Consider the following 57,671-nt stretch of genomic DNA (forward strand, 5'->3'; position numbering starts at 1 on the left):
ATTATCCGCGGCAGACAATCATATCTAAACAAGTATCCGATCCGCGCCCAAAGCCCTTGAGCAATCAGATGTAGTCCATCTATCAAAAAAACAGCTTCAATCCACTCAAAATAGAATCCAATCCACGCAAATGGTCCATCAATCCACGCACATCGGAGTTTAATCCACGCAACACAGCAATCAATCCACGCAACAAGAAATTGAATCCACGTTCCGGACAATTCAAGTCCTCCGAAGCTAACTCAAAGCAGAGAAAATACTCCCATTATCCGCGGCAGACAATCATATCTAAACAAGTATCCGATCCGCGCCCAAAGCCCTTGAGCAATCAGATGTAGTCCTCCATCTATCAAAAAACAGCTTCAATCCACGCAAAATAGAATCCAATCCACGCAAATGGTCCATCAATCCACCCACATCGGAGTTCAATCCACGCAACTCAACCATCAATCCACGCAACAAGAAATTGAATCCACGTTCCGGACAATTTAAGTCCTGCCCCACAAGCCCCAATCCACAAGTCCTGTTCCACACTCAAAGTCCTTTGAATCCACGCTCCACCAATCGAAACAGATTTATTTATCTCCATTTTTCGGAAGCATATATTGTGCGTATCGATTCTTTCCGACACGCTGCAACGGCATCTTTTTTATCAGGCGATAGGATTGATTCGGATTTTGAATACCAAGAAATTCTCTGCATTCGGGATTCGTCATAGTGTTATTGATGAGCTTAAAATACTCCATAATTGTATGCTCATGCGCATTTTTACTTTTGTAATGGCAGATAGGGCAATACCAATAATATGGAAACTTTTTCATCCCTATATGTCCACACTTTTTGCACAAGACCCCATTTTTAATTTCGCTAAGCTGAATATTATATCTTTCAACTAAAGGATATGGATTAAATTCGATATGATTATTTAGAAAATAGTCTTTCCAATATTCAATCTCCCTACCAGTTAAAAAAGGTCCCCTTATAGGAATATTTCGTATGAAAGATTTTAATTCATTTTTTCGTAAAATAGTTGTTTTATTTGTGCTTTGTTCAATTAGACCTGATGTAAAAGGGAAAACAACGGCACCGTATACGGGAATGTTCTGTCCTTTATTCCCCAAAAAAGTTTTGAGTTGATAGATATACTCTTCCAGTTGTGGCCCTGGGCTATTAAAAACTTGAACTTCTCCATTAGGCAATGTCCGGACAAGCTGACTTGGATTGTCTCTTAAAATAACTGAGCCTTTAATGTTTTTCACTTCTAATATCAAGATATAATGCGGAGTCAACAACAATACATCAAACTGAACTTTCGTTTCCAGCGACAAAGATAGATTGTGAAATATAAAAAAGTCGTAGGGAAGTTGAAGCTTTACTAGTAAATCCATAACAACTTTTTCACCAATGTCACCGGCTTGGATACGATTATATTCATTGATTAATTCCTCTCGCTTAGGATTTGATGTAGAAAGTCTTCTTATTAAACTATCTAATCCATCTAAATAATCTGTTTTAGAATAAGCCTTACCGATCAAAAATATCCTCCTCCTTACTTTTAGCTGAATTATAGAGAGAGTTTCAATTCCATGCAAGGCACCAAAACAAACGAAAAAACTCATAAAACAACAAAATTATATGAAATAAAATTAAAAATATCAAAATAATACCGAAAATATATTATGAAATCCAATTTCGCTCATTTTTATAAAAATACCGAAAAAATTATGACAAATTAAAATAATTTATCATAATAAAAACAAGAATTATTGGCAAAAATAGTCACGTATAATTCACTGAACTAGTATGAAATACCCGTTCACCTGGAAGTAATATTCCTATACAATAATTCTATAAGACAAAAGAGAAAGAAGGGAATAGCCAAAAATGAGGAAAAATATTATACGCATCTGTATGATTCTTACGATGTTAGTAGCAACAATCTATATCACTAACGGACAAGCCTCCGCAAAGACATCAAGCACTTACAAAACAACTGAGGTCAATCAGATTGCACACATCAAGTCAAAAACTTCCAAAATCTATAAAAAACCCAATGACAAGAAAAAATTCATCCTGGCCAACACTACTTACACAGGTAGAGCCTTTTATGTAAGAAATAAAACAACGATTGATAAAACAACTTACTACCAACTTTATCAAGGATCCAAAGAAATAGGATGGGTTGCATCAGGAGATTTAAAGCGCTACTCACGTAAGCTTGTAAATAAAACATCATCGACAGTATACATAGCGGGAACAGGAACAGCTTACGATATGCCTTGGGGCGGTACGAAAAATAAAGTTTACACTTTAAGTAAATATCGCGCAAAATCATTCAAAATTACTCGAACAGAAAAACTTGGCACATCCACTTGGCACAAAGGAACGCTAAACGGAAAAACGGTCTGGATTTCAGCGACACATATCAAAACAAACCCATACATCGCGCTGAACCTTCGAAAAACATCGAATATCACAGCAAAAGAAATGCAAGCATTCTTATTAACTAAAGGAAAACTACCAGACAACGTCCTTTACAAACTAGCACCAACATTTATCGAATTACAAAACGAATCTGGCATTAACGCCCAATTTATGTTTGCTCATGCCATTCTAGAAACAGGTTGGGGCGGTTCTACTATTGCACAATACAAAAATAACTATTTCGGTTATCAAGCATATGACACTTGTGCCTTAACTTGTGCAAAATACTTCCCGACAGGAAAAGCAGGATTAAGTGCATATGTCTACAAAATCTATCGTGATTATCTAACAACTACTGGCGCTTACTATAATGGCCCATCGCTATTAGGCATGAACGTCAAGTATGCTACTGATAAAGGCTGGAGTGAAAAAATTGCTGATTTAATGGCACAAATGAAACCATACAACAGCTCTTATTACAGCAAAAAAAGCGTAAGTACAAAAGTATTCCCAGCACCAAAAGAATACGATAACGTCATCCCAGAAACAAAAGCACAACCAGCTTCATATCATACAATGCCGTCGGATATCACAGCAAAAGTCAACGTTGCATCAGGAGCAACAGTCTATAGCTTGCCATATATCTACTCATCAAAATATGGCACATACAAAAAAAACAAATCAATCACGCTAAAAGCCTATCACTCAGATGTCCGCGACTTCAAAAATGATAGCGGCAAAACAGTACGCTGGTATCGAATCAGCTACAGTGGCAAACAAGGGTGGGTACGTAGCGACCAAATCGCTGTTCAAAACCTAGCCTTTACAACAAGTGACGGCACAAACCTAAGAGCTGGCGCCGATACAAAATATACAAAAGTAGCTTCAGTCAATAAAAACACGCCGATCAAACTAGTCAAAAAAGACAACAAATATGTCACAAAGAAAGACAAAAACAAAACAACCTGGTACCAAATCTACAAACCAGGCACAACCAAAAAAGCATGGATCAGCAGCTCAGTTATCCAAATGTACAACTAACTATAAGGAGACCACCAATCATCACGGGTGGTCTTTTTCTATTACCCAAAAGCATTATCCGCGGACAGGATACAAGTAAAACACAAATACCTAGCCGCGCCCAAGCAGAGCATCATCCCGTTTGACTACCTTAAGACTTAAATTATCAAGAGAGCGGATAAAATTTCCAAAACCGCGTGACATACCTAAAAAATCGCGTAACTTCACCCCGAAACCGCGGGACTAGACCAAAAAACTACGGAACCCCCTAAATACTCAAAAGCATTATCCGCGGAAAGGATACAGGTAAAACACAAATACCTAGCCGCGCCCAAGTAGAGCAATAATCGTCTACCCCGAGTAAACTCATAAAGACTTAAATTGTCAGGAACGCGGATACAATTCCAAAAACCGCGGGACCAACCTACAAAATCGCGGAACTCTCTCCGAATATCGCGTAACTCCACCCAAAAATCGCGGAACCACCCCACACCCCTCCCACCCCAACACCTACCAAATCTCTCAAATCCATGCTATAGTTAGTAAAAATCCACCATTTTAATAGAAAGGAAGGATTATAGATGGCAACACATCAAAAGTCACACAAAAGACTCACAGCAGCAGTTATCTCAGCAGCTATGCTAGCATCAACAGTTACCATGTCCCTACCAGCATTAAAGGCGGAAGCAAAAACTACGGTTACGCAACCTACAAAATCAGTTAAACAAACAGACACTAGTAAATTAGGTCGCTTCAAAAACGAGAAAGCCGTTATATATCAATCACCAACAGCAACAACAGGAACAAAAGTAGGCAGCCAAAAACTAGAACTCACTTACTACATAAACAAAAAAGCTGTTTACAATAAAACAACTTATTATCAAATTAGCAACTATAAAAACGCCAGTCAGCCATTTATCGGTTGGGTCAAAGCAAAAGATCTCACAACCAAAACACATAAAATTACCAAAAATAGCACCACAAAAAGATATATCAAAGGAACAGGCAAAGGTTACACAAGACCATGGGGTGGAGCAAAGAATATCATGTTCATCTCCCTTACCACGAACAAAAACACCCTATTTAAAACGAAAACAACTGAAAAAGTTGGAGATGACACGTGGTATAGTGGAACACTTAACGGACAAACTGTCTGGCTAAAGTCGTCCCAATTAACAACAAAAAAGCCATCACCAACAACGACTAAACCAGTACTAAAAAAAGTAAACAGACTAGGCCGTATCAACACACAAATTGCCAAAGTTTACCCAGATATCGACAATCTAAAACAATCATCCGAGGCAACAACCAAAAAAACGAATAGAACGTATTACATCACGAAGCAAGCAACAATCGGAAAGAACATCTATTATCAACTAAGCACACACCCAACAAGTACAGCTGCAGTCATCGGTTGGGTTCAAAACACAGAGTTAACAACAGTTGCTCAAGGGACAGCTAAAATCCCTACAACTGAAAAAGTATTAAATGGAACAGGTAATGGCTACAGCATTCAATGGGGTGGAACAAAAGATATTGTTCAAAAATCGTTACCAAAAGATGAAACATTCACTATCATAAAAGCCGTCAAAGCAGGAGATGGAACCTGGTATCAAGGCACAACAACAGACAATATCACTCTCTGGGTCACATCAACACAAGTCAAAAATGCGCCAAAGCCAGACACCACAGACCCAGCTAAGCCAACCGAGCCAACGGAACCAACTAACCCAACAAAACCAGATCAAGAAACACCAGCACAACCACAAACAACAGCCATTACAAAAGTCGGCATCCTAAAAAGTACATCTACCAAAATCTATCAGGATTTAACGGACCTAACGAAATCACAACAAGCAGGCAAAACCTATACAAAAGAAAACTTCTATGTCTACAAACAAGCAACAGTAGACAACAAAACATATTACGAAATCAGTCGTACAGACGGTACAAAAACAAAGTCAATCGGATGGGTAGAGGAAGGACAAATCACCTTAACCAACATCACTTCATCCACCACATCCAACCTAAAATTGTATTTAACAGGATTCGGTAAAGCTTATAATATCTCAAACGGTACAACAAACAACGTCGTCTATAGCTCACTAAGCAATTACCGAGCAAAAGCATTCACAGCCAAGAAAACCGAAGTCATTAACGGTAAAACATTCTACCAAGGAAGCGTTGGTGGCAAAACGGTCTGGATCACACCAGAACAAACCGGCAACAATTATCTAGCAGAAAACCTACGAAAAGTATCCAATATTACGCAACAAGAAATGGAAGCCTATCTTGTAAAGAAAAAAGGAACAAGCTTCACTACAAACAACCTTTACAAGATGGTGCCAGCTTTTCTAAAAGTCCAAGCAGAATATGGCATCAACGCTCAATTTATGCTTGCTCATGCAATCTGGGAAACAGGATGGGGCGGTTCAGCCATCTCACAATATAAAAACAACTTCTTTGGCTACCAAGCATATGACTCAGCACCATTCACCTGTGCCCTATACTTCCCATCAGGAAAAGAAGGACTTGAATACTATGCGGATGCTATTTACAACAAATATTTAAAACCCGGCGCTCTCTATAACAACGGAGTCCATATCGCAGGGATGAACACAAAATACGCAACAGACCAAAATTGGGGACGTAGTATTGCTCGACTAATGGAAGAGATGAAACCATACGACAGCAAATACTATGCAGCTCAGCCAGAGAGCACATTAGATCCAGCGCCGATACAAAAAACATACGATCATATTATCCCGGCGAACAAGCCACAACCGAGCACATTCTATACATTCGACCAAGGCATCATAGCAACGGCATCTCTAATTGCGCCAGTCTATTCCATGCCATACGCTACGACTGCAAGACAAATTGGTACGCTATCACTTGGTCAACAAATTACAATCTTAGGACATAACGCAGATATCAAAGATGACAAAAATAGTGGTGGACGTTGGTTCCGCGTTAGCTATAATGGCAATGACCAAGCATGGGTTAGAAGTGACTACTTGAATATCCAAAACCTGGCTGTTACGAACTATAATGACACCAATGTACGTGACAAGGCAACGACGAAAAATTCAACTGTCCTTGCAACATTGAAAAAGGATACTTATTTAAAACTTGTAACAGATGACAAAGGGAAAGTAGTAACAACAAAAGACGAATCCAACACAACTTGGTATCAAATCTATATCCCATCCAGTACAACAAAAGCATGGATCAGTTCTACTATCATTACAAAATTCTAAAATTAAAAGACAGAAATGTTTACCTCATAACATTTCTGTCTTTTGCTTTTTTACATGCTAAAAAAGGCCAACCCTATTTTCGAACCCCTTAATCACTTTTCACTATACCCATTTTAAAAAGTAGTATCTAACATACATCATTTTACAAAATCCTTTTAAACGATGTACCTAGAATACAAATAAAGTCTCCATAACTTCAACCTCAAATCCCCTTATAACAAAGCCTAAGCCACCCTCAACTTATTTCGATTAGAAAAATATCCATTTTAGTCATACCCATTAGAAAAGAACCATATAATGTAGCGAATTATCATACTCTCAATTTTGAATAGGAGGAGAAGCACACTGCCTTACAATAGAAGACTGCCGTTATTAATGTTATTAGACTCTACCATTGTGATTACAGCAATATTTCTAAGCTATTTAATCGTTAGTCCTTCATTACAACACGGAGTAATGCCATTTCTACTTGTAAGTTCCGGTACATTATTAGTGAGTCATCATTTATTTGCGGCAATCTATCGTATGTATCGAAATGCTTGGGAGTATGCCAGTATAGGCGAGTTGCTAGCGATTATTAAGGCGATTACATTGTCAATCATGACGACAATAGTCGTTCAGCTAATCGCTTTTCAAACAATAGATGTTCGTGTTATAGGAATCACATGGATGATGCATGTCCTTTTAATCGGGGGCTCGAGATTTTCATGGCGCTTATTCCGTGAGCGATTTATCACACCAAATCCTGAAAAAGAACGGACGTTGGTCGTTGGAGCAGGTGCTGCTGGGACGATGATTGTTCGGCAATTATTGAAAAACAAAGAAACGAATCTCTATCCAGTTGCCTTTGCAGATGATGATCCAAAAAAGCTCAAACTCCAGATTTATGGGATAGACGTAAAGGGGAAGATTCACCACATTCCAAAGTTAGTCGAAAAACTAAAAATTGAAAATATCATCATAGCAATACCGTCGCTTCAAAAGTCAGAACTAAAACGAATCTACGAAGAATGTGCCAAAACGAAAGCAAATACTAAAATCATGCCATCTGTGGAAGACTTGATCGCAGGTAAAATATCGGTCAATAACTTTCGGGAGGTACAAGTGGAAGATTTACTTGGTAGAGAACCAGTGAAATTGGATATGACAAGCATTTCAAAAAAAATAACAGGTAAAACGATACTTGTAACAGGTGCAGGAGGATCTATAGGCTCTGAAATCTGCCGACAAGTTTGCAAATTCTATCCTAAGAAACTGTTACTCTTAGGTCATGGTGAAAATAGCATTTATACGATTGATATGGAACTGAGACAACTCTATCAAGAAGAAATAGAAATCATCCCGATTATTGCAGATATACAAGACAGAGTACGTCTATTTGAAATCATCTCAAAGTATAAACCAGATGTCATCTATCATGCAGCAGCTCATAAGCACGTACCACTCATGGAGTACAATCCTAGAGAAGCGGTGAAGAATAATATATTCGGTACCAAGAACATAGCGGAAGCTGCTGATTTCTTCGGTGTCGGATGTTTTGTCATGGTCTCCACCGATAAGGCAGTAAACCCACCGAATGTTATGGGAGCAACAAAACGCTTTGCGGAAATGATCGTACAAAATCTAGCAAAAGAAAGTAAAACAAAATTCGTAGCCGTCCGTTTTGGAAACGTACTAGGAAGTAGGGGAAGTGTAATCCCACTCTTTAAAAAGCAAATCGAAGCAGGCGGGCCTGTTACCGTAACGCATCCAGAAATGACGAGATACTTTATGACGATTCCAGAAGCCTCTCGCTTAGTTCTCCAGGCAGGTGCCTTAGCAAGGGGAGGAGAAGTATTCGTCTTGAATATGGGAGAGCCAGTTAAAATTGTCGACCTAGCACGAAATCTGATTACGCTATCGGGTTACACAGAAGAAGAAATCGGTATAGAATTCTCAGGAATCCGACCAGGCGAAAAACTATTTGAAGAACTGTTAAATGAAAATGAGCTCCAAAAGAAACAAGTATTGAAAATCTTCATCGGAAAAGCAGATCCTATCGATAAGCAAGAACTCTATCAAATAATAGACACACTACTAGAACAAGACATCAAAACACTAAAAGAAACGCTAATTAGCACTGCCAATAGAAAAACAATAGTTCCATCCAAACCATCACTAGTATTAGTAAATGGTGGACAACAAGTTACACAACATATAACCTCAGCGACTTGATAAAAGGTGCTGAGGTTTTTGTTATATGGAAATGGAGATCAATGTCGGATCTAGTCTAACCTAAAAGTAAAAAGTTTACTAAATAACTAACAATTAATATCAATTGACTAGATTATTTAAAACATAAAGTCATCTAAATAGATTTAAAAACCATCTGCTATTTTATTACAAAATGCATCATTTTCGTAACATTTGTAATAGTATTACCTCGCTACAACAAAATTTCACAATAGGATCATTGCATGGTTAAATCATCGATTGGAGGAATAGTAGACTATATATAATGGAAGAAACTCATATTCATAATATTTAATAATAACTAAAAAACTAGCAATCTAAAATAGTATGATAATATTTCAGGAATATGCCAATATTACACGAAAAATATATATGAAAAAATTAGAAATTTAGTCATGTCTAATAGTTTAAAATAATCCTTAATAACTATCTGTATAAACAATATAACAATAATCATGCTTATTTTGTAAAAATAATGTAAATTGAGAATAAATGTATAATATTTTTATTGCTAATTTATCAAAATAGTGATATTTACCTTTTTGTATTGAATATTTTTACATAAAAAAAGGTGGAAATTCTCCCTCTAATAGTCGATAATTAGGCTAAGCATGATTAGCTGATGAACACAAAAAAACAGCGAAATGCTAATCATATCCAATAAGGGAGGATTTTTATTCATGGCAAATCTTAAATTAGTTAAGTCTGCTACAGCACTTGTACTTGGTGCTTCTGTACTTACATCTGCAGTTGCGGTATCAGGTACTGATGCTTCAGCAAAAACTACTTACAAAGTGACTAAAAAAGGTACACTTGTAAACGCAAAAACTAACAAAGCGGTAAAAGGTTACAAATCTTATAAAGGTAAACTTTATAAAAATGGTAAAAAATTAACTGGTACTTACAAATCAGTATTCTACAAATCAGGTGTTAAATTCACTGGTACTTACAACAAAAAATACTATGTGAAAGGTAAACTATTCACTGGTAAAACTTCTAAAAACGTTTACTACAAAAAAGGTGTTAAATTCACTGGCGTAACTTCATACGGTTACACTTACAAAGACGGTAAACGCGTAGAAGGCGAATACAAAGGTAAAGTTTACAAAAACGGTAAACTATTCACTGGTCTTTACAAAGATGTTCTTTACACTAAAGGTGAAAAAGAAACTGGTCTTGATCTTTACCAAGATAAACTTTACAAAGATGGCGTACTAAACGTAGGTCTTGCTCTTCATGAAGGTAAACTTTATAAAGATGCTGATCTTAACAAAGGTTTAGTAAAACACGAAGATAAATGGTACAACGATGCTGAAATAGCTGACGGTACTTATGATGATAACGGCGTTGAAAGAGCAATTGAAAACGGTGTTGAAGTTGGCGCTAAAGTTAAATCTGTAGAAGCGATTAACGGTACAACTGTTAAAGTTACATTTAACAAATCAGTAGATAAAACTGCTGCTGAAAAATCAGGCGTAGTTACAGTTGAGGGTGTTACACTTTCTGCTGGTAAATTATCAGAAGATGGTAAAACATTAACATTAACTTCAACTACTGCAATTAAAGTTACAGATGCTACTGTAGTAGTTAACGCAATCCAAACTAAAGCAGACGATAAAGTATCTACTGAAAAATATGTAGGTAAAATTACTTTTGAAGATAAAGTAGCTCCTTCAATTGTAAGCGTTGAAGCTAAAACAAACGGAACTGTAGCAAAAACTGCTACTATTCAATTATCAGAACCAGTAAAAGCTGGCGTACTAGTTAAAGTTGATGGAGATTACGCTACAGTAACATCATTCACAGGTACTTCTGATTCATTAGAATTAACAGGTTTAAACCTTGAAGCAGGTAAAACACATACTGTTGAACTAATCAATGCAGAAGATGCAGCTGGTAATAAAGTTGTGTCAACTTCAGCTACTTTCACAGTATCAGTAGACGCAGCTATTCCAGTTGCTACAGTATCTGCTGCAAATGATAAAGAAATTTTAGTAACATTTAATAAACCAATGAAATCATCTACAGTAGCTGGTATTACAGTTAAAGATGAAGCTCTTGCATCAGTTGGAATTGGAGCTATTACTCCAGTAGCTAATACAAATGATACACAATTCACTATTGCTGTAACAGATTCTATCTTTGCAAATAAAGATAGCCGTACATTCAATGTAGTATTACCTAAAGACATGGAAGATAAATTAGGTAACAAAACAACTGAATCAGTACAAAAAGTAACTTTAACAAAAGATTCAGCTAAACCAGTAGCAACAGGTTTCAACGTAGTTAAAGATAAAGACGGAAAAGTTGAAGCAATCGAAATTAACTTTAGCGAAGGCTTAAAAGCAGCATCAGTAGTAACTGGTACAACATTACATGATGTAGCTTCTTCAATCGTAACTGCAAATGGCGTTCTTGATACTACAACATTTGCAAACTACAAAGCTCAAGAAGTAAAAGCTGGAGATAAAAAATTAGTATTCAAAGCAGCAACTGCAGAAGTTATTACAGGTCAATATGCAATCTCATTCAAGAATGAATTAGTAACTGACCTAGCTGAAGCTGGTAACAAATCAGCAGCATTCAATTACACTATTGACTTTGGTCAAGGTCAACAAGCTACTGAATTCGAATTATCAAAAGCTGAAGCAACTAAGAATGTTATCACTGTAACATTCCCAGAAGCAGTAAAAGGTGGAGCAGTAGCAGGTTCAGCAACTGATGTAGCTAACTACACATTAGGTGGTAAACCACTTCCAACTGGAACTACTATTACTCTTGATAAAGACCAAAAAGTAGCAACAATTACATTACCAGCAGAATCTATTGATAAAGACGATAAAGCCGCTGTATTCACAGTAGCTAACGTTAAGAATACTGCAGGTACAAAAACTTTAAAATCTTACGTAGGTACTGTTGGTGTTAATGATAACGTAGCACCTAAATTACAATCTGCTCAACTATTAGCAGATGGTAAAACATTTGTATTAACTTACAATGAAAATGTTGCTGGTATCAATGCAGCTGATGATGTTAAAACAGCATTTAAATTTACTGAAGATGGTAAAGATGTAACACTTAACTCAGCTACAGTTGTTAGTGTAACTGGTAAAACAGTTATTATTACAGCAGATAAATCTGTAGCTACTACAACTCCAGCAGTAAAAGCAACAGCTGATGGATTCTATGATGCAACTGGTAAAGCTTACACTGCAAAAGTTGGCGATACAGTTGGAGCTAACACTTACTATGCTAAGGATGATGTAATCATCCCAAGCCCAGATGCTGGAGTAACTCCAGATGTAAAAGCAACAGCTGATGGATTCTACGATGCAACTGGTAAAGCTTATACTCTACAAAATACAGATACAATTACAAGTGGCTCAACAACTTATAAGTTCTATGCTAAAGATGCTGAAATCGTAGCTGCTAAACCAGGAACTTCAGTTGTAGCATTTGATACTACTAAAACTGTAACACTTGAAACTCTTGCAGCATTAGTTAAAGATACAGCTTCAAATACTCAAGCTAAAGAAATCAAAGTTACAACTACTCGCTAATTGTAACTATTGATAAATCCACCCCTTTCCTTATTGGGCGAACGGATTCACACTCCTATCTTCTTTGGAAGATAGGAGTTTTTTAGTCTCATAGCGTTTGGATTCACTTTTTAAATATATATTATTATCTTGAATTCTAGCTCTCATGTATTCGTACATGGGAGCTTTTTCGTTAGGAGGGAATGGAATGAGTGCTCCCAAAGCAGCATACATTACCTAAAAAGCGATTACTTTTAAACGAGCCTAAGAAAGTTAGGAGTTCTAAAAGTAATCGTTTTACACGTCTAATTCAAGGTTTTAAGAGAAAAGGAGAATCCAAATGGAAGAGATTTTTGTGAAAGAATGGTTTACCAAACAACTAAGACAGGTATTTCATGTGTACCCACAAGCATCAAATGTAGAAATTAACGTCATTGATTTAAAGCATCCAGACCTAGAACGGTACATGCATTTAATGGAGAATAAATGGAATTTAAAACTAGCAACTAGTGCCTACTCTTGTGCACATGATGATATTAGAGGAAACCACTGGGAAGCATATTTCATTTGTAAAGAAACAGGGGTTTTGTTTGAACTGTGGAAGAAGAATGATGAAGTAATTGCCTACGAAACTTACAAGTAAAGGAGCATTAACACATGACATACAGCTACGAGCGATTTTTAAAAGGAATGGCATTACGAACAAATGAACAAGTAACACTAAATGACATTGGTTACGAAACTATTGAACTATACAAAGAGGAAATGGACGAGCGTTTCTTTGCAGAAGGTGAGTTCAAAGCATTACCAGATGTTTGCATGGTAACAGCGATTAACTATTGGACAAAAGAACGTAATGAATACTTAATGATGGATGTTTACGATGAAAGCAACCAACATCATATCAAAACAATTTGGGTGAAAAATGGAGAAGTACAATTGGAGAACGATTAAACTCACGACAAAACTAATCGGAATCTCACGACAAAAGTAAATCAAAAGAATAGTAAAAAGGACAAGTTCATGCAACACAAGGCATGGGCTATTTTTGTGTGTAAAAAAACTCACGACATTATTATATAACTGTCGTGAGTTCTATTTTTAGGAGGGAAAAGAGCATGAAATCAAAAGCCATTTTAACAATTGCAGTAACCATTCTAACAGAAGACGTAAAAATTTTACAGGAAAAGACAAAAGAATTCTAAATTTGAATGGAATAAGTACATGACTGATTGTGTTTCTACGACATAGGTTTGCGAAAGTATCTTCATTATTCTTTATCGAAATTTTTTTTGGTGTTCAAAACAATAAATATTTCCATTAAACCTTTTGTTAGATAAGCAATAAGATTTCACTTTATCAGATACAGGTTTTTGACAGATTGAACATGTATCTTCATTATTTTTTATAGCATTCGTTTTTTGGATACTCTCAATGTGCTGATGTCTAATCGAAGGGTCTTGGATATTTACGTTTGATAATGCATCGTGTATTAAATTGATATCCTTATTTGAAAGGAACGGTTCCTTGTTTTGAAGTTTAAGAACAGCTATTTTTCGATTGATAAATTCTGTCAATTCTATATCATAAACGACTAGCTGGTTCGAATGGATCCTTCTTAACTCCTCTTCAATTTTTAACGTGCATCGTTTGGTGAAAGAAACCATAGATATAAAGTGTTCGTGATATTTTTCATCAATTATATTTTTAATTGCTTGTATGTGACCATAGTTTTGTAATAAAGGATTCATCATTTTAAATTTACCGTTAATTAACCACGTTTTTCTATCCTTTCCCCCGTAAATCGTGCCTTGATAGTTTTTTGTTTCAATGACAAATATTCTGTAGGGTGTAATGATAACATGGTCAATTTGTGAGTAGCCCGTAGAAGACTTTTCATTCTTTATAAACAAGTCGCTATGATGCATATAGTTTTTAGGAAACTGGTCTAATTGGATATTGATTTTATATTCACCAAGTTCTCCTTTTCGGTTTGCCCAATGTTGATTATTTTTCTTACTTTCGTTAGCTTTTATAAGTGAAGAATCGTCAATTTCTTTTTCATCTTTCTTTTTTTTATTGAAGAAAAAACCAAAGACCATCATTTAACCTCTATTCTTATGTAAGTGAAAATTCTTTTTTTTATAATTATGGTATTACATAAATTATACCATCTTCGGTCTAATAGATTATTAAAATGATAGTGGAATATTGTATGTGAACAGGAGATAATAAGTACATTTTTCATTATCTAAAGAATTTTGAGCAGTGCAAAGTTAAGAAAAATCCTCTCTCTAAAATGATTAGTGTAGTTTCAGGTGCTCTGGCACCGAAACAATTCTGACAATATAGGAATCCGAGCAGGACAAGAGAAGAAAGAACTTAGGTTTAACCTGATTGCAACAGGTGTGGTAGTCGGTTTGGCCATAGTTTGTCCACCAGCAGGAATCCTCCATAAAGAGTTAAATTGTAATTATTATCTAATTGTTTGAGTGTCTAGCATCTATGGTTCATCGGAATGCCAGGATTAGTGCTATACTTGTGAGTATCTGAAAGGAGCTTGACCATATCTTATGAAATACGTGAAATCTCAAATGAACCAGCTGGTTAAAGACAATAAAGAATTGCAAAAGCACTTAAAAGAATTGATGATAAACCTTGATCTAGAGAAAAACTATGCGCTTAAGGCTTTGTACCATTCAGAAGTTGCCGATGGGGGAAAGTATCAGTTAGCATACCAAGATCTTGACTTACCTAAAGAGTAAATCAGGAGTCAGAAAGCATAATTCAGCACCGATTTAAAGTCCTTAATCTCTTCGGAGGCTAAGGATTTTTTTATGTTTTCTATTATAAATAGCAAGGGGACTAGTCTTTGAGAGCAGCGTGTAAAAATTCCTATTAATAATAAATACTTATAGGTAAAAATAATCTTAATAGGAGCTTTTTTACATGTTATAATTTCTGAAAGTTTAAAATTTTCATTCGGTGTTAATGATAATTGTTTTACAGTAGGAGAAGTGATTTCAAAAGAAATTTCCGTTAAGTGAGGTTGATTGTTATTTCGAAGATATTAGATGTTGCCGGTATACAGAATGGAATTGAAAAAACGCTCAAATCTTTAAAAGCGAAACAAAAAGAAATCGCTGCAATCGAAACCGCGGTTCAAGGGATACTCGCCCTTGAAGATGCTTTTAAAGGAAAAAGCGCGGATGCGATGCGAAATTATTATAGAGAAGTGCATTTGCCATTTATCTCTTATTACAAAACTTTTATAGAAGATTACGAGAGTAAACTAACAATTATGGGCAATGAATTGCAAGCGTTAGAGTCAGCTAAAAATGGTAGGATTGTCGAAGCATTTTTAGCAGAAGATTTACAAAGTAGCCTACAAAACACAGCCAATCATACAATCACACTAACAGATGAAACAAATCAAACAATTCTATCCGTACAAGACATTGTAGCTGCACCGCTATTACATGATACATTCTTTCTGGAAGAAGTGGATGATGCAAAAAGCCAAATCAAAGATACGGTAGAAAAAGTCCATCAATTTGATTACAATCAAAGTAAAGCTTTAGAAGAATTATCCAATGATGTGTCAACCATGCAAAACTACATAGATCGTATTCAATCCCATGCGAAAAGTGGAAAGATACAACTAGAAAACTATAAAGTGGGCACATTGAAGAAGTATCAAATCGATGACTTGCTTTTAGAAAATACTTGTTCTAGAGAAGACAGTAAAGAAGAGTTACAAAAGAAACTCGCAAATACAACTAACCTAGAAGAATTTTTGAAACTGGCAAAAGAACTAGGCGATGAAAACCTAACCGCTGAACAAAAACGGATCCTCACCTTGTGGGAAACAGCAGAAGGTATCAAAAACGGTGCATACAAAGCAGGAAAAGAATTCGTAAAAGGGCTATTCAATTTCGTCTTGCATCCAGTAAAAACAATAGAGAGTACAATTGATGCCCTTGCGCATCCAATAGAAACGTTTGATTATTTATCGATGGCAATCCGTGATTCATATGAAAGAGATGTGATCAACGGAGACGCCAAGTCACGTGCGGAATGGTTTTCTTATGCATTAGGAACTATTGGATTGTCCGCAGTGGGAACAAAAGGGTTGGGCGCCGTATCAAAAACCGGAATGGCAACAACCAAAGTTGCTACCAAAGCCGGCTTCAGCAAGGTAAAAGGTGCAGTAGAAAAAATCTCCAATCTAAACTTATTGCCGTATGCCCCTAGGAATCAATTAGCCTATGCCAATGCAGGTGCTGTGCCTTACAATGCGCTGAATGGTGCTAGGGCGGAAAAACAGCTGCTTTCTTTGGCGAAGATAGAGACGAAGGGGAGCGGTAAGGACTTAAATAAGAAAATAAGGAATAAATCAGGAGTTGTTAATAGTAATTTTAAGTTAGATAGAAGTCTTCAAACACAGACTAAGCTTATGTATAATAATGGATCGATTGGGATAATTCCTATAGAAATAAGAGATAAACTAATAGGTAAACAATTTAATTCCTTCGATGATTTTAGAAAAGAGTTTTGGGTGTCTGTAGCAAATTCAAGCTTTGCAAAGGAGTTTAATACTAGAAATGTTTCAAGAATGTCAGAAGGGAATGCTCCTATTGCTCCTAAAATTGAACATTATGGTAAACAAAAGTCGTATATACTTCATCATAAACAGCCCATAGATAAGGGGGGAGAGGTATACAACCTTGATAATTTAATAATTACATCCCCAAAAATGCACCAAAATATTCTAGACCCTGCTTATCATTTTGGAAAGAAAGGAAAATAATTTAAAGAAGGTGGAAAAATGAGTAAAAAGTTATCTAAAGAAGAATTAATTGAACTTGTAAATAAAATATGTAATCCTAAGCTGTCTGATGAAGAAATAAGTGGATATATAGATATTTTGGAAGATAATGTTCCTCATCCTGCCCCTAGTGATCTGATTTTTTGGAATGAAGAGGATTTATCAGCAGAGGAAGTAGTAAATATTGCTTTAACATATAAAGATGAAAAATAATTGTATTGGTAGAAACTTTGGTGCTGGTCACCGAAATAATGCAGAAAATAGACAGCGATTAAGTCCTAAATCTTTTCAGAGGTTAGGGGCTTTTTCTTTATATTGTTGAATTTATGATGAGGTGCAAACAAGCCCATCCATGATACGGTAGAAAAACGGATGAACAAAAACAGATCCTCACCTTGTGGGAAACCGCAGAAGGTATCAAAAATGGTGCCTACAAAGCAGGAAAAGAATTCGTAAAAGGGCTATTCAATTTCGTCTTGCATCCCGTAAAAACAATAGAGAGTACAATTGATGCCCTTGCGCATCCAATAGAAACATTCGATTTTCTTTCGACGGCGATCCGTGATTCGTATGAACGAGATGTGATCAACGGAGACGCCAAGTCCCGTGCGGAATGGTTTTCTTATGCATTAGGAACCATCGGATTGTCTGCAGTGGGAACAAAAGGATTAGGCTCTGTATCAAAAACCGGAATGGCAACAACAAAAGTCGCTACCAAAGCAGGCGCCAGCAAAGTAAAAGGTGCAGTAGAAAAAATCTCTAATCTCAACTTATTGCAGTATGCCCCTAGGAATCAATTAGCTTATGCCAATGTAGGTGTTGTGCCTTACAATGTGGTGAATTCTCTAACAAGAGAGCTATCTCCTAAACAAAGTAAAACGATACAGTGGCCAATGTTTGAAGATAAGTTTTACCCTCCAAAACATTTCAATGGAAAGGAAGAGTAGATATGCCACGATGGAAAGATATGTTGATAGAAATAGAAAAAATTGAAGAAAAGTACGGAAGTTCTCTTAGAAATCCAGTATCAGATACAGAAATTGAAAGAATTAACCATAATATCCAATTGAAATTAGGAAACATTGTTTTACCTAAGTCATATACTGAGTTTCTAAAGAAAATAAATGGTTTAGATTATAATGGATTAGTAATTTACGGTATTGATAAAGGTCTACTAGATAAGGAAGTAGATGATGATATTGATGGGTTTGTTGAGATGAATGAGCTTTGGTATGAAAATGATTACCAAAAGCAATATATTTTTTTGGGGGATTCTGATACGGCATGGTATTGTTATGATATTAATGAGAATATTTATAAAGAACTAGATAAACCCTCAGGAACTATGATTCAGTCATTTGAAAGTTTTGATTCTATGTTGATTGAAGCACTTGAAACAACTCTTTTATAAAAGATAGAAGGAAAGATATGACATAGTATAAGCAGCCAATCAACGAAATAATTCAGAAATAGAATACAAATTAAGTACTTAATTTCTTCGGAGGCTAAGGGCTTTTCTTATGAATAAGAGAAAAGTATTTTTTATCCGCCCAATTAGAAGAATTATCCGCTCTCTCAACAATTCAAGTCCTCTACGAGCAAGAACAGAGCATCTGAAAAAATACTTCCATTATCCGCATCAAATATTACTAGATTCACTAGTTCCCCATGCGTCCAAAATCAAGTGCCAGGCACCAAAATAATTTTGAAGAGGGAGTACAAAAAAGATCCTTAAATCTCTCTTGAGATTAAGGACCTTTTTTTACGCATAGTTAGTTATTGTGATAAGGTTGCATCTTTTTTATCGTTTAGATGACTGCCCTGTATTACTTATAAATTCACAACAATCCCATTCGCACCGATATCGGCTTTGTTGTTTGCTTCGTCAACTATTTGATAATCGTTGGATGATAGTGTTATGCCTTTTCCAAAGTCTGTTATGGTTAATTCTTTATTAATTGTAACAGTTACTTCTTTGTTTGAATAAGCTGTTTTTGAAACGGAGGCAACTGTGCCTATTACTTCTATACCGCCAATGTTTACTTTGTAAGTTGTATCATTAGTGACTTTTACGGATTCATTGAATATTAAAACAACCGTTGTTGAACCAGGGTTTGCAAGGTTAGCTGAATCTGGAATAGCCGGTGTGGTTTTTGTTATTTTTGCAGATATTAAAGTTGGTTTTACATTTTCGTTGAATAATTTAATGGTAGAAAAATCATCCATTGTATTACCATTTAGAGCTTTGATACCTTTGATTTTTACAGTACGGTTTCCAGTATAGTTGTTTGAACCAGATACTAGTTTTACCGTAGCTACACCGTTTGCGTTTAGAGTGACAGAGTCAATTGTTGCGCCTGCTACGAAGTAGTTATTTTTGTTTACAATTGTAGAGTTATCTAAAGCCCTTTCTGTACCAAAATCAACCGTAAATGTATCGTTGTCGATAACTTTTACTTGGTTGTCTGTTAATGATGGTTTTGAGTTATCTTTGTCTTCACCACGAGTAAATGTGAAAGCAGATTTTTTTGCATCATTTTTGTTATTGGCTACGTCAGCAAAGATATTTTCAACTAAGTCTAGTGTGTAAGTAGTATCTTTTTCTAGTGCTTTATCTTCAAACTTCACTTTTGATAATGGAATCGTATATTGAGTTGAAGAACCTGATACTGGTGTTAAATCTGAAGCAGCAAATTTAATATTACCAGTAGTTGTGACATAGTTTTTAACAGCTTTTGCTGGCAAAGTAATTGTTCCAGAAGCAATTAGTGATGTTTCTTCACTTGTTGTAAGGGTCAATACCTGTTTGTCGTTCTTATCCATAGAAACAGTTAAAGTTACAGTTGGTTTAACCGTGTCAGCAACAAAGTTAAGAACTTGGCTGAATGCTTTTCCTACTTCACCAGATAGATCTGAGTATGATTTGTCAGGTATTGTAATTGTAACTAAACCAGATACTGCCGAATTTAGTTCCACAATGTATTGTGTTTTATCATTTTTGTCCTTAGTTACAGATTTGATGGAAGAGTTAGATCCAGCTAAATTTAAATCTGTTTTATCAAACTCTTGAACTTCTTCAGAGAATTTAATCTCAAATTTTTTGGCATTTATCGGAGTTATACTTGTTACGACAGGGGCTACACCGTCTTTTTCACCTTTTTGGATAGAGACAGAGAAAGGTGTTTCAAGTATATTGGCACCAAAGTCTGTTAAACCAGTGAACGATACTACAATGTCTTTTCCAGTTGAAACAGTAGAAGGTAAGATAACCTTAATAGAGGATCCTTCAACAGTTATGTTATCGCTAGGTACTTGAATAGATGTACCATCAGCGTATTTTAAAGCGACAAAGCCTTTATCGTTAATCGGTTCAGAGAAGTTAAAGGCAAAGGTGGTAGCATTTTCTTTTGTAAAGTTTACATAAGTCGGTGCAACTTTATCATCAGCTTTAATAATTTGAGAATCTGCGGTGAATTTTTCGTTTGTAGTTGTTTTAACTTGATTGCTAACTTCTGCCACGTATGAACCAGAGAAGATGGATCCTGATTCAGCAGTGATGATTAGTGATCGTTTATCTTCTGATAACTGAGCGGTTAAGCCTGTTGAAGCTACGGAACCTACTTTTGTAATACTAATATTTTTTAATGCACTATCTTCCCCGATAATAGTTGAAGCATCTACAGAACGATTAAAGGTTACTTTGATTTGTTTTGCATTTAAAGATTCAACTGATTTTACTTTAGGAGCAACAACTTGTCCGTTTTCAAATGCTTTTTCAACCCCATTATCTAAATATGTATCATTAGCTAGAGTTGCATTGAAATAGTATTTATCGTTAAATAACGCTAATCCTACATTCAGTACGCCATCTTTATAGAGTTGACCTTTGTAAAGACCTGTTTCAACAACTTTTTTTCCTTTTACATAGTAAGCATTTTCAAAAGTTCCTGTTTCTACTTTTTTAATACCATTTACATAGTATGCACCAGCATAAGTGCCTGTTTTCACTTTTTTAACGCCATTAACGTAATAGGCACCAGCGTAAGTACCTGTTGTAACTTTGTAAACACCCTTTACATAATACGCACCTTTGTATGTTCCAGTTTTCTTAACCCCGGCCTTGTAATATTTTTTCTTGTAAATCCCAGTGAATGCTTTACCATTCTTATACAAAATTCCATTGTAAGATTTGTATCCTTTAATCGTTTGGTTAGTTGTAGCATTTACAAGAGTACCCTTTTTAGTGATTTTGTAAGTTATTTTAGCAAAAGCATCCGCTCCTGAACCTACTACTGAAGAAGTTAGAACGGAAGCACCTACTATCAATGCAGTTGCAGTTTTGGCAATTTTATAATGTGACATAGAAAATCTCCTCTCTTATATGTGTGATTTTTTAATCACTTATGTTCTAATTATCTACTATAAATACTTAATTTTCCATGATTTTATGATAAATAGTTTAATAGTTTTTAGATAGTGCGGTAAGCAGTATCTATATCACCATCTCTTGAAACAATTTCATGTTAAATTGTTTCAAGAGATAATAGCATACGAATATCGTATATTATTAGAGTTTACTAACAAACACAGTTAATGAAGTTCGAGACATCAGTTAAAAGCGTCTTGGTATTGTATAAGATTAAAAAAACTACTAGCCATAGTCCAAAAATAACACTAAAATAGATTGATAGTAATGAAAGGGTGATTTCGTCATGAGAAAATTGTCATACATAATTTTAGTAGGAGCGCTATTAGCTGGTTGTGGTAATAGTGAAGAGCCGAAAAAAAGTGCAGAAAGCGCAAATTCTACATATACAAAAGCTGTAGAGCAGGGGAAAATTGCTTTAACAGATGGAAATATTGATAAGGCATTAGCTTCTTTTTCAGTAGCGTTAGATGAAAAACCAGAAGATTCGCAAGCAAAAAATTATGTAACGCAATTAAAGAAAACCAAAGAGATAGAAAATTTAATCGATGATAAGAAATATAAAAATGCTATGAAGGAAGCGGACGGATTACTTGATTCTCCAGAAATACTCAATAGCGTAAGTGGACAAGTAGAAAATTTACGTCAAGAAGCAAAGAGAAAACAAGCTAAGATGATTTCAGCTAAAACGAAAAAAGCGCAAACTTCTCCAAATAATATGAATACAGCTCAAACTCAACAGCAACCCAAAAATAATATGTATCAGATCTATTCGAATCGTGCATCTACAATTGTTTCAAGATACGATAATCCTGCTGCAAGTATTGATGGTACAACACAAGGTTCTGAAGATAAAATGATTAATGCAGAAAATGCCCGTTATGCGCAATGGGATGCATTACTAAATGATATTTATGGTACTTTAAAAACAAACTTGTCGGCAAGTGATTTCAATAGTCTACGAAATTATCAACGCCAATGGATTAGTGATCGCGATGCCACTGCAGATCAAGCAAGTATAGATGCAGAAAGTATGGATTCGTACACACCAAAAGTATCACACGCTATGGCGTTAGCAGAAAGTACAAAAGAACGCTGTTATGAATTACTAAATGACTATGCGGCAGAGCTTCAACGGTAATATGTTGGTTGAATTTTAAGGATTTTAAGTTATGTAAATTTAAGAATTAAAAAATGTCGAAACATGATAATGCGTTTCGACATTCGATGGATATGCGCTACTTATTATATAATTCTTTTTTGATGAATTGTGCACTTTTATTTTGCAATAAACACCAAAGAATTCGTTTTAACGATAAACACCAGAAAGAGCTTTCGATATGATTATTAAGTGGTATTGGTGTTATTTTGAATATACGCATAAATTTTAGGAAATATATTATTTATTTCTTTTTGTATTTTACTTTTAAAGTTCTATTTTTCATAGTTGTTTTAACATATGTCTTATATTTCTTTTTATAAGAACCTTCATGGTAATATTGTACATACTTTTTATAAGTTACATCAGCATACCCTGCTAGTCTGCTGTATTTAATTTATTTGTTAAAATTTTTATCAATTATTAAGAGGAGAGAGTATAGTGACAAAAAATTATCTGGAAGAGACTTTATTGATTATTACTGCAGTAGTATTAAGTGTTTATTTGGGTGGACTATTACTTTCCAGTTCATCTAAATATAATAGTGTTCTTTGGGTTGCCCCAATTCTTCTAATTGTAATAGCTATCGGTATATTTCTTCTCAAAAAAAGTAAATAATGAGTTTAGTTTTAAATGAGTTACAAACTAAAGGTATAATTCTAGAAATGGTGTATACATTAAATCCTTTATCTCTTTGGAGGTTAAGGATTTTTCTTTTCATTTTTCCCCACGCAATAAAGAATATAATACATATATGAAAATTCAAGAACGGTGTAACCAATCGCTGCAATGGTAGATTTCTTTATCTAAAAATCCAGATCATATAGAATAATGATTAAGTTTGAGTAGATGATGGAAATTCAGACATTGAGGAAAGCCTATTCGATTATGGCAATATGGAATTGGCAATTGAAAATTTATTATTGATTTACATTTATGTTTTTCTTTTTGTATTATTTTTTTATTTGATATTCTTTTAATAAATAAACGAGAGGAATGATAAAATGTTTGAATATATTTTTGAAGGTGAAGCCGAGTTTGATGATTTTTCGTTGGAAGATTTGAAAAAAGTTGAAGAAACTTTAGGTGTGAAGCTACCTGATTCTTATATAGAATTGATGAAATTACATAATGGTGGGGATTTAGCCTATAGTATTCTTCATTCTGGTAGAGTTCCAGATGGTGAAGTTGAAATTGAAAATATTCGTGGAATTGATTTGGAAGAAGGTATTATTGAATCTAATTATCTTGTTGAAGAGTGGGAAATGGAAAAAGGTTTAATTATTATTTCTGGTGATGGTAATTATTGGTTATCCCTTGATTATCGTAATTATGCTGGAAATGAACCAGCTGTTGTTTACATAGAAGAAGATGCTGAGAGTAAACCAAAGCAAGTAGCAAAAACTTTTGAATTGTTTTTAAAGAAATTAAAACAACCTGAAGAAGATGACTTTGAATTTGATTTAGAAGATGATGAAGATGAAATTGTTTATACAAAAGAAGAATTTGAAAAAAATATTTCTAAAGGTAAATCATATGTTGAAATATCAAATGGTTTTTATCAATTCGCTAGAGAAGAATGTGATATGGAATGGTTTATTAAATTAGCTTTACAAGCAATAAAGTTAAAAAAGTTCGAAAGATTGCCTATTTCAATTGGAGAACATGTTTTAATGAAAATGAATAAAGTACCTTCTGAAAAATGGCCTATTAATTTATTAACGGAATTAGCTGAGTCTATGATTAACTTTAAAGGATATGAAGGTGATTTTGATTATTTAGCTGTTAAATACGGTAAGCAAATTAGAAGAAAGTTATAAATAAAAGTCACCTGTTTTCAGGTGCTTTTTATTTTTTTCCAAAATACTATTCCCGCCAGTATGACCTGTTTTAGAATGAATTGCTGAGTCTATTAATTGCATATAACCTCTTGTTTGATGATGGTGCCAAGTGTCAAAAATTTATTATATACAAATAATATGGAATATTTAACGCATATAGTAAATAATTAGTATATAATCAGCGGTTTGAATTATAATCAGCTGAATTTTAATAAGAAGGAGGATTTATATTTTCTGCAAACTTAAATTGGTAACAGCAATTGTCTTTGAGCTTCAGTATTAACTTTAGCAGTGGTTAAAACAGTGGAATTTCATTTGATGTAGAAGTAAAGAAGCAGCAACACTTTAATCTTTTTATCAAATTTTCATTGAGAAGGGGACTAGTATAAATGGATAAAAGAAGATGGAAAAAGCCTTTTAATGCATTTTTGTCAACACTATTAGTTGCGAGTATTTTAACGCCGACAATTCCTACCTCCGCTGCAACGGCACAAGCTTCAGATCTCATTATTTCAGAGTATATTGAGGGAAGTAGTTTTAACAAAGCAATTGAGCTTTATAATGGGACTGGCTCTGACATAGATTTAAGTCAATATAAATTAGAGCTATATGTAAATGGAGCTTCTCCCGCAGGTCAAACATTACAACTTACTGGAAATCTGAATGCGGGTAAAACTTATGTCATTCATCATAAAGATGCAAATGATTCGATAAAGAGTAAGGGGAATTTAGTTAATTCTAACGTTATTAATTTTAATGGGGACGATCCTGTAGTTCTAAAAAAAGGTGATGATGTTATTGATTCCATTGGACAAGTTGGTCAGAGAGTCAATAACGCCGCCGATGTAACATTAGTCCGAAAATCTAATATTACAGCAGGAGATACAATTGTTGATGATCCATTTGATCCAAATAAGGAGTGGGAAGTATTACCGAAGGATGATGCATCTAATCTTGGTCAACATACAATGGATGGTTCTTCAGTAGATCCAGGAAATCCAGATAATCCAGGTGATGGAGACATCAAATCGATTGCACAAGCAAGAGCACTGCCAGTAGGTGACAATGTTACGATTAAGGCAGTAGTAGCAGCAAAGTTAAAAAATACGATCTCCGTTCAAGATGGTACAGGTGGAATTGCTGTACGCCCAACGACTCTAGATGTAGCAGTAGGAGATGAAGTGACACTAAAGGGGAAATTAGATGATTATAGGGGACTCTTGCAATTAAATGCTGCAACAATTGTTGAGAAAAATATAAACATAGGTGTACCAACGCCAAAAGTGGTGTCAGGTGCAGAGGTTTCAGAAGAGAATGAATCTCTTCTAGTAACAGCAAAGAATATTACTATTATTTCCGTAGAAGATGGCGGCTCTTGGGCAAACTATACGGTAACAGATGGTCAGGCACAATTTGTGGTACGTGATGAAACAAATACCTTAAATTTAGAAGATGGAAAAACGTATGCATCAATCACGGGGATTGTGCAACAATTTGATAACGTCTATCAAATTATCCCACGTTCCATAGCAGACATTATTGAAGATGAGAATGTGGTTCAGTCTGTTATACCATCAGTTAAAGCTGGTTCTATTGCAAAAGGTACGAAGGTAGAGCTATCGACGACAACAGAAGGTGCAACGATTCATTTTACATTAGATGGCTCAACTCCAACCAAATCGAGCAATGTATACAGTCAACCTATTGCCATCGAAAAGAATATAACATTAAAAGCATTTGCTGTGAAAGCTGGATTACAGGATAGTCAGGTGACTTCGTATGAATATACGGTTTTTGATCCAGAACAAGGAATCCAAATTCATGATATTCAAGGTGAGTCTCATCAATCACCTAAAAAAGGTGAGACTGTTGCAAGTGTTGAAGGAATTGTCACCTATATTTATAAAATAGGCAGCGGAAACTATTTCCACATGCAAACTCCTGATGATAAAAAGGACAACAATCCAAACACATCAGAAGGAATTGTAGTTTATACAGGTAACACGGCTGCGAACGTTAAAGTCGGGGATCTTGTAAGTGTTGATGGAAAAGTGGATGAGTACCATATTGATGGTTATACCGATACAAAAAAAGAGACAGACTTGTCTGTTACACAGATAAATGCGCGTAACGACCAAGGTGGTAAAGTGAATGGTGTGAAGAATAATGTCACTCTTCCAGAACCAATAATCATTGACCGCAATAATCTACCTTCTGAAGTGATTGATAATGATGGATTTGCTCAATTTGATCCAGAGGAAGACGCTATAGATTTTTGGGAATCTCTTGAAGGTATGTTGGTTCAAGTAGGAAATGTAAAAGCCGTAGCACCTCAGGAACACGGTGATCTGATCACAGTTTTAGAAGACAGAAAAACAGATACCATTCATGGTGGCGTTTTAATGACAGCCGATAATGCTAATGCTGATCGAATTCAATTTAAACTTTACGACAATACAAAAGCAAGAGAATTTAAAGTAGCAACAGGCGATAAATTTACAGGTCCTATTACTGGAGTAGTCAATTATGGCTATCAAAATTATAAGATCTACGCTGATTATGAAGAGATGAAAACAAAACATGTTGAAGGAAATTCAAAACCAGAAACAACAACAATTGAAAAAGCAGACGACAAATTGACGGTTGCTTCATATAATCTTGAGAACTTCTCTAATAATACGAAAGAAACTACGGATGATAAAGCGCGAAAACTAGCTCGAGCATTTGCTTCTGATATGAAAAATCCTGATATCATTGGTGTTACAGAGGTTCAAGATAACAACGGTTCTTCTGCAGGGGATGCTAAAGCAGATCAAAGTTATCAACGGTTAATTTCTGAAATTAAAAAAGCTGGTGGCGTAAATTACAATTACGTTAATATTGACCCAGAAAATAATGCAGATGGGGGCGCCCCAAATGCGAATATACGAGTTGGGTTCTTATATAATCCAGAACGTGTCCAATTAACAAAAGACATTCCAAGTGGAGACGCTACAAAAGCTGTCGGATATAAGAATGGAAAGCTAGCACTAAACCCAGGACGAATTGATCCAACGAATCCTGCATTCAATAATAGCCGAAAACCACTAGCAGCCCAATTTGATTTTAATGGTAAGAGTGTTGTTGTCATTGCAAATCACTGGAACTCAAAATCAGGTGATACGCCACTATTCGGCTCAACACAGCCACCTAAATTGGAAAGTGAAGAGCAACGTCATAAGATTGCAAATGTTGTAAAAGACTTTGTAGAAGAGATAAAGGCTGACAATCCTGATGCCAATATTGTCTCAGTAGGTGACTATAACGATTATCAATTTACTGAATCATTAAAAATCCTAGAAGGCAATCACATGACGAATATGATCAACAAAGTAGAAGAAGCTGATCGCTATACGTACCTTTATCAAGGAAATTCACAAGTGTTGGATCATATTTTAGTATCAAACAATTTAGCCAAATCAACAAAAATTGATATTCTCCATATCAATGCAGATTTCACTGATATGGCTGGCCGTGCAAGTGACCATGATCCAGTAATGGTACAACTTGATTTATCTGATAAATCAGATGAGGTTGTTCCTGAAAAAACGTACAACTTAGTAAACATAAGAGAGAAGGAACTAACATTCTCTGAGCCAAGCATTTCCGTGAATTTTGAAAGTGGCAAGATTACAAAAGGAATCATCATTACAAGTTCCAAGTATGCTGAGCTGAAAGGGGCGGGATTCACAAGCAAGGGCTTTAACGGTTCAAGTGTTACGATTAAACCGAAAGAACCTGGTGCCGTTATCAACTTCTCAGGACTTCGACTAGGAAAAGTCATCATTGATGGACCGAATGTGAAAGTAATTAGAAGTGCTGAAAATATTAAAAAAATCCATTATAAGAATGGTGCAAATCCTGAAAGCATTCAGTTTATAGATTCAGATGATGAAACACCCTTAACACCAGCAGAGAACAATGCTCCAGTAGCAATAAAAAAGTTTGAAAATCAAACTTTGACAGTAGGGAAAAAACTAAATTTCACTTTGACAGACTATTTCCAAGATCCTGATGGAGATAAACTAACATTCAGTTCTACAATAGGAACGATTAAAGATTCAGAACTAACTCTGGATTTATCTGTTGGTACACATATAGTGGGAGTTACAGCTACAGATGGAGAGAAATCCGTCACCTCTAGTTTTTCTGTAACTGTTACTGCTGAAGATACTTCAGATGAATACTATAGGGATGCAGTTGGAAAAAAGGGACAAATGTTAAAAGCTGCATTACATGATATCATAGATGATCAGCGTGTGCTTTCGTACAGTCAGGTATGGGATGCATTAAAAGTAACAGATGAAGATCCAAAAAATTCGAGTAACGTCATCCTTCTTTATACGGGTGAGTCTCGTCCAAAGAGTAAAGCTGGTGGTAATGTTGGAGACTGGAATCGAGAACATACTTGGGCAAAATCCCATGGTAATTTTGGAACAAGTAATGGCCCAGGTACAGATATTCATCACTTGAGACCAAGTGACGTTCAGGTGAATGGTGCAAGAGGAAATTTAGACTTTGATAATGGGGGAAGTTCAGTGGTGAATTGTCCTAAGTGTAAAAGAGATGGAGATTCTTTTGAGCCACCTGATGATGTAAAAGGCGATATCGCTAGAATGTTATTTTACATGGCAACACGCTACGAAAAGGGAGACAAAGTTGACTTAGAATTGAACGATAAAGTTAACAATGGATCGATTCCATACCATGGAAAACTTTCCGTTCTACTTCAGTGGAATAAGCAAGATCCAGTAAGTGAATGGGAAAGACAACGAAACGAAAAAATATACAACATACAAGGGAATCGCAATCCATTCATCGACCACCCTGAATGGGTTGAAGAAATTTGGAATTAGTTGTTGGCATTTGAAAGATTCAAATAATTGTATAATTCAAGCCCTTAATCATTTCGGAGATTAAGGGCTTTTCTCATTTGAAAATGTATTAAAGAAATTAGATTTTTGACAGCTATTTTAATTAATTTGCTCTATTCTACTGGTCTATTCGCTCCCTGTGGAAGTTTATTCGCTCTCTCCACCAATTTATTCGCTCCAATACAAATTGTATTCGCTCCCTCAGTAATTTAAGTCCTATCGAGAGTAGATTCAGAGCTGCTACCAAAATATTCTCATAATACGCGGCAGATATTACTAGATTTAAACAACCAATGTGCGTCCGATGGTGTAGAAAAAATGGATTAGAAATCCTAGTGAAAAGCAGATTCGGTGAAAGTCTAGGTGTCAGGCACAGATACAATCAATCCTGCGCTTATCCCACTAAAATTGTATGACGATTATAAAAAATCAAAAATATATCATGGTAATTTTGTATTGATTGTATAATAATTAAATTAGTTATTTATACCTAATAAGAGAGTGAGGAATCAAAGGATAAGATGAGTAAATTCAAAATGATTACAACATCTATACTAGGCGTTTCTTTAATTGCAAGTACCATTTTACCTGGAAACGTAGATGCATCTGCCGCAACTAAAAAAGTAAAAAAGGTGACCACAGGTGTAAAAGTTTCAAAAAGCGGGAAGCTGATTAGCCTAAAAACAGGCCGTATAGTAAAAGGAACTGTTTCTTACAAAGGTAAAGTTTATAAAAACGGTAAAAAAGCTTCTGGGATAATTAATCGTACATTTTTCAAAAACGGCAAAAAAGCAACTGGTGTATACAAAAGTATTTATTATAAAAACGGCGTAATTGGAACTGGCACATATAAAGGTGTCTTGTATCTAAAAGGTAAAAAAGCGAACGGATTAGTAAAAGGAATCTATTATAAAGCTGGAAAAAAAGCTACCGGCGTTTATAAAAATACATATTATCAAAATGGTAAAAAGGGAACAGGTATTTACAAAGGTAAATACTATGAACTCGGCAAAGCGCTAACAGATGAAAAGTTAAATTCAAAGTTACTTTCAGTAAAAAATGAAGTTACTTCTGCAGAAGCTGCATTAAAAGAAGCAAAGCAACAAAAAGAAGACCTTGAAACAATTGAAAATAAACTAGGAACTACAGTCAATGCTTCTTCTATACAAAAACTATCAGCAAAAGGTAATCTAAAAGACTTTATAGCAAAATATAAAAACAAAGAACTTTATACAGATGAAGAAAAGGCTGCGATTAAATTAGAAATCGCTACTCATAAGGCAACGGTCCAAGCGAATATTCAAGCATCTGCACAAAAGTTAGTAAACTTAACTACATCTTTAGCGAAGACATCTAAAATAATAGCCCAAGTTTCAAAAGATAAAGATATCGTTTCTGCAGCACAATCTGTGGTAGCTCATGTTAAAGAAATCATTACTGCAATAAGGAATGTTCCGAATCTATCAATAAGTACATCTAATTTAGAATTGGCAATTTCAAATGCAGAATCTGCATTGAATGCGAACCCTAAGAAAACAACACAACCTGTAGAGCAAAAGCCTTCTACTGATACACCAGCAAACAATACATCAGATAAAAATAAAACAAGTGACAACAATGTAAGTGACAATAACACAAGTAATAATTCAACGACTGATAGCTCAACTGGTTCTACTGCAAACGATAATACACAAACTAAGAACCCAAAAACTGATAATAATTCATCGGAAACAGAATTAGATAAAGCAAAAACAGAGGCAAATAATGCAGTAAATGCGTTAAAAGGTAAAACAATAGATGAACTGATGGCGAATCCTAACCATGAAGGTTCATTATTTGAAAAAGCAGTGGCAGCATATGAAAAAGTGAAATCTTTAGACTATATGGCTCCAGAACTTGCAGTGTGGGGTGAAACTATTCACTTAGCTGATACAATGGTGCAAGTTAATAGCGCTGTTAACTCTTTAAAAGACAAAGATGCTGCTACGCTATCAAAGAAAGATTCATATGGACATTCAATTATTGATAATGCAGAAGCAGCCGTATCTCGCTTACTAGATCTTGATGCAAATGCAAATGCAGATGTAGCATATGCAAAGCAAGAAATAGCAAAAGCAAAGAAAATTGTTGCTAACAAAGCCGTTGAAGATGCTTCTTCAAAACTTCCTACAAGTATTACAGTTGATAAAGACTCTATCACAACTGATTTGATTGAATCTCAATTACCTAATTTGGAAGATAAAACCTTATCTTATGAAATTGTATTGGATAAAACTGCCTCTAGCTGTACAATAGTGGTGAAATCTTCTATAGAAGGTTCAGTTCCTTCAACTTCAAAACAGATTACAATTACACAAGGGATTACAAATCCTACAAAAGAATTACCAAAAGAAGAAGTAAAGAAAACAGAGGAAACGAATGTAACTGCAGTACAAGAAAGTGGAGAAACGTCAAATACACCTCCAGCTTCTTCGGTTTCAAAATCTCTTTCAGTTGATAAAACAACAACAGATAATAGCGAAGTACATTTAACAGGTATAGTTGACCAAACTGTAAAGCGCCTTGTTATTGAGACAAAATCTAATTGTTACGAAGCTTCTTCAGGAACATGTTCACATAAAAGCTCTGTAACTCCAGTAAATGGTGAGGTTGATCAAATAATTAGTCTGACAGAGGGAAAAGGAGATTACGAAGTTAGTGTTTATCCAATTTTTAATGATGACGTATACTATCTAGAAGATTTACTATACAAAGAAAATATTAAAAATACGGATGTTGCGGCTCCATTAAGAATTGCAGGAACAACAGATAATAGCGAAGTGTTTATAACAGGTCGTATTGCTTCAAACGTGAAAAGCTTACTTGTAGATGTAATAAATGAATCAGGAACAAGTGAACAAATAAGTTTAATAGATATTAAGAATGTAAAAAACAGTGATGGCACAATTTCTGCAAAGGCTTATTTGAGAGAAGGTGCTGGAAGGTATACAGTAAAGCTTTACTATAATACTTCAGATGATAAAACAATTAGCTATCCATATTTAATGGAAGGACAAGCTGTAAATTCAGATAACCGTACAGCATATGAATTACCTTCTTCTAATGTTCAAAGTGATAATGAAGAAATCGTTGCACTAGCAAAAGATATCACAAAAGATGCAACTGGAGATCTAGCTAAGGTGAAAGCAGTTCACGACTGGGTAGCAAAAAATATCTCATACGACACAGAAGACTTTTTCAAAGACTTAGGTAAAAGTCAGGATGCTTATTCAACATATAAGAATAAGACAGCGATATGCCAAGGATATGCAGATCTTACAGCAGCCCTTCTTCGTGCAGTAGGTATAAAAGCAAAAGTAATCGGCGGGGTTGCCTTAGGATACGGAATGCCTAACTCATGGGATGAATTAAAAACAACAGCGAGTAATCACGCATGGAACGAAGCACTTGTAGATGGAAATTGGATCATTCTCGATACAACTTGGGATTCAGGATATATCGATTCAACTTCCCAAAAATTCGTATGGAATAACAAAGACAATTACTTCAATCCAAAAGCAGAAGACTTTGCAAAAGACCATTTGAAAAATGAAGAACTAATTGATTTCTAAGCTATGTGTCATGCTCCAATAATTATGACAAAAGAATACAAATCAAGTCCTTAATCTCCTAGGAGTTTAAGGGCTTTTCTTATTTAAAAATACAATTACAATCTAGCCTGGGAATCATAAAAAGTACTTTATTTGCTCTTTGTACTATTTTATTCGCTCCTACCAAGGAATAATTCGCTCTCTCCATCCGTTTATTCGCTCGAAAAGAAAAAGTCTTCGCCCTTACAACAATTTAAGTCCTCGCAAGCGGATTCGGGGCAGCCGAAAATACTCTCATGATTCGCGGCAGAAATTACTAGATTAGAATAAGTACCTGAGCCGCGCGCAATAGTATTGAGGAATTAATCCGTTCTTACAACAAATTAAGTCACAAGAGCCTCACCGCAGCCAAGAAAAAAGCCCGAGCACAATTCAAGTTCTTAATCTCATCATGAGTTAAGAGTATTTTACTTTAGCATTTAAAGACTAGATTGCTTAATTTTAGTCAATATTAGATATAATTAAAATATAGTCAAGAAAAACGAGGTGAATACATGAAAGCGTATATTCTTACAATTACATTTAAAGATATAGAACCAGCTATATGGAGAAAAGTAGTTATGCCTGCAGGCGCAACATTTAATCGTTTACATGAGATGATACAGAATGTAACAAATTTTCAAAGTGAATGGATTGATGAACCTTACCACTTTTTTGAATTTGTCATTGATCATGAAATTATTACGAATAATCCTGTTACCCTGGAGGATTTTAAGAAGAGTAAGAGAGAAAATCTAAAATTTACAGTAAAATCACCTACACATACGAAGATTGATAAGTATTTAGAAAAATATGATGAAATCTTATATTGCTATGATATGGGGGATGGATGGCAAATTACCATTAAAGTAGATGAGGTAGTTAATGATTATTATTTTGGTTTTCCAACTGTATTAGCAGGAGAAGGAGCAGCGCCACCAGAAGATGTAGGGGGGCCACCTGGATTTATGGAATTTCTGAAAGTTTATAATAACAAAGACCATCCGGATTTTCTAGATACCTTTCACTGGGCCGAAAAACAATATTTTAAACCTTTTGACAGCAACCAAGTGAATGACCGATTGAAATACAAGAAGTATCAAAAGACAGAATGGGATAAAATTGATCATGCAAATTATGTAGTTTTATCAGATAAGTATCGTGGACCTAATCAATAGCGTAATTTTAAAATATATATTGGATGATTGATGAAGTATGTTGATGGAATTTTATAATGTATAAAAGTCATGTAGCAATATAAATTTGAGTAATATTTAAAACTAGTTAACAACAGATGATTGTTAACTAGTCAACCTCAGACTTTGGGTAAATCTATTCTTAATTTACTTTGATGTTCAAGTCAGATATAGAGAAGGTTTTATTTTCTAATCTGTAGTATTGATCAAAGAAAGTTTCATCAATTCCGGTTAATTTAGTTAAAAATCGTTTATTTATTTGTAAATCGTCTATTAAAGTAGATACAGATAAAATATTCTTTTCAAAAAGTAATTGAAGGATACTTTTAACTTTAGATGGTCTATTTATAAGTATTACATCATCTAAAGGTTCTTTCTCTTTGTAGCCTTTTTTGTTTATGGACATATAAAAATATCTGTACTGTTGATATTCGATTAATTTTAATTTGAATGCTTTTATAGCAATTGCTTGCAACGAGACCAACCATTTTTGCTTTAGCTCAATGTAAGCATCAGGATTTGATTTTTTTGTGATTTTTGTAAAGTCTTTTATGAATTCGTTGTCAGGTAGAAGAAATTCAGAAGCAAATGTATCTGCTTCTTTTTCTAACAGTTTATATTCGGCAGTGTTTCGTGTTGTAAATTCTGCTTTATAGTGTAGCAAAAGATGACCTAATTCATGTGCTAAATCGAAATTTCTCCTAACTGCTGATTTCTTTAATGTTCCTAGTATAATGTAAGCTCTGTGATCATTAGTCCAGATACTATAAGCATCAATCGACTGTCCTATTTCCTTTTCAAAAACGAATATGCCTGATTTTTCAAGAAGAAATAGCAAGTTTTTGTTGGATGTTTTGGACAATCCAATTTTTTCTCGTGCTAGGGCAGCAATATAAGAAATTTGTTGTTGACGTTCTAAGTTTACATGTGTCCGTAAAAAGGAAACAACTTCTTCTCGTAATTCGAATAGTGTGTTTTTCGGATAGGATATTTTACCTTCTATTTTTTTTAAAAAGGCATCTACATACTGTAAATACATGGTTTCGCTATGGGTTTTATGGGCAGAGTTAATCGTTTCAGAACGATATGCGATATTTACACGATCAATATTTTCTTGGCCATATTTTTCTAGTAAATCACTTGTATAGAAATAAGTACCCTTTACATCGAAAATTTCTTTGAGTTTATTTATAGTTTCTAATTTAGGGGAAACATAACCATTCTCGTATTGCCATATAGCCTGTTCAGTAACGCCTATTTTTTCAGCCAACTGACTTCTACTTAGGTCATATAAAATTCTTATATTTGTAAGGCTTTTACCGATAAACACAGGTTTAGACCTCCTTATTTTCTAACTCTCCCCAGCTGGATCAATATCTTTTTCATCCTCTTCAATTGCAATACCGAATGAAAGAGCATCATATTCTTCATCTGACTGGTTTCCTAATATGTTTTTCAGTCTTTCATCTATAGTAAAGGCGTTTTCAGCATTAATATATTGTGTTAAATCATCAATTAGATAAGCTTTATTGTCTTCTGGATTTGGCATAAATAAAGAAATTTGAGAGATTAATTGATTTTCATCGATTTCATAAGTCACGATATAAAAACGATCAACATTCCTATTTGTAGCGATTTTTTCAATTTCTTGCATATCTGAATCATTCAGCGGGTAATCATCGAAAAGACTTAATTGAACATATCCAGTAACTTTTTCAAGCTTAACTTGTCTAAAGTCGATATGAGAATTAATATTGACTAATTTTTTCATATAAGACATATTAGTGGTACGTGTTTTTCCTTTAGCATCTTTGCCTTGTGTAACCTCATCTGCATTGAAATATTTTGCATTTTTTATGACGAATAATATATTTTCTTCGCCTATATAAAATTGTAAGTATCTCCACGTCATACCTGCTTTTGCAGATATGTATTGAACACCAAGTTTTTCGCATGTTCTTGCAATGTTATCTTCGATATGATTTCCTTTGACCCAAGCATATGCACTACTAATAATCATATTAGTAGCTCGCTCTCTTCTAATATCAGTATACTCTTTATAACCTGCCATTAAACCATCGACAAGCGCTTGGTTTAACACTTTATCTAATTTATAGTTAATCACCTAATCACACCTCCATATATTCTAAAAGATTAATTCTATTTTATTAAAGAAAATATGATTTGTATAGAAAATTATTAAAGTGATAACGCAAAAAGGTTCAATCAGAAATACTCCCATGATTCTCGGCAGATATTGCTAGATTTGAACAAGCAACCGGTCCACGTGCAATGGTAATGAGCAATTTATTCGCTCTTTCGTATGGAATATTCGCTCCCTGTGGAAGTTAATGCGCTCCTAGAGTAGGTTTATTCGCTCGAAATAAAATAGTATTCGCTCTCTCAACAATTTAAGTCCCCAGCCCCGCACGAGAGCAAATTCATAGCAGCCGAAAAATACTCTCATAATCCGCGGCGGATATTACTAGATTTGAACAAGTAACAGCGCCGCGCACAATGGTATTGAGGGATTAATTCGCTCTTAGGCCCGTTTTATTCGCTCCATTTCGAATAGTATTCGCCCTTACAGCAATTTAAGTCCTCGCAAGCGTATTCGGAGGGTCAGAAATCACCAGATTCACCAAGCAACCAATCCGCGCCCATTAGCTGTTCAAAAACTATCGTGCATCCTGATTGTATGGTGGTATGATATAGAAAGTATTTCGGACTTATTTAGAAAGAAGGATTATGGGAATGGCGATTGTAGCAACTGTTATCTTTTTGGTGACATTATTTCTTGTGATATGGCAGCCAAAGGGATTGAATATAGGCCTAACAGCGTGTGTGGGGGCGATTATCGGGTTAGTAGTTGGTGTTGTTGATTTTCAAGATGTTGAGAAGGTAGTGGGGATTACTTGGAATGCAACATTAACGTTTGTAGCTATTATTATCATTTCGCTTATTTTAGATGAAATTGGATTATTTGAGTGGGTTGCTTTGCAGATGGCAAGGTTATCGAATGGCAATGGCATCAAAATGTTTGTGTATGTCAGTATTTTAGGTGCTCTTGTAGCTGCGTTCTTTTCGAATGATGGAGCAGCTTTGATATTAACGCCAATTGTATTGGCAATGGTTCGTAATTTGAATTTTAAAGAAACAATGGTGATTCCGTTTATCATGGCGAGTGGATTTATAGCAGATACGACATCTCTACCATTTGTCATTAGTAATTTGGTGAACATTGTCTCGGCGGATTTTTTTGATATCGGGTTTGTAGAGTATGCGGCAAGAATGATTCTACCGAATATTTTTTCTTTAATAGCAACAATTACTGTACTATCTATTTATTTTAGAAAAAATATTCCAAGTCGATATGATGTATCTAAGCTAAAAGAGCCAAAAGAAGCGATTCGAGATCAAGGAATGTTTCGACTTTCTTGGGTCGTATTAGTATTGTTGTTAATCGGTTATGTGACGAGTGAATGGGTAGGGGTGCCTGTTTCAATTATTGCTGGAATGATTGCGATATTCTTATTAGTTATGGCTAAACAGAGTCATGCAGTTGATACTAAAGCTGTTTTAAAAGGTGCACCATGGACGATTGTATTTTTCTCAATTGGGATGTATGTTGTCGTTTATGGTGTTGGGAATGCTTGGCTAACACATTCCTTAGCAGATGTGATTGAAAAGTTAGCTACACAAGGTTTATATGTATCAACTGTTGCAATGGGCTTTATCGCAGCCTTTTTGTCATCGGTTATGAACAATTTGCCTACCGTTATGATCGACGCGCTAGCCATTGTACAAACAAATACGACAGGCGTTGTGAGAGAGGGACTTATTTATGCCAATGTGATTGGGTCGGATTTAGGACCTAAAATTACGCCAATTGGTTCATTGGCAACACTAGTATGGCTCCACCTCTTAGCGGGAAAGGGAATTAAAATTTCCTGGGGCACTTACTTCAAAATGGGGATTACATTAACAATTCCTATCTTATTAATCACACTAACAGGGCTTTATATTACACTAATCCTATTTTAACAAATGAAGTCCTTGATCAATTTAGTAATCAAGGACTTTTAAAAAAATTGTAATTTGCGTAGCTTATATCATATCAGCAAATTAGTTAATGGGTCGCTTTTTATAGTTAAGTTCTTTATATATTTCTTGCACCTCATCTTCAGTGAATTTTCCTCTTTTGATAAGCGTATCGATAAATTTTTGAGGATATTCATTTTGAATTGCTTCGATGATCAAGTTTTTTAACTCCTTTTTCATCCTGTCCTCGAGCCACTCATTAAAACGCTCTTCAGAAATATCCATTTGCCTATTGCCTCCAATAATTTTACTTGAATAATTTCAAGTAGATATACCTAATTTGGATATCCATTCAAAATCTATCCTTATTTTTGGCATGGACGAACCAAATGATTCATGTAGGTTCGGATTTTTGAGTTGAAATTTGAGACAATAATATGAGTATTTCTATATTGATATCTTTATCTTAAGAAGATTCAACGTACTACGGATACACATCAATACTCCATCAAATCTTTTCTCAATTTATCCAAAAGCCTCTTTTTTCTTTTTCGTAATGCATCAGCGGAGATGTTATATTTCTTAGCTAATTCTTTAAAGGTATAGCCTTCTAGATAATAGTCAATTAGAAGCTGTTTATCTTCTTTTTTTAGATTGCTTAGAAATTGCTCGAAAATATCTGTGTTTTCTATTTCTGATGTGGGCGTGTAAAACTCGATAAGATCATCTTGTTCAGGGTAATAGCGTTCTTCATACCGGCTTTCCTTTTTAAGCTCATCTAATATACTTCCTTTAATACATGTGTAAGCATATGGTTCAAAGTCGCCTTGCTCTTGGTCGTAATTTTTCCATGCTTTCCATAAGGCAATTCGAGCTGTTTGACGATAGTGGTCATGATTTTTGTAAATACGACATTTTCGAATAGCAGCTGTGATCATTGGTTCAAAACCTTCAAGTACTTCTTCAAAGTTATTCATCAAAAGTTTCCAATCTCATTGTGCACAATGCTATATTCCTAGGTGCTTTGAGAATACAAATTTGTTTTGATATTTGTAAAATGAACAAAAATGAGTTTTATAGGGGTAAAAACGATAAAAAAATTTTGTCGATGAATTGTCGATGTTTATCGAAAGTCCGTCATATCAACGTTTTATGGCATGATAAAAATTTGATATGACTTAAATTTTCAGTAGGAAGGTGTAGATTTTATAAAATTTATCATTTTTTAAAAAATTACTTAAAATGTGAATAATTAGTTACAATTAGACTACAAATAATCCTTTTTAAAAATAATTTGGTAATATATAGATAAAATTAAGCAGAAAGGATGTTGATAGATATGAGCAGGAATATCTAGTCGTTTTCTGAGTTTTTTCAAGGGGATTTTTTTAATTCATAAAAAGAATGGAGGAAATTGTAGAATGATCGTTAAACCTTCTGGATTAATGTCTGTTGATGGTTACGGGAGAGAAATAGATAACACTTTAGTTTGCGACTCGACAAATAATCGATTTGCTGTGATCGATGGAGATTCAGCACTAGGTCCATTTTCTGGTGCAAAAGCTGCAGAAATGATGCGACGTTATTTAAATGATCCAACCTATTTAAATGACTCTTTAGAAGCAGTCATATGTGCAGCTAATAATGCGATTAGAAAAGAGAAAATTGGAAAAACGATTTGGTTTGACTATGATGAATCGGATAAACATATTCGAAATAGTTGTAGTGTAATAGCTGTTCAAATTAGAGATGACCAATTAGAGTTTGTTCAATCTGGAAATTGCATGCTCTTTGTACAATATGAAAATGGTACAATCCGTTGCGTTACCTATGATCATAAAGCAAAAGTGCAAGTAAAATATCATTTAAAATTAAAGTCATCATTTCATTCTTTAAAAAAGGGATTAAGAAGAAAATACTCAGAGAAAAAGCTACAATTATGCTATGATAATGCCGTAAAGTTAACAGAAGCCTTTCAGAAAAAATGCCTCGCAAGCTCCAACACACATAAGGGATACTCTTCAATTGACGGGAGCAGACAGGCAATCAGCTTCTTGGAAAAAGGCAGCATTCCATTAATGGACATAAAGAAAATCGCATTAGTATCAGGCGGATTTCAACTACTAAATCACAAAACACCAGGGCAAGAACGCTGGGAAGATACGGCGAAGCAAATTTTTAAACGAGGTTTTAAAAGCGCTTACACAAAAATTGCCGTTATGGAAAGAAACGACCCCTATTGCCTACAATTCCCAAGAGCAGAACGTTCTGATGATAAATCAGGAATCTTATTGGATGTATTGAGAAAATGAGATGCAAAACACCACCATATAGTTGAGGTGGTGTTTTTATTTTGATCTTCCGGAAACTATTAATAAAATTATTAACATTACTCAGTATTGAAATAATACATATTCTCATATAATCAGAAATTGGGAAGGTGGTAGACAGTATAAAGTAAAAGGAGTATCGAAAATGACAAACCATGAACTAAGATTTGTATAAGAAGAACGATCGGGTACTCACAATTGACTTGAATTGTGAGTACCTGATTTAATGTATTACTAAAGATTTATCTAATTCTCCAAAAGCGATTACTTCATATGAAATCCTCCTCCCCATCCATCTGTTAGTAGAATTATTCCATTGTAATAAATGTAAATATATCCTTGGAATTATATTAATTTATAGATTAAATGGTGATTATTTTTTATAATAGTATATATTACTAAATTAGTAATAAATACTATAAAAGGGTGGTTGGGAGAATATGTACAATCTGAAATTTGTAAAACCAGTAGCATCACTTATATTGGGGAGTACGTTGCTAGTAGGAGCTGTTATTACAACGCCGGCAGATGTAAATGCCGCAGCAGATTATAAGATTTCAAATGGCAAACTTGTAAAAAAATCAAATGGCAAGGTAGTTAAGGGGTATAAATTTTATAATAACAAGTTGTATAAGAATGGTAATTTATATACAGGGGTAAAGGGTAGTGTTTATTACAAAAACGGTAAAAAAGCAACAGGTAAATATAAAGGCATCTATTATGTAAAAGGAAAACCTTACACTGGTATTGGTAAGAAAACAGGAAAGCTATATGTAAAAGGAAAGTTGAATACTGTTCTTACATTATATAAAGATAAATTATATGATGGACCTTACTTAAACAAAGGATTGAATCTTTATAAAGGGAAGCTATATGATGGCGGAACTTTAAATAAGGGATTAGACCTTTACAAAGGAAAACTATATAACGGTTACAAATTAAACAAAGGCATTGTTCAATACAAAGGACTTTGGTATAAAAATTCAATTCTTGCTAATGGCCTAATTAAAACACCAGACGGCAAAGAAATTAAAGTAGTGAACGGTAAGAGAGATGATTTCACAATTTCAGTTATGCATACGAATGATACACACGCACATTTAGATAATATCGCAAAAAGAACAACGGCTATTAAGCAATTTAGAGCTGAGAAGCCAAATTCGTTGTTATTAGATGCAGGGGATGTATTTAGTGGAACGTTATATTTCAACGAATTTAAAGGGAAAGCAGATCTTAAGTTTATGAATAATTTAGGTTATGATGCAATGACATTTGGAAATCATGAATTTGATTTAGGATCGAGCCCAGAAGGACATCAGGCGCTTGTCGATTTCATAGAGGGTGCTAATTTCCCATTTGTTAGCGCAAACGTTAACTTCTCAGGCGATGATAGATTTAAAGGGTTATTCACCGATTTGATATCTAGTGATCCGAAAAAAGGAAAGATTTATAACGGTATTATCAAAGAAATAGATGGCGAAAAAGTAGGGATTTTCGGTTTAACAACAGCCGAAACAAAGGATATCTCAAGCCCAGGTAGTGTTAAATTTGAAAATTATATCGAAGAAGCGAATAAGGCAGTAAAAGCATTTGAAGGAAAAGGCGTTGATAAAATTATAGCGCTAACGCATATTGGTTATGATGATAATCCAGCTGTGGATAATGATCAAATTTTAGCTGCATCAGTAGAAGGTATCGATTTAATCGTTGGTGGTCATAGCCATACGCAATTAGATAAACCTGTAGTTATTGAAAAAGACATTAAAGGTAAAGAAAAAGACCCAACAGTCATTGTACAAGCTTTTCAATATAGTGATTTTTTAGGTACAGTGGATGTTAAGTTTGATTTCAAAGGTAAAGTTGTTCAATCAGATGGTCAATTAGTAAAAGTATCTGATCAACAAGAAGATCCGGAAGCTGCTGCAATGCTAAAAGAATACTCTGAAAAGTTAAAAGAAATTACAAACAAATCAATCGGAGCAACTGCAGAAAGCGAACTGACAAATCCAAGGACTGATTCTGATGGGAAAGGCGTTAGTGTTCGAAATAGTGAAACAGCCTTAGGTAATATTATTACAGATGGCATGCTGGCAAAAGCTAAAAAGTACGATGAAAATATCATCATGGCTTTACAAAATGGTGGAGGTATTCGCGCAGGCATTCCAGCTGGAGATATTACAGTTGGCGAAGTCATCACTGTTCTACCATTTGGAAACACACTTGCTACGATGTCTGTAACAGGTGCAGAATTAAAATCAGCCTTTGAAATAAGCTTCAAATCATATCCAATTGAAAATGGCGGTTTCTTGCATGTATCTGGAGGGAAAGTAGAATTTGACTCCACTAAGCCAGCGGGTGAACGAGTTGTTTCAATTGCATATAAAGATAAAGAAGGAAATTTCACACCAATGCAAGATGATAAAACGTATAAAATCGCAACAAACGCCTTCACAGCAAAAGGTGGAGACGGCTTCACAATGTTTGCAAAAGCCTACTCTGAAGGCCGTGTAACAGACCTCGGTTTATCAGATTGGGAGAACCTAGCAGAACATTTAACAAACCTAAAAACAGTTAAACCTACTATAGAGGATAGGATTGTAGATATTAATAAAAAGATAGACTTTCTAAAATAGTTGGCTAGCACATCCCCTGTGTATCCGTGTGATACATGGGGTTTTTTTATGGATATCAAAAAATAGAACGAATATAAGCAACGAATATAAGCAACGAATATAAGCATATCTACTTGCATTACTAAATCGATTTAAGCTAATCTAGGGAAACAACTGTTGATATACCAAAATATAGGTTAAATCCATACCGACGATTCAGAGTTCAATCCACGGAAAACAGCAATTAATCCACGCAACTCAGTGATCAATCCACGCAATTACGGAGTTAATCCACGCAACTCCAGCTCCAATCCACGCAATAAGGAATTGAATCCACGTTCCGAACAATTTAAGTCTTAACGTACTCTCTCCCCACATAAGAAAACTTTTCAGGCAGTCTTTTAATAATAATAAGGAAGTTTTAATTCAATTAGTGAAATTACATCCAAATAGTATAGCCTATTTAAAAATCCTTACAAAAAATCCGATTAAGTATGAAATATATTACATAATAAGGTTATTCAATTTGTTCAATTTTTTACTAGAATTTCATAATAATAGCGTGTAATAAACTGTTTTTTTAATATAATTGTCCGAAATGAATATTTAGTATAACCTATTTCAATAATTGTGTTGACATATAAAATATTTTTCAGTATATTAATGTGTATTCGATTACATGTGTAATCGGTTACACAATGCTACAAAGGAGGAAAAGAATGGTTACCATTAAAGATGTAGGCAAGCATGCAGGCGTTTCGGTCGCTACAGTTTCTAGGTATTTAAATGGCAAAGGCTATATTAGTGATGAAGCCAAGAAAGTAATCGAGAAAGCGATAAAAGAACTAGATTATAAGCCTAATCAACTTGCAAGATCTTTAAGTACAAAAAAGACCAATATCATTGGTTTGCTTGTACCTGACATTACCAATCCATTTTTCCCTGAACTAGCAAGAGCTGTAGAAGATACAGCTTATACAAATGGTTATACAGTTGTACTCTGTAATTCTGGTGAACAGAAAGATAGAGAAATACATTATATAGAGTCGCTTCAACAAAAGTACGCCGCAGGATTTATCGTGACGACCAATCAACTTGAAGCAGACTATTATCGTAAAATAAGTTTGCCGATTGTGGCACTTGATAGAAGACTTGATCCGGCTATTCCAACTGTCACAACAAATAATATAGATGGTGCAACAATTGCAACTGAATATTTAATAGCAAGAGGTTGTAAGCACATACTATGTGTGCGTGGACCTGTTGGACTCGATGTAGCGGAAGACCGGTTTACTGGTTTTATGGAAACAATGAAGAATTACCCTAACATCTCTTCTGATATTATTACTAGTCAATTTGATTTTGATGAAGCAGAGAAAAAAGTATTTGACTACCTAAAAACACATGAATTCGTTGATGGTATTTTTGCATCAAGTGATGTTCTAGCAATTGGCGCTATGAAAGCTGCTCATTCGCTGGATGTTCAAATTCCTGGTGAACTTCAATTAGTAGGATTCGATGGCATCAGTATGGGGAAATTATTAACACCCGAATTGACAACGGTTGCACAAGATATATACAAGTTGGGCACTGCAGCAACAGAATTACTTATTCAAAAAATTGAAGGTCATGAAATAGAAAATAATTTGACGGAATTACCAGCAACACTTGTTATTAGAAGTTCGACAAAGTAAGGAGAGATTTGATGATTACTGTAATAGGAAGTATCAATATGGACTTAGTCGTTGATACAACTATTTTTCCTAAACAAGGTGAGACAGTTTTAGGAAACCTTTTTACAACAGTACCTGGTGGTAAAGGAGCAAACCAAGCTGTAGCAGTTGCAAGACTTGGTGGCGATTTACATATGGTTGGTGCAGTTGGTCAAGATAGTTTTGGCAAAGAGTTAACTAACAACTTAAAAGTTGAAGGTATTGACACACAATTTGTATATGCAACAGATGAAGCTGCGACTGGTATCGCGAATATATTACTTTACGAACAAGATAATCGTATTATTGTCGTTCCAGGCGCAAATGCATTGATCACTCCTAAAGAAATCGATGCTGCAAAATCTTTAATTGAAAAAAGTGAAATGGTCATTATGCAATTAGAAATTCCAGCAGACACCGTTCAATATGCATTGCAAGTTTGCAAAGATTTAAACGTACCCGTATTACTTAACCCTGCTCCAGCGGAATCTTTCAATCCTTCTTGGATGGACTTGGTAGATTACCTTACACCAAACGAAACGGAATGTGCGGATATTTTCTCTGAAGATGTGGAAAGCGCATTAGAAAAGTATCCAAATAAACTAATCGTCACATTAGGAAGCAATGGCGCTCGTTACTTTGATGGAAAAGAACATATTTTCATCGAAGGTTATAAAACAAAAGCTGTTGATACAACCGGAGCTGGCGATACATTTAATGGTGCATTAGCATATGCCGTAACAAATGGACAATCTCTAAAAGAAGCGGTTCGTTTTGCTAATATTGCTGCATCATTGTCCGTTGAAAAATTTGGCGCACAAGGCGGTATGCCAACATTACAAATGGTTGAAAATCGCCTAGGAGGACAAGCAAATTGAAAAAACATGGAATTTTAAATCGTGATTTAGCTGGTATTTTCGCGAAAATCGGTCACACAGATACGATTATGATTGCGGATTGTGGGTTACCTATTCCAGATGGCGTTCCTTGTGTAGACCTTTCTTATACACTTGGAAAGCCTAGTTTCTCAGATATTTTGGACGCAGTTTTAGATGACTTTAATGCAGAAAAAGCATGGATTGCAACAGAGATGAATGTGCAAAATCCAACATTACACAGTCGGGTAAGACAAGTAGTCAATGTTCCGATTGAAACTGTTAGCCATGAAGAGTTAAAACAACTTTCAGCTAAAGCAAAAGTAATTATCCGTACAGGAGAAGCAACACCGTTTGCAAATATTATTTTGCAATCAGGGGTCATATTTTAAAAGGTGGTGATACCAAATGATTGAAATGACAGGCATTGATAAAGCTTTTAGTGGCAATGTCGTGTTGAAAGATGTCCAATTCTCACTTGCAGATGGAGAAATCCATGCTTTGATGGGTGAAAACGGTGCTGGTAAGTCAACACTGATGAAAATCTTAACAGGGATTTACGGCCGTGATGCAGGTGTCATCAAAGTAGATGGACAAGAAGTAGACTTCAAATCCCCAAAAGAAGCAGAAGCTATGGGGATTGCAGTAATTCATCAAGAACTTAATATTCTACCGGATTTAACTGTTGCTGAAAACCTATTTTTAGGCAATGAAAAAACAGTAGGTATGGGTATTTTAAAAACAAAAGAGATGAATAGAGAAGCTAGTCGTATTTTAAAACAACTCGGATTAGATGTTGACGTCAAAACACCGGCTGGCCAATTATCTGTTGGGAAACAACAAATTATAGAAATTGCAAAAGCAATCGAGACACACGCAAAAGTCATTATAATGGATGAACCAACTGCTGCGTTAACAGATCGTGAAATCAAAACATTATTCAAAACGATTCGAAAATTACAATCACAAGGTGTTTCCTTTGTTTATATTTCCCACCGTATGGAAGAAATATTCGCCATCTGCGATCGTATTACCATCTTACGTGATGGCCAGTACATTGGTGTCCGTGTCATAAAAGAAACGAATTTTGATGAAATTGTTAAAATGATGGTTGGTCGTGAATTGGGAGATCGTTTCCCTGAACGCAACGCTTCAATTGGTGAAGTCAAGCTTGAAGTGAAAGGCCTTACAAGAAATGACTATTGCCAAGATATTAACTTCCAACTTAGAAAAGGCGAAGTTCTTGCATTAGCAGGTCTAATGGGTGCAGGCCGTACAGAGGTAGCTGAGGCACTATTTGGCTATCGCAAGATGAACAAAGGTGAAATCTTCATCGACGGTCAAAAAGTGAAAATTTCAAATCCAATTCAAGCGAAAAAACATGGGATTGGCTTTGTGACAGAAGACCGCAAATCAGAAGGTTTAGTCGTTGATTTTTCTATTAAGGATAATATTATGCTTACAAACTTGGACAAGGCTTCCAAAATGGGTGTTATTAATTCGAAAAAGGAATCCACCTTTGTTAGTAACCTTATGAAAAAATTAGGCGTTCGTTCATCTGGTGCAATGCAAACCGCAAAATCATTAAGTGGTGGTAACCAACAAAAAGTTGTTATCGCAAAATGGTTGGGTGATGCCCCAGAAATTTTAATCCTAGATGAACCAACTCGTGGTGTCGATATCGGTGCCAAAAAGGAAATCTACCAAATTATTAATGACCTTGCTGAACAAGGTGTTGCAATTTTAATGATTTCATCAGAATTACCAGAAGTTATCGGCATGGCAGACAGAGTACTTGTTATGCATGAAGGTAAAATTACCGGTGAAGTATCAAAAGAAGAAATGACTCAAGAAAAAATTATGCATTACGCTACTGGAGGTGACAAAGTTGTCCAAATCTAAAGGTTTAGTTCAAAAACTTGGACCACTATTAGGGCTACTTTTAATAATCATCATTATCTCATTTATGAGCCCTAGCTTTTTAACAGCTACAAATATTTTCAATGTACTACGTCAAGTTTCAATTAGTGCATTAATCGCATTCGGGATGACATTTGTTATCTTAACAGGTGGTATAGATTTATCTGTTGGTTCCACACTAGCATTAACTGGTGCAATTAGTGCAGGATTACTAGCAGGTGGCATGGATCCATTTTTAGCCATGCTAATCGGTTTACTTTTAGGTGCAGTACTTGGCGCAGTAAACGGATTTATTATCGCAAAAGGGAAAGTTGCTCCTTTCATCGCAACTCTAGCTACAATGACAATCTACCGTGGGTTAACACTTGTTTATACAGATGGTAAACCAGTGTCTGGCTTAGGTGATTCACTTACATTCCAAATGTTTGGGAAAGGTTACTTTTTAGGTATTCCTGTTCCTGTTATCACAATGCTAATCGCATTCCTAGTTCTTTACTTCATTTTACGTAAAACAACTTTTGGACGTCGTGTCTATGCAATTGGTGGTAACGAAGAAGCTTCACGTTTATCTGGTATTAATGTAGACCGTATTACAATTGCTGTTTATTCATTAACAGGTATGCTTGCAGCTCTATCAGCTTTAATCTTAACTTCTCGTCTTAACTCAGCTCAACCAACAGCTGGACAATCCTATGAACTTGATGCCATTGCAGCCGTAGTACTAGGTGGTACTTCTTTAACTGGTGGTCGCGGATGGATTTTCGGTACATTAGTTGGTGCGCTAATCATTGGTGTATTAAATAACGGTTTAAATCTTATCGGGGTATCTTCATTCTTCCAACAAGTTGTGAAGGGTGTTGTTATATTAATCGCGGTACTTATCGACCGCAAAAAAACAGCATAGGAGAGTTTGTTTACAATGAAAAAATTATCTTGGACTTTAGCTTTATCAGCTTCACTATTACTAGGCGCTTGCTCAATGTCACCAAATGGTGATAGTTCATCATCTGATAAAGCGGCAAATAAATCTACAGATGATATGAAAATTGGTATGTCAATCTCAACATTAAATAACCCATTCTTTGTTACTTTATCTGATGGTGCAAAAGCAGAAGCAAAAAAAGAAAATGTTGATCTTACAGTAGTTGATGCACAAGACAACGCTTCTAAACAAGCTTCTGATGTAGAAGACTTAATCCAACAAGATGTTGACTTAATCATCATCAACCCAACAGATTCAGAAGCAGTTGCTTCAGCTGTTGAATCTGCAAACGATGCGAATATTCCAGTTATCACAGTTGACCGTTCTTCTGAAGGCGGCGAGGTAGTATCTCACATCGCTTCAGATAATGTTAAAGGTGGCGAAATGGCCGGCGAATACTTAAAAGAATTAGTTGGCGACGGTGCTAAAGTTGCTGAACTTGAAGGTGTTGCTGGTTCATCTGCAGCTCGTGACCGTGGTGAAGGTTTCCACAAAGTAGCTGACAAAGGCTTAAACGTTGTGAAAAAACAAACTGCAAACTTCAACCGTTCAGAAGGTTTATCTGTAATGGAAAACATCCTTCAATCTAACCCAGATATCAAAGGCGTTTTCGCTCACAATGACGAAATGGCTCTAGGTGCTCTTGAAGCAATCGAAGCATCAGGTAAAGACATCAAAGTTGTAGGCTTCGATGCTACTGACGATGCCCAAAAAGCAGTAAAAGCTGGTAAAATGGCTGCAACAATCGCTCAAAAACCAACTGAAATTGGTCAAATTGCATTAGACACAGCTGTAAAATCACTAAAAGGTGAAAAAGTTGCCAAATCAATCCCAGTCGATCTTGAATTGATCAAAAAATAATATCTCCACCATGCTAATCCCAGTCTCCCCATGAGGCTGGGATTTTTTTTAGAGAGAAAAGGGAATCCGAGTTGTGCAAAAGGAAGTGAGTTGTGCAAAAGGAGGAGCGAGTTGTGCAAAAGGGAGTCCGAGTTGTGCAAAAGAGAGGGAGTTGTGCAAAAGAGAGCCTGAGTTGTGCAAAAGAGAGCCTGAGTTGTGCAAAAGGGAATCCGAGTTGTGCAAAAGAGGATCTGAGTTGTGCAAAAGGGAATCCGAGTTGTGCAAAAGGAAGTGAGTTGTGCAAAAGGGAGTCCGAGTTGTGCAAAAGGAGGAGCGAGTTGTGCAAAAAGAAGTGAGTTGTGCAAAAGGGAGTCCGAGTTGTGCAAAAGGAGGAGCGAGTTGTGCAAAAGGAAGTCTGAGTTGTGCAAAAGAGAGTGAGTTGTGCAAAAGGAAGTCTGAGTTGTGCAAAAGGAAGTCCGAGTTGTGCAAAAGGAAATCTAAGTTGTGCAAAAGGGAGTCCGAGTTGTGCAAAAAGAAAAGCCAGTTATAATAAAAAAAGCCCAAGTAGTTCCCAAAATCCCCACTAAATGCTCTCCCTTGTCCGCGCCCCAGAAAAATATAATCAGCTAAATCCCTGCCGCGAACAATAAGAGCATCAGTCTCAATAAATGTCACTGAAAATACTAAAATTTATAAAATAATATGTTGTAAAATAAAAGAATTTAAGTAAAATATAGTTGAAAATATTCATGCTAGGAGATGATCCAAAATTATCGAGCCGAGAAATAAAACACTGCTTTTTACTGCTTATCAAAGATTGTTGCTAAGAGTGAATCCAGCTTATCCAAAAAGAGCAGAAATAGAGAAGAATCTTGAAAATCTAAAGATAGGCTTTAAAGGTGAATATCGAATTGACCAAGCTATTAAGGAAACTCATTTTACCGATGCTTTTTATGTATTACCAAATGTTGAACTGAAAGTCTCTCCCCACAGACGTATAGAGATAGATACATTAATTTTGACAGAAAGATTTATTTGTATTTTTGAGGTAAAAAATTTAAAGGGCACCCTGAAATTTAACGAAAATCCTTACTCGTTACATCAAACAATTAACGGAAAGACTTATAGCTATCCATGTCCTCAACAGCAGACATTAAGGGCGGCGGATAGTTTACACTATTGGTTAAGGCAGCAATTCAAAATAAATCTTCCTATTCAAATAGCAATTGTTCTGCCAAATCCAAATGTCTTAATCGAAACAGCCCCAACAAAAGTAAAATTGCTGAGTCCTAGAGAAATCCCCCTATTTCTGCAAGGACTAGACACACACTCTAAAATAGTTTCGGGTAATCATTTAAACCAAATTGTTTCAACTATTAAACGTGAAAATTCCCCATTTAACATTTTTCCTTTAGCAGAAAAATATAATATCCCTATAAATCATCTGAGAACTGGCATTGTTTGTCCTTGCGGTGGAAACGGCATTCGAACTACACAAAGAACATGGATCTGCACCAGATGTAAAGAAACTATCAAGAAGGCAATTGAGAATACGCTTTTCGATTGGTTTTTACTTTATAAATCAAGTATTTCTCATAAAGAATGCAGTAATCTATTACAAATTCAAAACCGTAATACTGTCACTAAAATTTTGAAAAATATGAAACTGGAAACAACAGGAAGTACTAGATCTAGGCTTTATCACTACGATTATAAGAAAGATTTGGTCAAACAAGAAGCTAGTCTAGTAAATCTTATATATGTATGAAAATCCAGCCTCAAGACAAGAGGTTGGATTTTCTCTTTTTAAAAAAGGGAGCATAAAATTGTATATTTATGCAAATAGTTAATAACTATTCGACTTATTGCAAAATAATAAGATTCAATTATCCTATGAAAAAATACATAATAGTTTGGGAAAGTTGTATCATTTAGTCATTCGATATATAATTAATACTCCCTAAAACCTATCCTATTCGTCAAAATATTACTAATTTAAGGAAATAGGTAAAAAGCTATTGTGCTATTACTCAATTTTTATGATAATAATCTGTGAGGCAATAAAGAATGTATCGGAATGGAGATAAAAAAATATGAGTATCCTTCAGCGTGATATTTCAAAATATATAGCAGAGTCTAAAAAACGTTGTAAAAAAAGGAACTTAGATCCTAATGTAATACCAGATCTAGTAACAGTAAGTTTACTAGAATTGGGCCAAAAGATGTATCAGTTTAAAAGTATTTTAAAAGTATCAGATTTTTTTGTGGAGAAATTTTTTAAGACGATTGAAAATATTCCAATACAGCTGGCAGTTACAGATGAAAATGGAACCATCTTAGAACTAAAAGGTGATGCAAATATAAAAGATCAGATGAAGCATATGGGATTTCGCCCTGGTATAAAGTTTATAGAAGAATATGCTGGGACCAATTCAGTCAGTTTAGCTTTAGAAACAAATCAGCCAGTTGAATTAATCGGGACACAACACTATCATAGTTTTTTAAAAAACACAGCTTGTTATTCAGTTCCTTTTGAATTCGAGAATTTGCACTTAAAAGGAACGTTCTCAATTGTAACTTTAGCAGATTATCAAAGTCCTTTACTATTAACATTACTAGCAACTACAGTTGATTTAATAGAAAGAGAGTTAATGATAAGAGAGCAGAATAAGCAGCTGAATATATTTAACCAAGTTGTAACGGAGTCTACTCAGAATGGTATTATCAAGGTGGATGATGAGGGTGTGATTGTAGAGTTCAATCAGACTGCCGAAAAATTAACTGGATGGCAAAGGGAAAATGTAATAGGTGAAAAAATATCTAAAGGTAACCCTTTGCATAAGTATTTTGATCAAATTCTTGAAGAAGGAAAAGAAGTATCTGATTTTGAAATAGCGATCAAAAATACACGTTTAGATCAACAGATTATGTGCTTATTAAATGGAGTTCCAATTTATGAGAATGTCGGAACTATATCAGGAGTATTTTTTCAATTAAAAGACATTACAGAACGATATCAAGCGACGGCGAGTATCAATTATTTAGCATATCATGATGATTTGACAACATTACCAAATCGTAGATGTTTCTTAGATTTGTTGAAAGAACAACTGGTAAAAGCAGAAGAACATCAAAAAATGTTTGCTGTTTTTCTATTAGATTTAGATAATTTCAAAACAGTTAATGATACTCTGGGACACGGAAAAGGCGATAAACTCCTGTTTAATGTAGCAAAAAGGTTAGTAGAAAACTTACCTGAACAAGCGAAAATTTTCCGCATTGGTGGGGATGAATTTACCATTCTCCTTACTGATATTCAACAGAAAAGTGAAGCAGTAGAAGTAGCAAAGAAAATCGTTCAATTGTTCCAACAATCTTATATTCTGGGAAATCATGAATTGAATATTAGTGTAAGTGTTGGAATATCCATTTATCCTGATGATGGGCAGGAAATAGATTGGTTATATAGTAAAGCTGACATAGCAATGTATGAAGCAAAACATCAAGGTGGAGCTGGATATACAATTTATCATTCTTAGTTGTGAAGAATTTCCAAAGTACGGAAATGAAACTAAAAAGGTTAGAACGCAACTTTCGTAAAAATGCTGTTATTACCGAAAATATTTAAAAGGCAAAAGCGTCATATGGACAGTTTTTGCCTTTTATGCAATCCATCCCTCGTATAAATGAGAACTCCTTTAATTTTGAAGCTCACATTTTGCTCAATATTCTTTGTAATATTATTGTACAGTAAAACAAATTTAATTTCACTGAATATTTATATTATTTATACTTTTTTATTCGGCTTTTAGATGCATATTTATTCTAAAAAGTCCCATGAATTCAACAAAAAATTCCTATCTATATAGTTGACAATTCATTCTATTAGTTACTAAAATAAAGTTGAAGTAAGAGAAGATACATATCATATCGAACAATATAAATTTGATCAGATATTTGAAAGCTCTGTTATGAGAAACCTCTCTACAGAGCTTTCTGTATTTAAATTGAAAAAATTTATAGATTAGGCCAACTATAGCAACAAGAAATTTTAAAGGAGATTTGAACATGACACTTAAAGTAAATCCTATCAAAGGGATTTTAAAACCAAATGAATATTGTGCAGAACTAGAAGATGCTGAACAATATTCACGGTATAGATTAAATATATTTTTCCTATTCTTGATAAGTGTTTTTACGTATATAATAAGCGGTGCTTTTGGAATCGGTACACAATCGATTTCCAGTGAATTATCAAGTATAGGCAATCACGCGTTTGAGGCAAGAAAACAGTTATTTCTAATTGGTAGATTGTTACAAGGAGTTTTGGTTCCTTGTGTATTAATCTTTGGTTCTGCCTTATATTATTTTGCGTTTATCAATGGTAGCTTTCGTAAATTAGTCATTGTTCAACTAAATGTCTTTAGTATCTTTTTAATAGAGAAGATTATTCAATTGCCTTTATTTCTCTTGCTTAATGTAGATGCGACATCTGATATTTTTTCTTTAGGAATTATTGCACAATATATTTCTAATAATGAATTGCTGATTCACTTTTTAGGTGAACTGACATTATTTAGAGTGGCTATGTTAGCGTATTCTTATTACTCTTTATCAAGATTAGTAGAATCACGTAAAAAAGTGGTTATTGCGGCTACAATCCTATTTTTACTATATTGGATTTTCGCAAGCTTTATGTCTTATATAAAAATAGGATTCTTTTTCTAAAGGAGGATGAGAAAGTTGAAAAAATGGGGCAAATTTATAATTGCTGCAGTTGCCATAGTTTTTGTTGGAATCAATCTTTTCCTCTTATTAAAGCAAGATAGTAAAGCGGCAAGAACAGTTAATATTAATAATTGGACAACTGTTGAAAAGGGCAATGTAAAGAAATTAATGCATACAACAGGAGTGACAAAGCCGGAAACTGAAACTCATGTGTATTTTGATCGACAAAAGGGTACTTTGGATAAAATATTAGTAAAAGAGGGAGATGTCATATCGAATGACACACCTTTATATTCATATAATTCTCAGAAACTAGAAGATACAAAAGCAGAGTTAGAAGATGAGGCAGAAAAACTTCAAGGTGAAATTGATAGCATAGACCAAGAAATCACTCAACTGCAACAAATTACACCAAACGATTCTACCAATAAGGCGAGCACAACATCAAAAGACAAGAAAGTTAATGTGGATGTAGAAGTTAATACCTCTTCAATTGTTGAAGGTAACGTTAAACAAAAAGTGGCAGAGGCTGAAGCTGAAAAAGGAAAAGTAGAAGCGACATTAAAAGCAACGGAAGCTAAGATTTCTAGAGTGGAAGATCAATTGGCAGATTTAACTGTAAAAAGTACTGTAGAGGGACAAATTGTCAATATTAATGAGGATTTAAAGGATCCAATAATGACAATCGCTTCGAATAATTTAGTTGTGAAGGCAATTGTACAAGCTAAAAAAGTTGGTGAGGTTGCTGAAGGGCAATCTGTTAAATTATATTCTACGTTAACGAAGAAATACTATAACGGTACGGTTTTACAAGTTATCACATATCCAAATAAAGCTAAGAAAGATAAAAAAGAAGATCCTACTTATTCATTTTTAGTTAACATAACAGGTGAAGCTGCAAAGAATGATAAGCAAAAAGATCAAGCAGAAGTTGGTACATCACCTGAAACGCAAGATTCACAAAGTAATGGACAAACAGTAAAAGATGGAACATCAGAAGATCAAAGTCAATCTGACCAGAATGCTACACAAGACGGAGCAGACCAATCTGCCAATACTCAAACTGTAGCACCAACTAAACCATTGCTTATCGGAACGAACATGAAGTTACAAGTAACATTAGCAGAAGCAACGAACACACCAATTCTACATGCTAACTCGATTTTGAAAGACAATAAAAAACATTATGTATATCAGTTTACAAATAAAGGATTGGTTCAAAAGCAAGAAGTCACATTAGGTGTAACCTATAAAGGGAAATACCAAGTGGTCAAAGGATTAGAAGTTAGTGATGTAATCGTTACTGCCAAAGATTCTATCAAACTACCATCTACTTCTAACTTTATCACGCCGTTAAAAACAGCTAAAGTTCAAAACAAAGAGTTGAAAAAGATGAAACAATCCCAACAAGCAAAATATATTTTAATTGGGATGTTTGAATAGTTGTAAATTAATTTCTTATATTTACTATAACAACTTTAAATCCACCCTAACTATTTCGGATTTTAGAAATAGTTAGGGCTTTTTATATTATCGAGAGTGAACGAGTTCTCCTTGTACCCATACTTCTCTAATATTTTCAGGTCTTGTTAAATACATGATTTTTTGAAATACATCTAGTAAATCTTCTTCCTCATTGAAAATGGGAAGTGTTGCAGTATCTATACTTGTATGAATTATTTGTACATCCCAAGCATAGTTTTCTTGTAATCTACCAACTGGTAAACTTAGACTTTCACCGCCGCCAGCAGTAGCAAAAAAGAATGCTTCGTTGATCGTGATGCGTGAATTTGGGACTCCACGCTCTTCAGTAGGAAGATAAGTATTGACTCCATCTTCTAACATTCTAGAGGAAATAACTGCTTGTTTAGCATTGTCATAAATGCTAGGTGAAAAGCCACCAGAGACATCTGTACCTAACCCAATATCGATTCCTTTGCTATGTAAATGGGCAATTGGAGTTACTCCATTAGCGAGATAGGCATTTGAAAGAGGGCAATGACCAATGGCAGTACCTGTTTTGGCGAATAGTTCTGCATCATCATCACTTAAAAAACTACAATGAGCCATGACAGATTTGTCACGCAACAGGCCAAAATCATGTAATGCAAAAGCGTCATTTTTTCCACAGCGTTCCTTTACATAACTATGTTCCCAATCTCCTTCACTACAATGTGATTGTATATGAGTATCATATTTGGAAGCGAGCTCGCCTAAGCCGATTAGAGCTTCATCTGTACAGCTAGGGATAAAGCGTGGTGTAACAACTGGATATACGCCTTGTTTCGTAGTTTTGGCTAATTCCTTTACAGCCATGATAAATTCTTCGGTATCTTTTAAAGCTGCTTCTGTACTCTCATCTCGATAGTAATCTGGATTTAAATTTGGATCGTCCATCACTACTTTTCCGACTAAACCTCGTTGGCCTTTCTTGGCACATATTTCAGCTAATAACAGGCTAGATTCTTTATGAACACTAGCAAAATACAATACAGTTGTTGTGCCATTTGCTAATAGGTGGCTTACCAAATCTCGATAGACGGTTTCAGCAAATTGCAAATCGGAAAATTTAGATTCAAGCGGAAATGTATAAGTATTTAACCAATCGTTGAGGGGAATATCTAAAGCAGTGCCTGATTGTGCCCATTGTGGTGCGTGAACATGTAAATCTATAAAACCAGGTAAGAAAAACTGTCCCTTGGATAAACGATGAAAATTATCTTTATTGAGATATGCTTCGATTATTTCTTGATATTCAGGTTCTTCTGGAGATACTGTTTTTTCAATCAAACCCCCTTCATTTATACAGAAAAGATAATTCTGTAAAACTTGTACTTCCTTCGGTGACTTACTTGTAAAAGCGGTACCTTGAAAAACTTGTGCATATTCTTTCATAGATGAACACCCCTTTGTATTCTATTTTTGGAATTATACTATATTTCTAGAATATGCAACAGCTAAAAGTCTGAAAAATTAGATAAAATATCACAATAAAAAGAGAGGAGATATAAAAGTTCTCCTCTCTATAAAGGCTCAATAAAAATCTTACATTAGCTTGAAACCAATATTCAATTATTAATTTTAGGTGAAGCTCCAAAATAATGGATGCCTAATCTTGAGCAATACCAAATGAATTTAATCCCCATCAAAACAACTTAAATCCC

41 protein-coding genes (1 of these 41 running past the window's edge) are annotated in these 57,671 nt (G+C 34.9%); 30 read left to right on the forward strand and 11 right to left on the reverse strand.

Annotated features, from left to right (window positions below; translation table 11 throughout):
• Both Q0977_RS11905 and Q0977_RS11910 read right to left on the reverse strand, forming a co-directional pair.
• Positions 1 to 221: hypothetical protein (locus Q0977_RS11905; protein ID WP_299514144.1), on the reverse strand; the 221-nt coding region annotated here is incomplete at its 3' end.
• Positions 222 to 575: 354 nt separating this feature from the next.
• Positions 576 to 1,535 (reverse strand): nuclease-related domain-containing protein, encoded by a 960-nt coding sequence (locus Q0977_RS11910; RefSeq protein ID WP_299514147.1) that lies wholly within the window; start codon positions 1,533 to 1,535, stop codon positions 576 to 578.
• 349 nt (positions 1,536 to 1,884) lie between these two features.
• Between Q0977_RS11910 and Q0977_RS11915 the strand changes: the two genes are divergently transcribed.
• From Q0977_RS11915 to Q0977_RS11940, 6 genes are all read left to right on the forward strand, one after another.
• Positions 1,885 to 3,465: a glucosaminidase domain-containing protein gene (locus Q0977_RS11915; RefSeq protein WP_119414152.1), complete on the forward strand. Its 1,581-nt coding sequence runs from the start codon at positions 1,885 to 1,887 to the stop codon at positions 3,463 to 3,465.
• 560 nt (positions 3,466 to 4,025) lie between these two features.
• The gene (locus Q0977_RS11920; protein WP_299514154.1) at positions 4,026 to 6,704 is read left to right on the forward strand and encodes a glucosaminidase domain-containing protein; all 2,679 of its coding nucleotides are present in this window, start codon (positions 4,026 to 4,028) and stop codon (positions 6,702 to 6,704) included.
• Positions 6,705 to 7,049: 345 nt separating this feature from the next.
• On the forward strand, positions 7,050 to 8,918 hold the full coding sequence (locus Q0977_RS11925) for a nucleoside-diphosphate sugar epimerase/dehydratase (protein WP_299514248.1): 1,869 nt from the start codon (positions 7,050 to 7,052) through the stop codon (positions 8,916 to 8,918).
• A gap of 698 nt (positions 8,919 to 9,616) precedes the next feature.
• Positions 9,617 to 12,496, forward strand: coding sequence for a hypothetical protein (locus Q0977_RS11930; RefSeq protein WP_299514157.1), 2,880 nt, complete (start codon positions 9,617 to 9,619; stop codon positions 12,494 to 12,496).
• Between the two features lie 319 nt (positions 12,497 to 12,815).
• Positions 12,816 to 13,118 carry a hypothetical protein gene (locus tag Q0977_RS11935; RefSeq protein ID WP_299514159.1) on the forward strand — a complete coding sequence of 101 codons (303 nt, stop codon included), beginning with the start codon at positions 12,816 to 12,818 and terminating at the stop codon, positions 13,116 to 13,118.
• A gap of 14 nt (positions 13,119 to 13,132) precedes the next feature.
• Positions 13,133 to 13,429: a hypothetical protein gene (locus Q0977_RS11940; protein WP_299514162.1), complete on the forward strand. Its 297-nt coding sequence runs from the start codon at positions 13,133 to 13,135 to the stop codon at positions 13,427 to 13,429.
• A 323-nt stretch (positions 13,430 to 13,752) separates the two neighbouring features.
• On the opposite strand, the gene Q0977_RS11945 is transcribed toward Q0977_RS11940, so the two are convergent.
• The gene (locus Q0977_RS11945) at positions 13,753 to 14,577 is read right to left on the reverse strand and encodes a nuclease-related domain-containing protein (RefSeq protein ID WP_299514165.1); all 825 of its coding nucleotides are present in this window, start codon (positions 14,575 to 14,577) and stop codon (positions 13,753 to 13,755) included.
• A gap of 471 nt (positions 14,578 to 15,048) precedes the next feature.
• Between Q0977_RS11945 and Q0977_RS11950 the strand changes: the two genes are divergently transcribed.
• From Q0977_RS11950 to Q0977_RS11970, 5 genes are all read left to right on the forward strand, one after another.
• Positions 15,049 to 15,240, forward strand: a complete 192-nt coding sequence (locus Q0977_RS11950) for a hypothetical protein (RefSeq protein WP_299514168.1) — start codon at positions 15,049 to 15,051, stop codon at positions 15,238 to 15,240.
• Between the two features lie 278 nt (positions 15,241 to 15,518).
• Positions 15,519 to 17,285: a T7SS effector LXG polymorphic toxin gene (locus Q0977_RS11955; protein WP_299514171.1), complete on the forward strand. Its 1,767-nt coding sequence runs from the start codon at positions 15,519 to 15,521 to the stop codon at positions 17,283 to 17,285.
• An 18-nt stretch (positions 17,286 to 17,303) separates the two neighbouring features.
• Positions 17,304 to 17,516, forward strand: coding sequence for a bacteriocin immunity protein (locus Q0977_RS11960; protein WP_299514174.1), 213 nt, complete (start codon positions 17,304 to 17,306; stop codon positions 17,514 to 17,516).
• Between the two features lie 182 nt (positions 17,517 to 17,698).
• Entirely contained in the window at positions 17,699 to 18,250 is a 552-nt protein-coding gene (locus Q0977_RS11965; protein WP_299514177.1) for a hypothetical protein, read from the forward strand.
• 2 nt (positions 18,251 to 18,252) lie between these two features.
• Entirely contained in the window at positions 18,253 to 18,714 is a 462-nt protein-coding gene (locus Q0977_RS11970) for a YrhA family protein (protein ID WP_299514180.1), read from the forward strand.
• Between the two features lie 419 nt (positions 18,715 to 19,133).
• Here the strand turns inward: Q0977_RS11970 and Q0977_RS11975 are convergent, their stop codons facing one another.
• A complete protein-coding gene (locus tag Q0977_RS11975) occupies positions 19,134 to 21,665 on the reverse strand; it encodes a hypothetical protein (RefSeq protein WP_299514182.1) in 2,532 nt (843 codons plus the stop codon).
• 350 nt (positions 21,666 to 22,015) lie between these two features.
• Between Q0977_RS11975 and Q0977_RS11980 the strand changes: the two genes are divergently transcribed.
• The 3 genes from Q0977_RS11980 (at position 22,016) to Q0977_RS11990 (ending at position 24,708) form a co-directional block, all read left to right on the forward strand.
• A complete protein-coding gene (locus tag Q0977_RS11980; RefSeq protein WP_299514185.1) occupies positions 22,016 to 22,870 on the forward strand; it encodes a lysozyme inhibitor LprI family protein in 855 nt (284 codons plus the stop codon).
• A 459-nt stretch (positions 22,871 to 23,329) separates the two neighbouring features.
• Complete coding sequence (locus Q0977_RS11985) at positions 23,330 to 23,506, forward strand: hypothetical protein (RefSeq protein WP_299514188.1); 177 nt, start codon at positions 23,330 to 23,332, stop codon at positions 23,504 to 23,506.
• A 386-nt stretch (positions 23,507 to 23,892) separates the two neighbouring features.
• Entirely contained in the window at positions 23,893 to 24,708 is an 816-nt protein-coding gene (locus Q0977_RS11990) for an SMI1/KNR4 family protein (protein WP_299514191.1), read from the forward strand.
• On the opposite strand, the gene Q0977_RS11995 is transcribed toward Q0977_RS11990, so the two are convergent.
• Positions 24,703 to 24,849 (reverse strand): HNH endonuclease, encoded by a 147-nt coding sequence (locus Q0977_RS11995; protein WP_299514251.1) that lies wholly within the window; start codon positions 24,847 to 24,849, stop codon positions 24,703 to 24,705. The two genes, Q0977_RS11990 and Q0977_RS11995, sit on opposite strands and share 6 nt — an antisense overlap.
• Positions 24,850 to 25,118: 269 nt before the next feature.
• Here Q0977_RS11995 and Q0977_RS12000 point away from each other — a divergent pair, with 269 nt between their 5' ends.
• The 3 genes from Q0977_RS12000 to Q0977_RS12010 all read left to right on the forward strand — a co-directional run bounded on the left by Q0977_RS12000 (position 25,119) and on the right by Q0977_RS12010 (position 34,449).
• Positions 25,119 to 29,624 (forward strand): endonuclease, encoded by a 4,506-nt coding sequence (locus tag Q0977_RS12000; RefSeq protein WP_299514194.1) that lies wholly within the window; start codon positions 25,119 to 25,121, stop codon positions 29,622 to 29,624.
• A 539-nt stretch (positions 29,625 to 30,163) separates the two neighbouring features.
• Positions 30,164 to 33,253 carry a transglutaminase domain-containing protein gene (locus Q0977_RS12005; RefSeq protein WP_299514197.1) on the forward strand — a complete coding sequence of 1,030 codons (3,090 nt, stop codon included), beginning with the start codon at positions 30,164 to 30,166 and terminating at the stop codon, positions 33,251 to 33,253.
• 533 nt (positions 33,254 to 33,786) lie between these two features.
• Positions 33,787 to 34,449, forward strand: a complete 663-nt coding sequence (locus Q0977_RS12010) for a plasmid pRiA4b ORF-3 family protein (RefSeq protein WP_299514200.1) — start codon at positions 33,787 to 33,789, stop codon at positions 34,447 to 34,449.
• A gap of 160 nt (positions 34,450 to 34,609) precedes the next feature.
• Here the strand turns inward: Q0977_RS12010 and Q0977_RS12015 are convergent, their stop codons facing one another.
• Positions 34,610 to 35,797, reverse strand: a complete 1,188-nt coding sequence (locus Q0977_RS12015) for an XRE family transcriptional regulator (protein WP_299514203.1) — start codon at positions 35,795 to 35,797, stop codon at positions 34,610 to 34,612.
• A 21-nt stretch (positions 35,798 to 35,818) separates the two neighbouring features.
• Positions 35,819 to 36,592, reverse strand: coding sequence for a hypothetical protein (locus tag Q0977_RS12020; protein ID WP_124217975.1), 774 nt, complete (start codon positions 36,590 to 36,592; stop codon positions 35,819 to 35,821).
• Positions 36,593 to 37,215: 623 nt separating this feature from the next.
• On the opposite strand from Q0977_RS12020, the gene Q0977_RS12025 reads away from it, so the two are divergent.
• Positions 37,216 to 38,511: an arsenic transporter gene (locus Q0977_RS12025; RefSeq protein ID WP_299514206.1), complete on the forward strand. Its 1,296-nt coding sequence runs from the start codon at positions 37,216 to 37,218 to the stop codon at positions 38,509 to 38,511.
• Positions 38,512 to 38,592: 81 nt separating this feature from the next.
• Here the strand turns inward: Q0977_RS12025 and Q0977_RS12030 are convergent, their stop codons facing one another.
• Entirely contained in the window at positions 38,593 to 38,793 is a 201-nt protein-coding gene (locus Q0977_RS12030) for a hypothetical protein (protein WP_299514208.1), read from the reverse strand.
• 212 nt (positions 38,794 to 39,005) lie between these two features.
• Complete coding sequence (locus Q0977_RS12035; RefSeq protein WP_299514211.1) at positions 39,006 to 39,485, reverse strand: sigma-70 family RNA polymerase sigma factor; 480 nt, start codon at positions 39,483 to 39,485, stop codon at positions 39,006 to 39,008.
• Between the two features lie 444 nt (positions 39,486 to 39,929).
• Here Q0977_RS12035 and Q0977_RS12040 point away from each other — a divergent pair, with 444 nt between their 5' ends.
• The 12 genes from Q0977_RS12040 to Q0977_RS12095 all read left to right on the forward strand — a co-directional run bounded on the left by Q0977_RS12040 (position 39,930) and on the right by Q0977_RS12095 (position 55,950).
• Positions 39,930 to 40,820 (forward strand): hypothetical protein, encoded by an 891-nt coding sequence (locus Q0977_RS12040; RefSeq protein WP_299514214.1) that lies wholly within the window; start codon positions 39,930 to 39,932, stop codon positions 40,818 to 40,820.
• Between the two features lie 458 nt (positions 40,821 to 41,278).
• Positions 41,279 to 43,471 (forward strand): bifunctional UDP-sugar hydrolase/5'-nucleotidase, encoded by a 2,193-nt coding sequence (locus tag Q0977_RS12045; protein ID WP_299514217.1) that lies wholly within the window; start codon positions 41,279 to 41,281, stop codon positions 43,469 to 43,471.
• 698 nt (positions 43,472 to 44,169) lie between these two features.
• Positions 44,170 to 45,144, forward strand: coding sequence for a LacI family DNA-binding transcriptional regulator (locus tag Q0977_RS12050; RefSeq protein WP_299514220.1), 975 nt, complete (start codon positions 44,170 to 44,172; stop codon positions 45,142 to 45,144).
• 11 nt (positions 45,145 to 45,155) lie between these two features.
• The gene (gene rbsK / locus Q0977_RS12055; RefSeq protein ID WP_299514223.1) at positions 45,156 to 46,040 is read left to right on the forward strand and encodes a ribokinase; all 885 of its coding nucleotides are present in this window, start codon (positions 45,156 to 45,158) and stop codon (positions 46,038 to 46,040) included.
• A complete protein-coding gene (rbsD, locus tag Q0977_RS12060) occupies positions 46,037 to 46,429 on the forward strand; it encodes a D-ribose pyranase (RefSeq protein ID WP_119416405.1) in 393 nt (130 codons plus the stop codon). The genes rbsK and rbsD overlap by 4 nt, the downstream gene beginning before the upstream one ends.
• Positions 46,430 to 46,445: 16 nt before the next feature.
• Positions 46,446 to 47,939: a sugar ABC transporter ATP-binding protein gene (locus tag Q0977_RS12065; protein WP_299514229.1), complete on the forward strand. Its 1,494-nt coding sequence runs from the start codon at positions 46,446 to 46,448 to the stop codon at positions 47,937 to 47,939.
• Positions 47,926 to 48,861, forward strand: a complete 936-nt coding sequence (gene rbsC, locus Q0977_RS12070; RefSeq protein WP_299514232.1) for a ribose ABC transporter permease — start codon at positions 47,926 to 47,928, stop codon at positions 48,859 to 48,861. Before Q0977_RS12065 ends, rbsC begins: the two co-directional genes overlap by 14 nt.
• A 15-nt stretch (positions 48,862 to 48,876) precedes the next feature.
• Positions 48,877 to 49,800, forward strand: coding sequence for a ribose ABC transporter substrate-binding protein RbsB (gene rbsB, locus Q0977_RS12075; protein WP_299514235.1), 924 nt, complete (start codon positions 48,877 to 48,879; stop codon positions 49,798 to 49,800).
• Positions 49,801 to 50,608: 808 nt separating this feature from the next.
• Positions 50,609 to 51,547: a nuclease-related domain-containing protein gene (locus tag Q0977_RS12080; protein ID WP_299514238.1), complete on the forward strand. Its 939-nt coding sequence runs from the start codon at positions 50,609 to 50,611 to the stop codon at positions 51,545 to 51,547.
• A gap of 325 nt (positions 51,548 to 51,872) precedes the next feature.
• Positions 51,873 to 53,318, forward strand: a complete 1,446-nt coding sequence (locus tag Q0977_RS12085; protein ID WP_124217969.1) for a diguanylate cyclase domain-containing protein — start codon at positions 51,873 to 51,875, stop codon at positions 53,316 to 53,318.
• A gap of 529 nt (positions 53,319 to 53,847) precedes the next feature.
• Positions 53,848 to 54,507, forward strand: a complete 660-nt coding sequence (locus Q0977_RS12090; protein WP_119416398.1) for a hypothetical protein — start codon at positions 53,848 to 53,850, stop codon at positions 54,505 to 54,507.
• Between the two features lie 15 nt (positions 54,508 to 54,522).
• The gene (locus Q0977_RS12095) at positions 54,523 to 55,950 is read left to right on the forward strand and encodes an efflux RND transporter periplasmic adaptor subunit (RefSeq protein WP_164489581.1); all 1,428 of its coding nucleotides are present in this window, start codon (positions 54,523 to 54,525) and stop codon (positions 55,948 to 55,950) included.
• Between the two features lie 87 nt (positions 55,951 to 56,037).
• Here the strand turns inward: Q0977_RS12095 and guaD are convergent, their stop codons facing one another.
• Positions 56,038 to 57,402, reverse strand: a complete 1,365-nt coding sequence (gene guaD / locus Q0977_RS12100; protein ID WP_299514243.1) for a guanine deaminase — start codon at positions 57,400 to 57,402, stop codon at positions 56,038 to 56,040.
• A gap of 260 nt (positions 57,403 to 57,662) precedes the next feature.
• A protein-coding gene (locus tag Q0977_RS12105; protein ID WP_119416395.1) for a hypothetical protein crosses the window boundary here: on the reverse strand, positions 57,663 to 57,671 show its 3' portion. It continues 357 nt past the right edge of the window; 9 of the gene's 366 nt are visible here — the last part of the coding sequence; the start codon falls outside the window, past its right edge; the stop codon is at positions 57,663 to 57,665.

The sequence above is a fragment of the uncultured Rummeliibacillus sp. genome (assembly GCF_934216135.1).
Classification (GTDB): Bacteria; Bacillota; Bacilli; order Bacillales_A; family Planococcaceae; genus Rummeliibacillus.

What these genes read in the sequence shown, in the direction of transcription:
- Q0977_RS11915 (WP_119414152.1), top strand. Translation starts at nt 1,885, where the DNA reads ATGAGGAAAAATATTATACGCATCTGTATGATTCTTACGATGTTAGTA.
- Q0977_RS11920 (WP_299514154.1), top strand. Translation starts at nt 4,026, where the DNA reads ATGGCAACACATCAAAAGTCACACAAAAGACTCACAGCAGCAGTTATC.
- Q0977_RS11930 (WP_299514157.1), top strand. Translation starts at nt 9,617, where the DNA reads ATGGCAAATCTTAAATTAGTTAAGTCTGCTACAGCACTTGTACTTGGT.
- Q0977_RS11935 (WP_299514159.1), top strand. Translation starts at nt 12,816, where the DNA reads ATGGAAGAGATTTTTGTGAAAGAATGGTTTACCAAACAACTAAGACAG.
- Q0977_RS11940 (WP_299514162.1), top strand. Translation starts at nt 13,133, where the DNA reads ATGACATACAGCTACGAGCGATTTTTAAAAGGAATGGCATTACGAACA.
- Q0977_RS11945 (WP_299514165.1), bottom strand. Translation starts at nt 14,577, where the DNA reads ATGGTCTTTGGTTTTTTCTTCAATAAAAAAAAGAAAGATGAAAAAGAA.
- Q0977_RS11950 (WP_299514168.1), top strand. Translation starts at nt 15,049, where the DNA reads ATGAAATACGTGAAATCTCAAATGAACCAGCTGGTTAAAGACAATAAA.
- Q0977_RS11960 (WP_299514174.1), top strand. Translation starts at nt 17,304, where the DNA reads ATGAGTAAAAAGTTATCTAAAGAAGAATTAATTGAACTTGTAAATAAA.
- Q0977_RS11970 (WP_299514180.1), top strand. Translation starts at nt 18,253, where the DNA reads ATGCCACGATGGAAAGATATGTTGATAGAAATAGAAAAAATTGAAGAA.
- Q0977_RS11975 (WP_299514182.1), bottom strand. Translation starts at nt 21,665, where the DNA reads ATGTCACATTATAAAATTGCCAAAACTGCAACTGCATTGATAGTAGGT.
- Q0977_RS11980 (WP_299514185.1), top strand. Translation starts at nt 22,016, where the DNA reads ATGAGAAAATTGTCATACATAATTTTAGTAGGAGCGCTATTAGCTGGT.
- Q0977_RS11990 (WP_299514191.1), top strand. Translation starts at nt 23,893, where the DNA reads ATGTTTGAATATATTTTTGAAGGTGAAGCCGAGTTTGATGATTTTTCG.
- Q0977_RS12000 (WP_299514194.1), top strand. Translation starts at nt 25,119, where the DNA reads ATGGATAAAAGAAGATGGAAAAAGCCTTTTAATGCATTTTTGTCAACA.
- Q0977_RS12005 (WP_299514197.1), top strand. Translation starts at nt 30,164, where the DNA reads ATGAGTAAATTCAAAATGATTACAACATCTATACTAGGCGTTTCTTTA.
- Q0977_RS12010 (WP_299514200.1), top strand. Translation starts at nt 33,787, where the DNA reads ATGAAAGCGTATATTCTTACAATTACATTTAAAGATATAGAACCAGCT.
- Q0977_RS12025 (WP_299514206.1), top strand. Translation starts at nt 37,216, where the DNA reads ATGGGAATGGCGATTGTAGCAACTGTTATCTTTTTGGTGACATTATTT.
- Q0977_RS12030 (WP_299514208.1), bottom strand. Translation starts at nt 38,793, where the DNA reads ATGGATATTTCTGAAGAGCGTTTTAATGAGTGGCTCGAGGACAGGATG.
- Q0977_RS12035 (WP_299514211.1), bottom strand. Translation starts at nt 39,485, where the DNA reads ATGAATAACTTTGAAGAAGTACTTGAAGGTTTTGAACCAATGATCACA.
- Q0977_RS12040 (WP_299514214.1), top strand. Translation starts at nt 39,930, where the DNA reads ATGATCGTTAAACCTTCTGGATTAATGTCTGTTGATGGTTACGGGAGA.
- Q0977_RS12045 (WP_299514217.1), top strand. Translation starts at nt 41,279, where the DNA reads ATGTACAATCTGAAATTTGTAAAACCAGTAGCATCACTTATATTGGGG.
- Q0977_RS12050 (WP_299514220.1), top strand. Translation starts at nt 44,170, where the DNA reads ATGGTTACCATTAAAGATGTAGGCAAGCATGCAGGCGTTTCGGTCGCT.
- rbsK (WP_299514223.1), top strand. Translation starts at nt 45,156, where the DNA reads ATGATTACTGTAATAGGAAGTATCAATATGGACTTAGTCGTTGATACA.
- Q0977_RS12065 (WP_299514229.1), top strand. Translation starts at nt 46,446, where the DNA reads ATGATTGAAATGACAGGCATTGATAAAGCTTTTAGTGGCAATGTCGTG.
- rbsB (WP_299514235.1), top strand. Translation starts at nt 48,877, where the DNA reads ATGAAAAAATTATCTTGGACTTTAGCTTTATCAGCTTCACTATTACTA.
- Q0977_RS12085 (WP_124217969.1), top strand. Translation starts at nt 51,873, where the DNA reads ATGAGTATCCTTCAGCGTGATATTTCAAAATATATAGCAGAGTCTAAA.
- Q0977_RS12090 (WP_119416398.1), top strand. Translation starts at nt 53,848, where the DNA reads ATGACACTTAAAGTAAATCCTATCAAAGGGATTTTAAAACCAAATGAA.
- guaD (WP_299514243.1), bottom strand. Translation starts at nt 57,402, where the DNA reads ATGAAAGAATATGCACAAGTTTTTCAAGGTACCGCTTTTACAAGTAAG.